This window comes from Prevotella sp. TCVGH (assembly GCF_023522295.1).
Taxonomy (GTDB): domain Bacteria; phylum Bacteroidota; class Bacteroidia; order Bacteroidales; family Bacteroidaceae; genus Prevotella; species Prevotella timonensis.
In genome coordinates, this window is the sequence record NZ_QFFX01000002.1 from 1 (window position 1) to 57,671 (window position 57,671).

The window sequence follows — 57,671 nt, forward strand, 5'->3', positions numbered from 1 at the left end:
AATGGTTATCTTACGAATCAAAAGTCCATTTCTCTTTATGTAGGTAGCACTTCGGGAATGGAGTTGCGGATTTAAGGCTAAATACTTTCTTCATAATTTCGCTATACTTTTTATGGTTAATAACTATGTTTTGTATTGCTCTCACAACACTTACAACTTGAAGTGTTATTTGGAAACCGATAGGCAAAAATGGCTCAACGATGTCAATTAACGAGAAAATCCTACGATAATCTATCAAGTGATAGAGCAAAAGACGTGCCAAGTTAAATATGGCACGTCTTTTGCCAGTTTTGTCAGTCCTTTTATGGGATATACAACAGCGCAAACTCCGCCTTTCTCCGTTTGAGCAGCATGGCGTGGCGTTTTCCTTTGTAGTTGCAGAAGGCTATATACTCACGGTAGATGTTCCTGTCACCAGCTTCCAGCTTCTTGATTAAGGTGCTTTTGGGGATTGTTTTGCTGCCTAACAGCTTCGCCGGTCCCACATTGTAAGCTAACGTGCCAAGCAAAATCGAATCAACCCCGAATTTACGGAACATGGCGACAAATTTGCGCAGGTCTTTCCGCAAAAGTTCATCCGCATCCCGTTTTGTCATGGTTCGTGCCGAATACTTCTCGTTTGGCAAAAGTTTGTGACCCCAACCGACGTATGGGTAGTGTTTTTCTGAGTGCCAGCCTTCAAAGTAGCGGCAGCATAAAAAAGCACGTTCCATAAGCGGCAGTCGGTAGATTGCCGCCTGCCCGTCCGTTCCCTCTTGGCGGCTGATCTGCGCGGACACAGAACAGACCGTCAGAAGTGAACAGAGCATTGTCATGAATACACGCATCATTTCAACAAGGGGCTGAAGTTGCCGATGGGAACGATGGTAAGATCGTCGTCCTTTACATTCCTGTTGTTGAAGTCAAATTCCAGTTCGTAGGAGTTGCTAAAGTTATCCTCCACCACCACGATGAAATTATGCGCCTCATCACCCGCCGCCGTGTAGTACAGGCGGAATTTTTCGTTCTCCAGCAGGTAGCGGTCGTTAGGCAGGAAGGTGATGCCGTTATCCATTTTGAGCGAGCCTTCCCCCTCGAACTGGAAATAGCGGATGGTATAGAGCGTACCCGAAAAGTCGCCCTCCTTTTTCAGTTCACAGCGGATTTCCACTGTCTGCCCCTTTACTACCTTGTTCGGCACGGGCATGACCTCCACCGTGAAGGGATAGGACTGCTGGATGTCCATGTCATCGTCACATGACACGAGGGTGAATGACATGGCGGCTATCAGGCATAACGCCACTGCCTTGAATATTGATGTTCTCTTGTTTCTGTTGTTCAGTATGTTCATTGTTCTTCGATTTTTAGATGGTTGTTTTTCTGTTTTTTCGTTGTCAGTTGCAGGTACTCGTTCAAGTCCTTGCAACCGTCATAGAGGGAGGAACGGTCGGTGACACGTTCCCCGTATCGCATGGTAAGTGCGGCAAGCGTCCGCCGTCCGGCTTCGTCACGGTCGAGGAAGCAGCCGATGCGCCCGTATCCGTCCAGCAATCCCGCCGCCTTCTCCACGTTGGCGACAGAGTTCAGCACAAGACAGTCAGCGTTACCGGTTACGCCAAGCGTCACAGCGGAGAGAAAGTCCATGAAGCCCTCGAACACGAGGTACTCGTCAGCCGGGATGTCATTCGCCTTTACCAGTGATACAGACTTCGGAGGTATGCAACCCTTGAAATATCGGCTTCTGACTTCATAGCCACCCGCCATGTTCGGAAAGCCAACGGCAAAATACCGTTTCCCACGCACACCGTAGTTCAAGCGGCAGCAGTGACGGGATGCGATGGCGTAAGGGATGCCCCGTTCCTCTAAATACTCCGTCAGCAGTGAGCGGAGCAGCGGAGCGACCTCCACATCCTCAAAAACGGATTCGGTCGGCTTCGAGAGATAGACGGGCTTTTCCCATCCGGCAACCGTCATATTGGCGGCTTCCGCTATGAACTTCGCTTGCTTCATGAAGTCATCGCTTTGCAGAAACTCCCCGGCAAGCGTGAAGATGTCGCCGCCCTTGCCCAAACCGAAGTCGTACCAGAGCTGTTTCGCCACGTTCACACGGAAAGAGGGTGTGCGCTCGCCCCTGTACGGGGCGATATACCACAGCTCGTTACCGCTACTTCTGACAGGCTCATACCCCAACCGTGCGAGGAAGTCCGCAAGCGGCATCTGTCTGACAGCATCTATTTCCGTCCGTTCCATGCCCGTGTCAGTTGATGATGAACTTGATGCCGACCCCGAACTGCGTGTGGAACTTCCGTGTGTCGCCACCCCACAGGCAACGCTCACGCAGATTGGCAAGTAGGGCGATACGGTCTGCCACGTAGCACTCCACATCGAGCGTCAGCGCACCGCCGTAGATAAAGGCGTCCCGGTCGTGCAGCGTGGAGCCGTCATGCAGCACTTTCTTCCCCCAATTCACAGACTCATATCCGGCGAGAGCCGAAGCCCCGGCATAGACGAACACGATTTTTCGGGCGTCCGACAGTATCTTGAAGTAATAGCCGCCCTCCGCCGTGAACTGCGCCACGGGTATCTTGGTGTCCTTATAGAGGTTGTTCTTCAGGAGGTATTCGCCACCGAACACCCACTTGTTCCCCTTTTTCGTGTAAGTGGAGAGTGCCGCCCCGAAACTGTACCCGCCACCCTTGCCGCCGGGATTGAAGCCGTCCGCCATGTCCGCCCTCACCTCGATGCCCTGCATCTTCGGCAGACACCGCTGGGCGTGCGCCTGCCCCGTAAAAAGGGCAAGCGACGCGATGATTATTGCGATGTACTTTCTCATGGTCAGCGCACTTGAAGTTCATTGATGGTACCCGCGCGTACCAAATCCTCGTTCTCAATCACGAAGGACTGGTGACGGCCGCCGTTCTTCTCGTTTAATTCCACCACGAGGCACTTGTCATCGGGGATGGTGAACTTCGCCATCGTGAAGACTGTGCGCTCGCTCTTTTTGCCCGGCACGAGTGTGGCGTAGTTCTGCGCACGGAGCGGCAGAATAATCTGCTCCTGCACGGCAGTACGCTTTGCCATCTTCTTGTCCACGATTTTCCAAGTGATGTAGTCCACATCGAAAGGCACGTTGCTCTGGTTCTTTATCTCCGTGTGGAAATAGAGCAAGCCGTTGTGCGTGTAGATGCCTTTCAACTGGTATTGGATGCCGAAACGCTTGCAGCCGATATGCTTCACCTCGCGCTTGTTCTGCTTGTGGATGGACTTCATGATAAGGCGCACCAGCATCGGGCTTTCGCTGCCCAGCTCTTTCAGATAGATTTCCTGCGCGTTGTTCGGGCGGTTCACCGTGCTGCCGTCATGGATGAAGTCGCACATCTCCACGTTGAGCAACAGCGGTTCGGCGGCGTACTTCACGTTGAAGGTGTAGAAACTGCCGTCTTCCGTGATGACGGACATATTCGTTTCGTTGGGGAAATTCCGTACCGTAGCCTTCACACGGATGACGTTCTCCGCTCCGTCGGCTTTCCCGGCAATCAGGTCGGGCGAGCCTAAATCGACATAGCGCACCTCCGCCGGAAAAATGACGTGGACGGTCTTGTCGTAGGTCACTTCCAGACCGTGCGGCGGTATCATGCGGTCGAAGGCCAGCTTGCGCGACAGCCCGTGATACAGGTCGCCGTCCGCCTCCTTCTGCGGATAGACCTCCTTCGTCAAGGTCGGCTGTTCATTACTTCCGTTGTTCTGTTCAACGGTTACATTCTCCTGCGCGTTGGCAGTTGCGATGCCCATAGCGAGGGCAAACATGATGATTACTTTTCTCATTACTTTTGGTTTTTTAGTGGTAAATGGTTTTTATTGATTGTTGTTTTCAGTCCTTTTCCTGATAGAGCATGACCCTGTACCCGGCTTTCAGATGCACCTTGACGGTGCGCATCTTCTTGGCGATGTACTGGCTCGTGCCTTGTATCAGCCCCTTGCCCAAATCGGAGGCGAGCTGTGCCCCGGCATTGGTGGAGATGTTGATGCTGCTCCCCAATGAGCCGCCCATGTTGGCGGCAACCTCCCTGACGGCGTTCATCTCCATCGAGTTTGGGATGAAGATACCGGGCTGTCCGTCCGTGTCATAGACCGCAAGCTCCACCGGGATAATCGTGCCATCGTATTCCAGCGAGGTGACCTCGATGTCGAGCCGCTCACCCTGTATCTTGCCCGTGCCGACCACCACTGCATTGCGTGGGATAATCCTGCCCGCCACCGCCATAGGCTCCAGCAGGCGCAACCTTACCGTCTGTCCGTCCATCACACCATGCGCACCATGCACACACGCCGGTATGGTGTTCCGGTCCGATACCTCTGTAGTGCCGACAGCCGTGTTGAACCCCCGGTTGCGTTCCTGCGAGAAGGTGGCGACAAACTCCGCGTTGCTCATGGGCTGTGCAAGGGAGGAAACGATTTGGCGGGTCACTTGCCTTACGGGTGTCGCCGTGTTCTTCTTTCCCTTCTGCACGGTGGAAGGCTCTGCCGCCTGTTCCGGCTTTCCTCCGTTCTGACCGCCCATGTACTTTGCCGCCAGCTCATAGGACTTCTCCATAAGTGCCACCTGTTCGTCCATAGATGAAGTCCTGCCTTTTTCGCTTTCCAGTTCCGATTCCAGCGAGGCGATGCGCTCCAACAGCTCATCCATCTCGGCATTGTCGTTCTTCGGCTGTTCGTAGAAGTTGCCGAGGGTGGCGTTCAGGTCACGGTAGGCGGCAGCGGAGGATTGGATAGTCTGCGGTGTGGCAGGCTGTGCCTTTTCCTCCTTGCCGCCCGGATTGGCGAGGTCGAAGTCCGTCCCGTCCTCCGTTCCAGCTATCTCGCGGTCGAACATGTCGCCCAGCTGCCCGATGGCACGGTTGCGGCTCTCCAGACGCTCCTCCATCTCCCCATGCTCGTAGGCTTTCAGTTTGTCGCCGATAATCTGCTTGTTCGCCTTGTCAGCGTCGGGCATCTCGGTGTTGTATCCGTCCGTTCCCGGCTGTTGCTCCTTGCCGGAGGACGGGGCGAATATCAGCCACATCGCCCCGATGAACACCAGCACCATAGCGGGCAACACGATCATCTTCTGCCGTTTCAGCCGTTGCGCCTCTGTCAGCGGTTCGCGCTCCTTTTTCGGCTTTCCCGTGTCGGGAGCGGTTTTGTTCTCTTTCATCGGTTCATTCTTCGTCTGTTCCATATAAATAAGGTGTTAAGTGATTGTCTGTTTCCGCCGGGGTCGGCAGTTCCACCCGTCCGGCGTGTCCCGTTTCCATGCGTGAGCCATCGTTTCTGCCGATGTCATAGATGGCTCTGCCGAAGGTGTAGAGGGCAAGCACCGTGAAGGCGGCGAGCATCCCCAGCACGATGCGGCGGCGTGTTTCCGGCGGCAAGCCGTCCAGATACCCTTTGAGCCTTGCCACCAGCTGTTTCCGTTTGTCGTGGAGCTTCCAGTACACGCCCCACATTGTTTTTCTGATACTTTTTACTTTCCGTTTCATAATCCGTTACCGTTTGATTGTCTGTAAATCCTTGTTCTCAATGATGGTGAAGCCCTCGATGGTGAAGCCATTGGGGTTGTCGTCCGACCGCGATGCGTTCAGCAGGCGGCAGGTGGTCACGAGGCTGCGCTCGGTGACGTTGCTCTGCCGGATGATTTTCTGCGTGGCGTAGGTCACGGCACGGTAGGGATAGGCGTTGAAGTCGCACACCACGCTGTCCACCTTCAGCACTTGGTTGATGTTCCCGGCGATGATGCGGTTGTAGTACCCCTTCTCGGCGAAGTCCGAATAATAGTGGTACACGCTCTTGTCCGCCAGCAGCAAGGCACGTTTCACGTTGTGTTCAATTGCGCTCTTTTCGGGCGACAGCGTGAAGAACAGCTCGTGGAAGCGGCGCACATGCTCCCGCGCCTCCGCCGGGCGGTTCTGCGACAAGTCCTGCGACAAGGCGAGCATCAGGCTCTTGCCGTTGTCCAGCACATAGATTTTCTCCCGTTGCTTCTCCGCGAAACGGTAGGAACTCCACACGCTCCATACCGTCACCACGGCGCACAGCGAAAGGAAGACGATACCGAACAGGCGTATCTGCCTGAACGATGATTCGATGTTTCTGAGTGACTTAAATTCCATTCTTAATTCTGTTTCAATGATTCTACATGATTGTTATTTCAGCAATTTGCCGGCACGTCCCATCATATTGCCTGTCGCAGCTCCGGCAACACTGCCCGCCATTCCTCCGGCACGTCCCGCCATCTGGTTCACGTTGCGACCGTAACCGCCCATGCCTCCGGCTTGGATAATCCAGCCGGCAACGGTGGGAATGGTGAAGTAGCCGATGATGCCGATGCAGAGGAACACGATGTACACCCCGTCGCTCGAATCCAGCGAGAAGTTCGGGTCTGTCTGCATCCGCTCGATGTCGCTTTGCAGCATCAGCACCTGTATCTTCGCCAGTATGGTGCTGAACATGTCCGACACCGGCAGCCACAGATATACCTGTATGTAGCGGCATATCCACTGCGTGAGCGTGCTTTGGAAACCGTCCCACACCGATATGGCGAAGGCTATCGGACCGAGTATCGCCAGCACCACGAGGAAGAAGGTGCGGACGGTGTCTATCACGAGGGCGGCGGCTTGGAACAGCAGTTCCAGTATCTCGCGGAAGAAGTCGCGGATGCTCTTCTTCATGTTGTACATTCCCCGGTCGATATACATTCCCGCCATCGTCACCATGTCGGAGGGCGACCAGCCGAGTTCCTCCAGTTGCTTGTCAAATTCCTCGTTGGACACGAGGTAGGCGGTTTCGGGGTTGCGTACCATCGCCTCGTATTCCAGCTTGTCCTTCTGCTCCCGGTATCGGTTCATGTCCAGCGTTTCCGCCTCCAGCATCTTTGCCGTGCCCTGTACGACGGGTGAGAGGATGCTGTTTATCGTGCCCAGCACCACAGTCGGGAAGAACATGATGCACAGACCGATGGCAAAAGGGCGGAGCATCGGGAATACGTCTATCGGTTCGGCTCTCGCCAGCGACTGCCATACCCGGTAGGCGACGTAGAACAGCGCACCCAGCCCGGCGATGCCTTTCGCCACACCCGCCATGTCCCCACATAGCGGCATCATCTGCTCATAAAGTGAGCGTAAAATCTGATGAAGGTTATCGAACTCCATAGGCTTACCAGTATCTTTCGTTCATGTTCCCGTACAGCCCCATGATGCGGTCGAGGTCGTTCTTTTTCTTTGCACGCAGATAACTCACGGAGATGTTCTTGTTGGTGTAATAGCTCACAAGGTTGCGGTAACGCTTCATTTTGGAGTAGCAGCGTTCCACCACATCCATGCGCTCCTTGTCGGTCATGGAGAGCGTGGTGATGTTCACCACATTCTTCAGTTCCGTCAACACTTCGTTGCTCTCTTCCAGCAGTTTCGTGTAACCGAAAGCGATTGCCGACAGCTCTTCTGGTCTGAAATTTCCATCACGGAGCATCCTTTGGAAACTGTTTACATAAATGTCGGTGATGTCGCCTACCATCAGGATGGTCTGCTGCACCTTGCGGGCGTCCTTGACGAGATTGTTCACCGATTTGAGGGCATCGTAATACTTTTTGCCCTGCTGATAGATTTTCACCGTTTCCTGAAAGTTGCTCACCATGTTCGTGGCGGTCTTGGAGGTATGGATGATGTTTTTGGAGGCATTGATGATACCCTGCGCCAGATTGCCCGGATCGCTTACGACCCACTGTGCGCTTGCCCTGCCTGCGAAAAGCAGGCACAGGCAGATAATCATTGTTATTCTTGTTCTCATGTTACTTTGGATTTTAGTGGTTGTTATTCTTCTGTCGGGTGTCCCGGCTGCGGTTTCACCCGCACATAGTCGCCGCCCGGCGAGAAGGTCAGCACGTCCGTTGCCTCGTTGTAGGACACGTCGATGCGGAAGCCGGTGTTCATGAACAGGTTGTCGTTTTCCTCCTGCAAGAGATAGGTTTCCGGTTTCAGCTTGCGGCGCAGACCGCTCCGGCGGAACACCGTCACCTTGTAGGCTTCGCCCTCCTTGTAGATAAGCACGTCGGGCTTCCCCTCCACGCTCTCCCAGTTCCCGCACAGCATATCACGGAGGTTGTCGGCCACGTCGCAGGATTGCAGCATCATGACCGCCAATCCGATCAGACACTTGCTGACTTGCAGCATTTTCACTTTCTGTAAACTCATACGCATTTTTCTTTTTTCGTTGATAAATTCATTTTTAATTGTTGGTTGTTTCCTTGTTTCTCCGCTTCTCGGCAAGTTGCCGGATGGCGGCTTCGATGTCGCCGCCCAACTTCTCCGCCAGACGGTAAACCTCCACTTTCTCCGTTTCCTCGGTGGTGTACGCCAGATACTCTTCTGCACTGACCTCGGTGGCATAGACCGCCGATTGTGTGCCACCCAAGCCTATCCACACCTCCTTGTAGAGCCGTGAAGGATTGTTCGCCATGTTGATGGAGAGTATCTGTCCCTTCTCCTTTTCCGTCAGTCCGAGCAACGCCTGTATTTGGTCGAACTTGTTCATATATTTCCTTTGGTCAAGCAGGATTTTACAATCCGAGTTGTTGATGATGCTCTCCTTGACCACGGGAGAGGAAATGATGTCGTCCACCTCCTGCGTCACCACGATTGCCTCGCCGTAATACTTTCTGACGGTCTTGTACATATAGCGCAGGTATTCAGCCATGTTCGCTGAAGAGAGAGCCTTCCAAGCCTCTTCCACAATAAGTTGTTTCCGTACCCCTTTCAGACGCCGCATCTTGTTGATGAAGGCTTCCATGATGATGATGGTCACGACGGGGAACAGTTCGCGGTTTTCCTTAATCGAATCTATCTCGAAGACAATGAACCGCTTGCCGAGCAGGTCGATGTTCTCCGTGGAGTTGAGCAGGAAGTCGTAGCGTCCGCCCCGGTAATACTGCCGCATGGTGGTGAGCATGTTGTCGATGTTGAAGTCGGACTTCTCCACCTTGATGTCACGCTCAGCCAGTTCCTTGCGGTAGTCGTCACGCATATACTCGTAGAAGGTGTTGAACGACGGCACGATGCTACGGTCAGATTGGATACGCTCAATATAGGCACTCACGGCACTGCCCAGTTCGCCGCTCTCCGTCTTCGTCACCTTGTCGTCCTCCGATTTCCAGAGCGTAAGAAGCAGGGTCTTGATGCTGTCCTTCTTCTCTACGTCGAAGATGTAGTCATCGGTGTAGAACGGGTTGAACGATATGGGCTTCTCTTCCGTGTAGGTGAAATACACGCCGTCCGCTCCGCCTGTCTTGCGTCGGATCATGCCGCACAAGCCCTGATAGGAGTTTCCCGTGTCCACCAATACCACATGTGCGCCTTGCTCATAATATTGGCGCACGAGGTGGTTCATGAAGAAAGACTTGCCGCTGCCCGAAGGACCCAGCACGAACTTGTTGCGGTTGGTCGTGATACCCCGCTTCATGGGCAGGTCGGAGATGTCAAGGTGCAGCGGTTTTCCCGTGAGCCTGTCCACCATCTTGATGCCGAAGGGCGAGAGCGAGTTGCGGTAGTTGGTTTCCTCTGTGAACAGGCACACCGCCTGTTCGATGAAGGTGTGGAAACTCTCTTCCGCCGGGAAGTCCGCCGCATTGCCGGGTATCGCCGCCCAGTAGAGTGTCGGGCAGTCGATGGTGTTGTGGCGCGGCACGCATTCCATGCTTGCCAACTGGCTGCCCACGTCGTTCTTGATATGCTTCAGTTCCTCCGCATCGTCGCTCCACGCCATGACGTTGAAGTGTGCCCGTACCGAGGTCAGTCCGTAGGAATGGGCTTCGTTCAGGTATTGGTCTATCCACTCGCGGTTGATGCTGTTGCTCCTTGAATAGCGAGATAGCGACTGCATGTTACGGGCGGACTTCTCGAACTTATGCAAGGTTTCCTCACTGTTGTCTATCAGCACATACTGGTTGTAGATATGGTTGCAGGAGAGCAGAAGCCCCACCGGGGAGGCGAATGACAGTCGGCAGTCACTCCGGTCGGTGGAGAGCTTCTCGTAACGGGTGTCGGTAGCCACCTTGCCCGGCAGGTCTTCCGCGTCGGAGAGGGTGTGCAGACACAGGCGGTTGTCGCCGATGCGCATCTCCCTTGCCGAAAGCTCGATGTCCTGCAAGGTGGTGTCACCTTCCGACATGAGCGAGAAGTAGCGTTCAATAAGTCCCGTATTTCCCTCAGTACCCACAATCTCATCGGTGGAGAGGCGGCGCAGCCTGACAAGCCCGCTGTCGTTCATGATGCGCTCGAACTGTTCGCAGGCTTCCAAGAACTTGGTCGTGGTTTCCCTGTCCAGCTCCTTCGGGATGATATGTCCCCGGCACAGCGTGCTGAAATTGCTCTGCATCCGGTTACGCTCCTTTGTTGTCTTGGTCAGGTAGAGGTAGCAGGTGTGTTTCAGGTACGGACGCTCGTTGAAGTGACGCTCGAAAGAGCGGCTTAAAAAGCTCATGTCGTCCTTCTGAAGCTCCGGTTTGTAGCGTTCCTTGATGAACCAGTCCTGTTTGTGGACGACGGAGTAGTCCGGCAGCACCTTGATAGCCTTGCACCAGCAACTGTGTATCGCCTCGTACTCCGCACCCGTCACGGTGTAAAGTTCCGGCAGTTCCACCTCGAAAGCCACCGTGATGTCGGCGTCCTTTGAGATGATGCAGCCATGCTCCACCGCTAAAAGTGGGAACCTGTTTTCCAGTGTTGTCATTTTCGATGTATTCCTCATTGTCTTTCTTCCTTTCGTTGTCGTTTGAACAGACGGGGTATCCGCCGCCGGTTGATAAGGTATCGGGGATGGCTCCGTGCCGCTCCTAATTTCATCAGCCCGTGTTCGCCGTACCGGGCGTTCAGCGCGAAGGTCTGCCATACAAGGAGGGAGGACGATGCCGCGCCGAAGCCGATACATATCCACTGGTCGATACCGACCATGTAGAGGATGACGAACAGGACGAAGAGAGCCAGCAGACCTCCGCAGAAGATGAAGAGGTACTGTGCCTTCAAGCCCTTGAACTCTACCGGACGGCCGATACCCTTGTTGATTGGGTATTCAGCCATACATTATTTATTAAAGGAAGAATGAGCGCAGGATGGTGGCGGCAACAATCAGGAAGATGCACGCGCCGAACCACGAGGCGGCTGTCTTGCTGGTGTCGGGGTCGCCCGATGAAAACTTGCCGTACACTTTTACGCCCCCGATAAGCCCGACGACTGCACCGATGGCGTATATCAGTTTAGTTCCGGGGTCGAAATAAGAACTCACCATAGAGGTGGCTTCGTTGATGCCCGCGATGCCGTTTCCCTGCGCGAAAGCGGAGGCGGTTGCGGCGATGACAAGTGCCGCGGAGAGGATTGCTTTTCTGTTTTTCAAGATGTTCTTGTTCATAAACTGTTCTTGTTTTTTGCCGTCAAAAGGGTGGATGGTCCTTTGTCGGGCGGTTGATACTTTGTTTCTTTACTTTGGTTTTAGTGGATGCCCGTTTGTTTCCACGGACGTGGGCGTGTCCGTTGCGGATAGGGATGCGCCTTGCGTTTCCTCGCCGCGTGGGTTGATGTCATTCTTTCATGTTCATTTCTTTTATTGTTGTCATACATAGTTGCGAATGTCGAACTCCTCGATGTTGTCCGGCACGACGAACTCCTTTTCAGGTTTCTTCAGCCGAATCTCGATAAGCCCCTTGATGCGGATGCCTATCTCCGAAGAGCCTTCCATCATTTTCTCGTACAACTCCGTGCCCTCCATGTCGGTGAACACCTTGGCCGCCTTTTCACGTTGCGCCTGCGTTGCATCCGGGTTCTTGGCGGTCTTGCAGGCGTCGTCGATCTCGTCAAAGCTGCTGCCCGAAGCCCGTGGCGTGTCCGAAGCGTCTTCATCCGGTTCGTCGTCCCCGTATCCCAGTTCCTCCGGCGGTATGCTCGTGAAGGTCTCATCGAGCTTTTCCTCCGGGACTTGCGCCGGGCGGGACGCGGTTTCCGTGTTTCCGTCGTCAAAAGTAGCCTCTTCCTCCGACAGCTCAATGCCTTTTTCCATAGTGGCGGCTTCTTGCGTCGGTATGGCAGCGGTTGTCCGGGTGGATGCCATCCTGAAACGGCTCTTGCCGATGATGTCCGCCTTTTCCGCAGGGACTTCCTCGTGTGCCGCTATGCGTTTAGCCTCATTCCCGTCCAGTGACCGCCATAATCCGACAATGCCCTTGAAGAAGCGGACAATCCGCGTGTCCATGATGCGCTCGTAAAGGAGCAGGAACAGGAACCAGAGGTTGCAGCCGACCGATACCGCCAGCAGAATGTCTGTCATGCTGATTGTGTAATTCATATCCTTCCGTTTTTGGTTAGAATACTGAATTATAATTTCGGGCATAAAGGCTCTTTATCGCATCCTCGCACTGGTTGAAGTGATGCGTCAGCACATGGTCGATGTAAGCGGACAGCATAAGCCGGTCATGCCCGATTACACGGGTGATACACATGATACGCTCGTGGTACTCCGGGCGCACATACGCCATTTTCCCCTCACGTGCCTTTACTTCCGGGTCGCGGATGAACAGGCGTTCATAGTCCTTCTCACTGCATTTGCCGCTTACCGGGACAGGCGACAGTATTTCCACACTCGCCTGCACTTGGGTAAACATACCTCCGCAGTCTTGCTGTGGTCTTTTTTCATTCGGTGTCATTTCTTTTTCCATTTTCAAATCAGATCTTCACGTTGTTTCTTGTACAGTTCGTTGATTCTCTCCTTGTGCTGTTCCAGATGCTGGCGCAGCACGGTATCCACATATCCGCCTACTGAGATTTCCCCTCCGGCGATGTCGTTCACGATTCTGAGGATCTTGCCGTGGACGTCACGGCTGATATAGACACATTGGCGGGTCTTTATCTCGTTGCGGCGCAGGAATAGCTCGTTGTAGTCCTCGTCCTGCCTTTTCCGGCGTCCACTTTCCCTCTGCGCTTTTTCCCGTGTTACGGGTTGCACAGGAGATGGTTCCGGTGCGGCGGTGTCCTCTTCGGTCGGTGCAGCTGCGGGTACTTCCTGTGCGGGGCGCAGTGTCCCGTCCTGTGTGCGCCGCCCGATGGAGGCTAACAGCAGTTCCTCGTCGATGCCTTCCGTGTTCACTTTCCTGCTGCCCATGCTCACTGCGGTCTGATGATGTCGCTTATCTCTTCGGAAAACTCCCGGATGCCACTCCCTTTCAGCAGTGCCGTGTCCATCGGGAAGATGGTGGAGCGGAAAACGCTCTTGCGCTCTTCCGAAAGGTCACGGCGGAACTTCTTGCTGTCGGGCAAGCGGGTGGAAAGTACCGGAAAGCCCATTTCGGCTATCACTTCCTCGTAGATGCCGTACAGGTCGTTCCTCTCCCTGCCGTCCACCATCGTCCAAAACAGATAAAGCCCCTTTGTTTTCGCCTGTCCGGTAGTCATCAGCCTGTCGCGGAACATTGTGACGAATTTCAGGGTACTCTCCACAACAAAGCGGTCGGCACTCAGCGGAGTGAAGATGTAGTCCATCTGCGAGAGCGTCTTTATCACGCCGTTACTACGGAGTGTGCCGGGCATGTCGAAGAACACCACGTCGGGTTTCATGTCCTCAGTGGCAATCATCCTCTCGGCATCGTCGAGGGCGTTCACCGCATTGCTCTTGACGATGGTGTAGGCGTTCTTTTTGATCCGGCGGAAATGGTCGCAAGCGAGAGCCTTGAAGTAGGTGCTGCTGTCGATAAGCCCCATTTCGTGTTCGCGCAGCCCGTGGATGCTGTGCTGCGGGTCGTCGCAGTCCACGACGGCGACATTGTAGCCTTTCACGTTGTGCAGGTAGCTGGCGGCAAGTGCCGTGACAGTGGATTTGCCGATGCCACCTTTCTGTGTTGCGAATGCAACGAAGATTTCCTTACTCATAGTTCCATTTATTTTAATTGTTGAAGATTTCTTTTTCTATTTATATGCGGATTTGGTTGCTACATTATCCGCTTCAGTGAACAGACACACGGGCGGGTCATCGCGTATCCGGTTCTGTGGTGAAGCGGTGCGGCGAACAAGTGATGAATGACGACACTGCGTCATGAAGTCATTGAATCCGTACTTCACCGGATTGTCGGATAACCGGGGTTCCGACGGTTCGGGTATCCGCTTCGGCAAGTATCCGCCGAAGCGATTGTCCGGGTATTTGAATGTTCCTTTTCTCATATTTTCAAATCGTTCGTTTCTTGAATCATGCTGCAAATAAACAAGTATATTTTGGAACCTGTATCACTTCTCCGGCAAGTGGCAGCACGTTGCGCCGGTTGGCAGTCATTGACCGGGTCAAGCATCTGTCCAATACAGCTTTAAGGGCGTAACTTTGCCCCCCGGACAGCAGGGTTCGCCGATGGTGCGCGGCCCGGAGTCCTGAAAGGTATCTTCCCATCCGTCCCCTGACGGATTTTTATGTTCACCTGAACATAGCAAGGTATGTTTTCAGCCGCTCAAAATATTTTGAGCATCCCGGAAAACGCCTTGCCCTTGCAGGGGGCGGGCTTTCCCTCCGAAGTCGGAAAGCCTTTCAGAACTGCGGTGCTGTGATCCGAAGCGGCGGCTTATGCCGTCAATCCGCTAAATCCAAAGTAATATGAAAGAGAAAAGGAAAAGCAAAGCAGGGAGAAATCCCAAACTTGATCCGGCGGTGTACCGTTACACCGTCCGTTTCAACGAGGAGGAACACAATCGTTTCCTCGCCATGTTCGGAAAATCGGGTGTCTATGCACGGTCGGTTTTCCTCAAAGCGCACTTCTTCGGACAGCCGTTCAAGGTGCTGAAGGTGGACAAGACGCTGGTGGACTATTACACCAAGCTATCGGATTTTCATGCGCAGTTCCGCGCCGTGGGTACGAATTACAACCAAGTCGTGAAGGAACTGAGGCTGCATTTTTCAGAGAAAAAGGCGATGGCGTTGCTCTACAAATTAGAGCAACACACCGTCGAACTCGTGAAACTGAGCCGCCGGATTGTGGAACTTTCAAGGGAAATGGAGGCGAAATGGTCGCAAAAATCAGTGTAGGAAACTCGTTGTACGGCGCGATTGCCTATAACGGGGAGAAGATTAACGAGGCGCAGGGGCGGTTGCTTACGACCAACCGCATCTACAATGACGGTTCGGGAAAGGTGGACATCAACAAGGCGATGGAGGGTTTTCTCACCTTCATGCCGCCACAGATGAAGGTGGAGAAGCCGGTGGTGCATATTTCGCTCAACCCACATCCGGAGGATGTGTTGACCGATGCGGAATTGCAGGATATAGCCCGCGAGTATCTGGAAAAACTCGGTTTCGGCAACCAGCCTTATCTTGTTTTCAAGCACGAGGACATCGACCGCCACCACCTGCACATCGTGACGGTGCGGGTGGACGATAACGGGAAATGTATCAGCGACAAGAACAACTACTATCGTAGCAAACAAATCACCCGTGAGCTGGAGAAGAAATACGGGCTGCACGGCGCGGAGCGCAGGAACCGCCGGCTTGACACGCCGCTAAGCAAGGTGGACGCATCGGCAGGTGATGTGAAGAAGCAGGTGGCTGGCACTGTGAAGGCTCTGAACGGGCAGTACCGTTTTCAGACGATGGGCGAATACCGTGCGCTCCTTTCCTTATATAATATGACGGTGGAGGAAGCGAGAGGCAACGTGCGCGGACGGGAGTATCACGGGCTGGTTTATTCCGTCACGGACGACAAGGGTAACAAGGTGGGCAACCCGTTCAAGTCCTCGCTTTTCGGGAAGTCCGCAGGTTATGAAGCCGTACAGAGAAAATTTATCCGTTCCAAATCAGAGATTAAGGACAGGAAGCTCGCCGACATGACGAAACGCACCGTTCTTTCCGTGCTGCAAGGCACTTATGACAAGGACAAATTTGTATCCCAACTCAAAGAGAAGGGCATCGACACCGTACTGCGCTACACGGATGAAGGGCGTATCTATGGAGCGACGTTTATCGACCACCGCACAGGATGTGTACTGAACGGCTCTCGCATGGGCAAGGAGCTTTCGGCGAATGCCTTGCAGGAACACTTCACCCTGCCATACGCCGGACAACCGCCGATACCGTTATCCATCCCTATGGATGCTGCGGACAAGGCATACGGACAGACCGCATACGACCGTGAAGACGTATCGGGCGGAATGGGCTTGCTCACTCCCGAAGGTCCGGCGGTAGATGCTGAGGAAAAGGCTTTCATCCGGGCGATGAAGCGCAAAAAGAAGAAAAAGCGCAAGGGCTTGGGTTTGTAATCGGAGTATCAACAATTAAAAAATCAATGTATGTCACAACAAGAAGACGATTTGAGGGCATTGGCGAAAATCATGGATTTTCTGCGTGCCGTGAGTATTATTTTAGTGGTTATGAACGTGTACTGGTTCTGTTACGAAGTCATCCGGCTGTGGGGCGTGAACATCGGTGTGGTGGACAGAATCCTTCTGAACTTCGACCGCACGGCGGGGCTGTTCCATTCCATACTGTACACAAAGCTGTTTGCCGTCCTGCTGCTTGCCCTGTCCTGTCTGGGTACAAAGGGGGTCAAGGGAGAGAAAATCACTTGGGGAAGAATATGGACGGCACTCGCCGCCGGGTCCGTGCTGTTTTTCCTAAACTGGTGGATACTGGCTCTGCCGCTTCCGATTGAGGCGGTGATGGGGCTGTATGTCCTTACCATCGGTACGGGCTATGTCTGCCTGTTGATGGGAGGTCTGTGGATGAGCCGTCTGTTGAAACACAATTTGATGGAGGATGTTTTCAACAACGAGAACGAGAGTTTCATGCAGGAAACAAGACTCATCGAAAGCGAGTATTCGGTCAATTTGCCGACACGCTTCTATTACAAAAAGCGTTGGAACAACGGTTGGATCAATGTGGTGAATCCCTTCCGTGCGTCCATCGTGTTGGGTACGCCGGGCAGCGGCAAGTCATACGCCGTGGTAAACAATTTTATCAAGCAACAGATTGAAAAGGGCTTCTTGATGTACGTGTATGACTTCAAATTCAGCGACTTGTCCACCATTGCCTACAATCATCTGCTGAACCACCCTGACGGCTACAAGGTGAAGCCGAAGTTCTATGTGATCAACTTCGACGACCCGCGACGCTCTCATCGGTGCAATCCCATTCACCCGGATTTTATGGAAGATATTACGGACGCCTACGAGAGTGCCTATACAATAATGCTCAACCTCAATAAAACGTGGGTGCAAAAGCAGGGTGACTTCTTTGTGGAATCACCTATCATTTTGTTCGCCAGTATTATATGGTATCTTAAAATCTATCAGAACGGGAAATATTGCACGTTTCCCCATGCCATCGAATTTTTGAACCGCCGCTACGAGGATATTTTTCCGATACTGACTTCCTATCCCGAACTGGAGAACTACCTTTCCCCGTTCATGGATGCGTGGCTCGGAGGGGCTGCGGAGCAGCTCATGGGGCAGATAGCGTCGGCAAAAATTCCGCTTTCGAGGATGATTTCACCGCAGCTCTATTGGGTGATGTCGGACAGCGAGTTTACGCTGGACATCAACAATCCCGAAGAGCCGAAAATCCTATGCGTGGGCAACAATCCCGACCGTCAGAATATCTACGGGGCGGCTCTCGGATTGTATAACTCCCGCATCGTGAAGCTCATCAATAAGAAGGGGATGCTGAAGTCGTCGGTCATCATAGACGAGCTGCCGACGATATATTTCAAAGGGTTGGACAATCTTATAGCTACCGCCCGAAGCAACAAGGTTGCCGTGTGTCTGGGATTTCAGGATTTCAGCCAGCTGGTGCGCGACTACGGTGATAAGGAGGCGAAAGTGGTGATGAATACGGTCGGTAACATTTTCTCCGGGCAGGTGGTAGGTGAAACGGCAAAGACACTATCGGAACGATTCGGTAAGGTGTTGCAGAAACGGCAGTCTATCTCCATCAACCGGCAGGATGTTTCCACCTCCATTAACACGCAGATGGACGCGCTTATCCCGCCCAGCAAGATTTCCGGTTTGACGCAGGGAATGTTTGTCGGTTCGGTGTCCGACAACTTCAACGAGCGTATCGAACAGAAGATTTTCCACTGCGAGATTGTGGTGGATGCCGATAAGGTAAAACGGGAGGAAAGTGCCTACAAGAAAATCCCCGTTATTACCGATTTCACTGACGCAGACGGCAACGACCGCATGAAGGAAACGGTGCAGGCAAATTACCGGCGCATCAAGGAGGAGGTGAAGCAGATTGTTCAGGAGGAATTGGAGCGCATCGCGGGCGATGACAACCTGAAGCATCTGTTGCAGCAGAAGTAACCTATTAAAATAAGGGAGGATAGCTAAAATCCTCCCTTATTTTAATATTCCTCCAAAAGTTTATTTTGACGTAAATCTTCAATGTAACATGCTAAGTTACTTGAAACTTTATTAAATACTTTATCAAGATATGGGATGATATTTTCCAAATTCAATTCCAACTCTAACGGGAAACTATGATATTGATGTAAAAACCTTGTGATGTCATTTCTTTCTGAAACAGATAAAAGCAAAAATGGATTACTGTTTTTATAATATACCATTGCTGAAAGATGAATAAAAGCGCATCCTAATTTATAAACAAAAAAAGGCCAGCCATAAAATTTATCAGCTAAATCCACCATTTGTTTATCGGTCACGACTTTCTTTGTATTGGGATAAGACCATTTTATTCCCTCCAAAGTTTGGTTTATAAAATGCTCTCTAAGGTTTAAGTCGCTAATTGACAACAAAAACATAACTCTTACCATAGAATCTAATTCTTGACGCAGAATAGATATTACCTGCCCATATAATTGTTGTTGCAACAAAATATTTATAGCGCAAGAATGTTCTCCTGACCTTTGAGTAACTATATCGCAAAATAAATTAATATTATTTGTTTTCATTGTTGAGTGATTTCGCTTATAAGATATAGGATTTACTATTGGTTGCCACATATATCTGATGCGGCATTTCTTTTTCGTTGTATATTATTGTATGGTTGTCGCACAAGGTCATTCCCAGCCTTTCAACCACACGGATGGATGCCACGTTTTCCGGTCGGATACTGCAACAGACAGTTTTCAGTTCCAGCTCTCCAAAGGCGTATTCCAAACACGCGCGGGCGGCTTCCGTACCGTAACCGTTATGCCAGTATGTGTTATCGAGTATATAGCCAAGCTCGACAGTCTCGTTCCCGTTTAGGGTACTATTCATCAGACCGGCTTGTCCTATCAATGCGCCGCTTTCTTTCAGTATGACGGCAAAATATCCGAACCCGTCCTTGCGGTATCGGATGAGTTGCCTGTTTATCCATTTGCGCACGTCCTTTTTGGTAAAGCCGTGTTCCCAAGCGTACATGACTTCCGGCTTTCCCATTATGGCAAGGAGTGCGTCCATATCCTTACGGGTTATCCTGCGGATAAGCAGCCGTTCCGTTTCCATGACGACCAGCGATGCGGAATAGGTCTTTATCTCAAATCCGTCCTCTTTCCATTCCTTCACAAGCCTGTTGATCGTTTCTTCCACCAGACTGTCATAAGCGGCATCGGGAATAACCTTTATAAAAAAGGTGTCACGGGTTTCTTTCATGACCCATTCGTTGATGTCTTTCAGTTCCTTGCCTTCGGGAATGTAATTCTTGTGTATCATGAACTCGTTGATGTTGTCCGCCAACAATTCTTCCAACTGATAACGGATGTCATCCTCCAGTTCGGCAAATGGTATGGTTTCCTCTTCATAGATGCCTTCTATTAAAACATCATCCTCTTCCATATCCTCGTCCGGTGTCTGATTGCCCCGTTTCATGTCCAACATATCCTGCGCGAACTGCCCGGATTCCTTGTCCTTGTACTTCTTGGCATATTTTTCCAGCAGTTCCCAGTCCTGACGGCTCATCGGGCATTTGAAAACGGCTCGTTCCACCTCGTTACAGCGCACCATGTCCGCCTTCACATCATCGGGAAGCGACCGGCATTCCTTGCAGATATGCCGCGAGTGTCCTTTGCCGCTGAATTGCTCGTTGGCTTTGTACTCGCTACAAATCCGACAGTAATGCCCCTGTTGTTTCTTCTTTTTCGCCACCATACCCCGTTATTATATCAACAGTTCTTTTCCTTTATCGGTAAGACGATATTTCTGCCGGGGATGTTTCGGATTTTCCGGGTAAATAGGCTCTACCAAATTCTGCCTTATGGCTGGATACAGATATAGTTCTAAAAAATTACTTTTGTCCTTTAATCCTATCACACACATAATCTCTTTGGTTGAAAGTGTCTGTGTGCCGATTGCAGACAACACCTTTTCCACCTGTGGGGTAACTGTGGGGTGACTGTGGGGTAACTGTCGGGTAATTGTCGGGTCGTGCCCCACAGTTTTTCGGGTATAGCGGAAAATAACCCATACACTATTTCCATCTGTATGAAACTCCGGATCGGGAATGCCGACACGCCGGCATTCGCTTATCATAAGCCCGATGCCTCGTCCCCAGCTTTCCAGAACCTCGCTTTTATACAGAACATTCGCAATAATCAGGTTTTGAGGTTCTGAATTATGCCCGCTCAATAACTTTTCCATTGTTATATCCGGCGGAAAAGTTCCACTGTTCTCAATCTCCACACGGTCATCATAGATGGCAATTCCTACCGAACTGCCGGGACGGTGGTATGAGCGGTGGCAAAGGGCATTTGTGCAGCATTCCCTCAATGCCTTGTAAGGAATCTCAAGCTCTTCCTCCCGATACAAGCCTTCAACTTTGCCCGAAAGGGAAAGATGCTTGAAAAAGAACGACATTGCAGTGTCCAGCAGTGTGTAGATATTGCCAGTGGTACGCTGATTGTCTATAAACTCGTCTTTTGTAGTTCCTTTGAAACGCGCCAACCGAAGCAGGCACTGGGGATAGAAGTAAAAATCACGACCGAACAAGACTGCGGAAGCATTATTCAGTTTTCCGTCATGTAACAGGTTGAATTTTTCGAGTATGGTCGGCAAATCCTCCCTTATGGTGGCTTCGGGTAGGCGACCGCACCGGATGCCTCCACGTACCGCTCCCATAATGGCATGTTCATCAAGGTCAGTAACTTTGATGTCGGGATTCGTCATCGCCTCCCAAGCGTATTTCCCACCTCGCTGCATAAGCAGTTGGTTATATACGTCTTGCGGCATGGAGGATGTCACGCTCTCCAATCGAAGATAAGCCCGTCCCTTATAGGAGAACGGACGCATATAACGTTGGCTGTCCGCAGACAAGGCTATCACACTCTTGTCTGTATTTTGGATACTGATATACGAAACTTCGAGTGTGGCAAATGGTTCAAAACGCCGGATGGCTTCCGCAATATCACGCTTCGTCTTGTCGCTCACTTCCTGCCCGATGATCTTTCCTTTGTCGGTCACACCGAACAACACCGTGCCACCTTCGCTGTTAAGGAAAGCGCAGAGCGTTTCCATGCCGCGCTCCAACTGCCCGGTGGTTTCCTTGAACTCCACCTGCCCGTTTTCCTTTTCGGCTATCAGTTGTTTTACTATATCGAGGTTGTCTATGTTCATATTCAATTCGTAACAATTGTACAAAGATAGCGTTTTTCGCTGAAATTCGGGGCAATAGCGCGCCGAAAACGCCCTTTTTCGTATAGATTTTACTCAAACGGGAGAACAGCATGATACCATTCTCCCGCTTATACCTGATTTTATCTTCTCATACGTTCCAGCTCTTCATCGCGCAGCATTCTCTCGTTCAGTTTCTCCTGCATCTTGTCGAGGAAATAGGTACGGCTTTCGTTTTTCCGACGTTTGATGTCGGTATAGAAGCGGTAGCAATCCTTCGACTCAATACCGAATATCTTGTAGAGAATCGGGGCGAGCTGTTTTAGCGGCATATTGCCGTTGTTGATACAGCCCATCTCGTCTATGCCGTAGATAAGTTCCACGAGGTCGATGGCGTTGCCCGTCCAAAGAAGGCTGGCGGTGGTTTCTGTTGCGTTGTTGGCGGATATTAGTGGTGGCACTTGGGGCGTGGCAAGGAATTTCTGCATCTTTCTTACGAAAGACAGAGCCTTGCTGACGTAGGCGGCAATCTCTCTTTTTTCTTCTGACAGATTACGTACGGGATGGTGCTGCAACTCGATTTCGATGTAGGCAAGCGCGATGACGGTAAGGTTCATGTCCATGCCGCCGTTGCACAGTTCGATCACTTGGGTGGCGAAAGCCGTGTATGCCGTTTCCATATTGCAGTCGCCGGCTTCGTTTATCAGGCGGAAAAAGTCGGTTTCCGCCAGCAAGAAATAATTCATGGTTCTGTCAATTTTGAAAATTACACTTTGTTTTCTGCGTGCGCACATGAATATAATTGGCAAAAAACGCGGCAGAAAATAAAAAATCCAACACTCAATTTTACAAAGTGCTGGATTTCAGAGGTATAAAATTCAGTATTTTTTCACAAGGACAAATTATCTCCGACTTAAATTGTTTGTAATCGGAACATTTATTCTATTCCTGAAAATAGAAATGTATGCTTGCCGCACATTTTGGCTATCTTGCTTTTTTATCAAGGATATAGATAATGCGACATACACCGTTGGGATAGCTTTTCAAAGAGGAAAGCGTCCAGTGTTGCTCTGGCAGAGCCGACTTAAAAAAATGTCGTCCGCTTCCGGATATGAAAGGAACGGTGTATAGTATGATTTCATCCACAGCGTGCATCCGCAGCAGTCCGTTTATATAGTCTGCCGTGTCCGGTGTGGCTTCCGCGAGGTAACGGATGTTTGTGCAGTCTTTTCTCCATTCGTGCAGCATTGAAATGGAATAGTCCGGTGTCACACGGTAAAAGGCTTTCTTCCTGATTTCATCAAGACCGCAACGGTCAAGGCACAAATCCTGATGTGCTTTATCATATAACTCTGAAGAAAGACATCCGTCCATCGTCAGTACGGCGAGAATCTGAACTTTACCCATAATCGTTTCCTTTCGTTAGGCAAGGGTAAAAAAGTAGCGTGCAATTCACACTACCTTCAAGCGATGGCTCTGGTAAAGCCTTTACGGAGAGTACGTGAATGCACGCTATGCGTAAGCATAGCATAAGCATCACGCAATCGTCTCCGTAGTTCCAATTTACCAGATTTTCGCTTGAAACGCCTTGCGGTCTTATCCTATATGTTGGCGGCGAAAAGCTCCTGCCAATCGCCGTTTTTCTCAAATGTTATGCAAAGATAGCCAAATTCAGTGAATTACGGGCTATGATTGCTTGAATTTATATTTAATCTCCTATGCGCACTTTATCTCCTATCGAAACATTAATCTTGTCCAGGACTCCCGATATCTGCGATTTTATTTCGATCTCCTTCATCGGAAAAACATTGCCGGATATGTTTATTTCCTCTTTGATCTCGCGATATTGTGGTTGTGTAGTTTCGTAAATTGCCTTTGTACCTCTTAGCGAAGAACGAAAAGCAACAAATGCCAGTGTGGCGGAAAAGATGCAAATTAATATAATCTTAAATGTCTTCATTATCCTATATTTTCGTTTCTAATGGCGTCAATGGGTTGTATAACAGATGCTTTCATAGCCGGAAATGCTCCGGCAATGACACCGGACAAAATCAAGATAACCAAAGCGAGAACAGCTACATTTATATCTATTTCTGCATGCTTTATCATTGTCGCGTGACGGGCGCTTTCGAGCAACCAATTTATAATCTCAAGAATAGCTGCACCTGATATCAATCCGATGATACCGGAGATTACAGTTATGATGACAGATTCCGTCAGCATTAACACAAGAATGGATTTAGGAGTTGCTCCTACAGCCTTACGGATGCCTATTTCGCTACTCCTTTCTTTGATCACGACAAACATGATGTTGCTTACTCCAACAATACCACTTATCAGAAAACAAATTCCTACGATCCAGATAAACATTTTCAATCCATCAAAGAGTCCCTCAAAAGCAGATGTTTGTGTCTCAAAATTGATTATCTGTAAGGCTTGCTTATCAGAATAAGCAAATTGGTATTTATTAGCGATGAAGGCTCTCAGCTCATTCTCAAATCGCTTGGAATCAACTTCTTTGTTCAGATATAAACAGAAAGCGCGCAATGGAGTCTTATTGTCAATACAGTTTATGTAACTTGAGAAGGGCACATATACCGAATTGATTTCCGAAGCGCTGAAAATATCATCATTCTTTAGTACGCCTATCACCTTAAAATCAATACCGGCAATGTTGATCGACTTACCCAACGCTTTTTGATTATTAAATAAGGTCGTACTGACATTTTCGCCGATAATGGTAACATTACGGGTATTCTCGTCATCTCCTTTATTAAAATATCGTCCATCTTCGTTGATTTTAAGTATCTTAATTCCCATATAGTTTTCATTGATTCCTATAATCTTAAAAAGTCCGCTTTTAGCTTTATTCATCACTTGCGAATAAGGTCCTGTTATTTCAGGCGAAATAGCTTTTATCCCCGGGAACTGTTTCTTTATGCGGTTAAGAAAATGCAAATCGAAATGCAATTGTTCCCCTTCTCTGATATTCTTATACTTCACCCAGAATCCTCATCATTCCATACCATGACGGATTCACCATAAGTTACTAACGTGGTCACATAGCGGTGTGTGGTATTGATATTGTGCTGGGTTTGAAAAATAGCGATTGATTCATTCTCTATTTTCTGTACACGACTACGCTCGTGCAGAACAATAGCGACCATGCTGCCAATGATCGCCATTAAAAGAAAGTATCCTATAAATATTTTATGCTGCAAAAGTATTTTCATTGGCTTGATATTTTACAATCCAAATATTGCTTTCGTACAATATCTACATGCGGCAGAATCACGAAAAATATCCGAGATGAATAACACTAATAATAATTTCAAATTTTTCTATTTATTGCAGTTACATTCCTCCTCCCAACACATGATAAAGTTTGATTACACTTTGTATGCGTTCAAAACGAGTTTGTAGCTGTTGCACTTCCGCTTCGAGAAGAGACTGTTGGGCGGTCAACACTTCCAGATAGGTGGCATTGGAATGACGCATAAGCGATTCTGTCTTTCGCACAGCATCGCATAATGTTTCAACCTGTCGAGCATTGATTTCAATTTGCGATTTTGCCGTCTGCCATGCAGTCAGAGCATCGTTCACTTCTTTTCCAGCGTTCAGCAATGATTGCCGGAACAACAGTTTGGCTTCTTCCTGACGGCTTTTGGCTATCTTCAAGTTGGCGATGTTTGTGCCCCGGTTGAATAAGGGCTGTGTCAGGGAACCGATGGCATTGAGCAACCATTGTCCGGGATTTACGATTACGCCACCGCCGTTATTAGTCCATCCAAGAGTCCCCGAGAGGGTAATATTGGGATAGAAGGCGGCACGAGCCGCATTGGTGGCGTAGAACGCCTGCGCCAGTTCCATTTCAGCCTGACGCACGTCGGGACGGTTGGAAAGCAGTTGCAAAGGGACTCCAATCGAGACAGTATCGGGGAAAGCAGCCTCGGCCAGATTACTTCGTCCAATCGAGTGTGACGGCATGGCAAGTATCGCAGACAGGGCATTTTCTGTTTCGGAAATACTCTTGCGTATGGATAACAGGGATGCTTCGAGTCGCATCACGTTCGCCTTTGCCTGCAATACGCCGGCTTCGTTTGATTTCCCCACTTTTTTCAACGCTTCAAGAGTACGTACGGTAGTCCGCCAGTTCTCCAAAGTCCGGTTACTTATTGCCATTTGTGCGTCAAGCATGGCAAGGGTGTAGTAACTGTCTGCAATAGTGGCGACAAGCTGTGTCTGTACGGCCTGCCGGTAGGCACGGCTTCCTTGTAATGCGGCGGCTGCGCCACGCTTTGCCGCCGTAAGTTTGCCGAAGATGTCCAGTTCCCAGCTTGCCGACGCTCCCACATTATATGTCTTTGCCGTTGCTCCGTCATGTTTATTGGCATTACCTTCGGCAGTCAGTCCCAGTGATGGAAGATATGATAGTCTGGCAGTCATCAGGACGGCTTCTGCCGCTTCCACGCGTAACCGTGCCACATTGAGGTCTGCGTTCCGTTCAAGTCCGGTTTCAATCAAGGACTGGAGTTTCGGGTCGGTAAACATTTCCCGCCACGACAGGGACGCGATGGTCATTGTATCAATGTCCGCCGGCATGTCCCGATACAGATTCTCCGTTGAGAGGTCAGGGCGATGATACCGGCTGTATGTGCCACAGCCGGCAAGCATCCATCCCGACAATATGATATATATTACTGTCTTCTTCATTTAATTATGCTTAACACGTTCTTGGATATATTGGAATACAATAAACAATGACGGCACAAGGAACAACAGAGCCAAAGTACCTACAATCATTCCACCGATTACACCTGTGGCAAGCGAACGGCTGCCGTTGGCACCCACTCCGTGCGCCATCATCAGCGGGACAAGACCGAACACCATGGACAACACAGTCATCAATATGGGGCGCAGGCGGACTTTTGCCGCACTGTATGCCGCCTGTGCCAGCGTCATGCCTTCCGACCGCCGTTTACCGGCGTATTCGGTAAGCAGGATCGCTGTCTTGGCAAGCAGGCCTATAATCATGATAAGTCCGGTCTGCATGTAGATGTTGTTCTCCAGACCGAAGAGCCACGCAAACAGGAAACTGCCCATCAGTCCGCAAGGCACCGACAACAGAACCGCGAAGGGTATGAACACGCTCTCATACAAGGCGCACAGAATCAGATAGACCAGAACCATGCAGAGCAGGAATATAAGCGTGGCATTGTTGGTCGTCTTGCTTTCCTCACGCGAAATGCCGCCAAACTCGTATGTGTAATTTGACGGAAGCACTTCACGTGCCGTCTCGCCGATGGCTTCGAGCACCTGCCCCGAACTGTAGCCCTGAGCCGGAGACCCGCTAATCGAGATGGCGTTGAACAGGTTGAAACGGGTGAGGTCTGACGGGCCGTTGGTCTTGGTCAGGCGCACGAACCGGCTCAAAGGCGACATGCCGCCATCGGTGGCACGCACATACATGTGGTGCAGGGATTCCGCATTCACACGATATTCCGCCGGAGCCTGCATGGTCACATGGTAGAGCTTGGAGAACCGGTTGAAGTCGGAAACATATTGTCCGGTATAATAGCCCGACAATGTGGAAAGCACATCTGCGGGCGACACACCCGACTGTTCGCATTTGGCGGCATCGATATCCACCCAGTATTGCGGATAATCCGTGGCAAAGGAGGAATAGACTTCGCCGATTTCGGGTCGCTGCGACAAGGCTTCGACAAACTTGTCTGCCTCTTCCTTGAAGGCGGCGATGTTTCCGCCCGCCTTGTCCTGCAAATAAAGCTCGAAACCGTTTCCCATGCCGTACCCGGCAATCATCGGAGGCGACATGGCGAACACCGTGGCATCGGGAATATCCGAAGTGGCGGCATAAATCTTTCCGATGACATCATTGACCGACTGCCCCTCTCCCTTACGCTGCTCCCAGTCTTTGAGTGTCACGAAATACATCGCCTGCGAGGGACCGGAACCGCTGAAAGAGAAACCGGCGACCGCACCGCTGTATTCAATCTCGCCGATGCTGTCGAGACGGCTGTTGATACGCTCCATCACCTTACTTGTCTGAGCCATGGATGTGCCGGGCTTCGTGTTCATGCTCACCATGACCGTCCCGGTGTCCTCTTCGGGAATAAGTCCCGTCTTTGTGACATTGACCAGCAGCACCAGCAACCCGAAAGAAATGCCTATGATGCTCCACAACAGCCATCGGCGATGGATAATGAACATCACTCCACGTACATAGCGTCGGCTCAGACGGTCGAAGACGGCATTGAACGCTTTACGGAAACGGGCTGCAAAATTGTTCTTGGTGTTGCCCTGCTCATCGATATAGGGTTTCAGCAGCAGCGCGCAAAGTGCCGGTGAGAGTGTGAAGGCATTGACTGCCGAGATTCCCACGGCAACAGCCATCGTGATACCGAACTGCGTGTAGAACGCTCCCGAAGTCCCGCCCATCATGGCAACGGGGAAAAACACTGCCATAAAGATGATGGTAGAGGTCAGGATAGCCGACGAAACGCCTTTCATGGCATCATCAGCCGCGAGAACCGCAGACTGATAGCCCTCGTCGAACTTCGCCTGCACCGCTTCCACCACCACAATGGCATCATCGACCACAGTTCCGATGGCAAGCACAAGCGCGAACAGGGTGAGCAGGTTGACGGAGAAGCCGATCATGGACATCACGGCGAACGTACCGATAATGGAGACGAAAATGGATATCGTAGGAATAAGCGTGGACTTAATATCTTGCAAAAATACATATACCACCACGATAACCAGAAGTATCGCTTCAATAAGTGTCCGGATAACAGAATTGATGGAAGCATACAGGAACTTGTTGGTATCGGTAAGCACCACGAATTCCGTCCCTTCGGGCAAGTCCCGGCTGAGGTCGTCAAGCACTTCGTGAATCTCCTTGATGGTGCTTGAAGCATTGGACCCGGCTTTCTGGTTGATGAGCATCATGGCTGCCGGATGCCCGTTCACTTCGGAGGAATATTTGTAGTATTCATCGCCCAGTTCCACATCGGCAACCTCCTTCAGCCGAAGCACATTGCCGCCCGGCAGTGACTTGATGACCAACTCACCGAACTCTTCCGCGCCGGACAAGCGTCCGCGGTATTTCATCGTGTATTCATTGGCGGTAGGATGATTGGCACCGAAGGAGCCGGTGGCGGCCTCGATGTTCTGTCGTGCGAGTACGGTGGATATGTCATCGGGGATAAGCCCGTATTGCGCCATCTTGTCGGGACGCAGCCAAAGTCGCATGCTGTAGTTGGAACCGAACATCTGTGCCTTTCCCACGCCGCTGATACGTTTCAGCCTCGGCTCGACATTGATTTTCACGTAATTGTTCAGGAAGGTCTGGTCGAAGCGGTCATCGGGCGAATAGAGCGCGAAAGTCATCAGTTCGGCATTCTGCTGCTTTTCAGTGGTGACACCGGTCTTGGTGGCTTCCGCCGGAAGCTGGCTCAGCGCGCCGTTCACGCGGTTCTGCACGTTTACCGCCGCCATGTCCGCGTTGGTTCCCTGCTTGAAATAGATTTCGATGGAAGCATCGCCCGTATTCGATGCCGTGGAAGTCATATAGGTCATGTCTTCCACGCCGTTGATGGCTTCTTCCAGAGGGGTTATCACTGCCTTCTGCACAGTTTCAGCGTTTGCTCCAGGATAAGTTGCGGATACGTTGATGGTCGGAGGTGCGATGTCGGGGTATTGTTCCACCGGCAAGGAAAACATGGAAATCATGCCCAACAGTACAATCACCACCGAGATAACGCCCGAAAACACCGGGCGGTCTATAAAAAATCGCAGGTTCATTTCGTTTCGTTTTTAGGGGTTATGCTCATGCCTTCTCTCACCAGTCCCACGCCTTCGGCGACAATGGTGTCACCGACCGAAAGACCTTCTTTTACGATAAACCGGTTGCCGTCGTTCAGGCGGTCCACCGTGAGATAGGCGGCTTCCGCCTGTCCGTTTTTCAGACGGTAAGCGATAATCTTGTCCTGCAGTTCCACGGTGGCGGTCATGGGAATGGTTACGGCCTCCGTTTTCGGGTTTTGAAGGATGACATTGCCGATGCTGCCACTCAACAGTTCGCGGTCGGGATTGGGGAACAGGGCTTTGATTTGTACCGTTCCGGTAACAGGATCCACCACGCCGCTTACGGTTTCAATACGTCCTTTCGCCTTGTACAGGCTGCCGTCGTTGAGTTGCAGGCCCACTTCCGGCATCCCGGCTATCATGCTGTCAATCGAGCCATAGCGAGCCAAATATCGCCGTAGCATATTCTCCGAAATGGAGAAATAGGCATACATCTCCGCATTGTCGGACACGACCGTGAAAGGCTGTGCCATATTGGGACCGACAAGCGCACCGATGCGATAGGGCAATGTGCCTACTACTCCGTTGCTCGGGCTTTTGATTTCCGTATAGGAGAGATTGTTGCGTGCATCCGATTCTTGTGCCTTTGCCTGTTCGAGTTCAGCACACGCCACTGCCAGTTGGTTCCGGGCGAGAGAAAGCTCGTAGTCGGATATGACCTTCTCGTCAAACAATGCCTGCTTGCCCCGCAGCTCGATTCTTGCCGTTTCCACTTTTGCCTGTGCCGCGCTGACATTGGCCTGCGCCGTGCGTAATGCCGCCCGATAGGGCACTTGGTCAATTACAGCCAATACTTGACCGGTCTTCACCCGTTCACCCTCTTTCACTTTCAGACGGATAATGCGCCCGGATATTTGCGGCAGGATGTCCACATCCTGCCGTCCGCGTATGGCGGCGGAATAGGACTCGGAGATTTCCACCGGACTTGCCGCGACCTTTATGACCCGATAACTCTGCACCGCATCCTGCTTGCCGTCCGCCTGCCTGCATCCGGTCGGCAGGAACAGCATGAGAGCAAATGCGGCGAAATTCGTGATAATGAATTGCTTGTTCATATTTTCTTCTTGTTTTGTATTAATTCATAAATTGATTTTTGGAACATGAATAAAAGTTTATCTTTTTCGTTCATGCGGATATTATCAGAATAACCGTCTTTTGTTATTTGATACCCACATGGCTTAACCATAAAAATGCCTAAGCCCTTAGTGTACGAACTTACTTCTGAGGCATAGTCTTTACTTGTATTTAATGGAACTTTCCCTTTAATATGACACCACTCATTATTACAACTGATGTCTTCAATCTCAGACATCAGTTTTTGCAAATCTGTAATAGCTTTGGAACTCGCTACTTGGGGTATCTGCAACTCAAAACAGAGCATCGGTTCGAGAATGTCCACACCTGACTGTTGCAAAGCCAGCCTGAAGACATAAGGGGTCAGCTGTCTGAAATCAGCAGGTGTACTTACCGGGCTATAATACTCGGCTTGAGTAAAAGTTACTTTCAGATCTGTCACTTCCCATCCATGTAAACCAGATTGGCAAGACATACGAATCCCTTCAAAAACGGCATTTTGAAAAGAATGGTTCAGATAACCATAGGAGATGTCACTTTCGATTTGCAACCCTGCCCCTAACGGTAAGGGTTCAAGAGTCAGCCCTATTGTGGCCCAGTAAGGGTTGGGTGGTACTTCGATCTGAATAATCTTATTGACCTTTTTTATAGGTCGTTCTTTGTAGATAGTCTTGATCTCATCAAAATGGACCTTTACGGAAAATCGTTCTTCCAGCAATGTCTGTATGATTTCCTTTTGGGTCAAACCATATAACGAGATTTCCAATTCATCACTATATGAGTTTATGGAAAAGGACAAAGACGGGTCTTCAATCCACAATGTATTCAGAGCGGATATCACCTTGCTTCTCTCTTCGGGCCTGTCTGGCCGGACGGAGGATTTGAGAGCGGGATGCTGATGCGATAATCCTTGAATCAAACAAGGTTCAGCACCTAAATAATTTCCGATTCGAAAATCATCCATATCCTCTACAATCGCGATATCATTGGCGCCCACTTCATCAACATTTATCTCTCTGCCCTGATTGATAGTTTTTAGATTTTTAATCTTGATGAATTTTTCCGAATCGTTGATTCTTACAACGTCTCGAAGTCTCAGACTTCCGTCAATTATTTTTAGAAAACTTCTTTTATGTCCTTTGGGGTCATGCTCTATCTTATAAAGATAAGATGAAAGTCTGTTTGAGACCGATGCCGGAGGAAGTATAAAAGAAGTGATGGCGTCCAACAACTCATTGATACCGATATTGAACATTGCTGATCCATGTAGCACCGGATAGACTTTGGCTTTTGCCACAAGATCGATTATCGTATTCCAATAATCAGCCGGTGAAATTTCGCTATCCGCCAAATATCGTTCTAATATATTGTCGTCATGGTTGCATACAAATTCTTTGTATTCTTCCTTTATATATGTTTGGGAGCAAATCGGATAAACCAATCCATCGACAACAGTTTGCATAAACAGGACATCTTGAGACAGATTTGTTTTTATATCCAGATACAAACGCTCTAAATTCACACCGTCACGGTCAATTTTATTGATAAATATAATTGTCGGGATTTGCAGTTTTTGTAAAGTATTGAACAGCAACTTTGTTTGCGCTTGTATGCCTTCCTTTGCGGATAAGATGAGGACTGCTCCATCAAGCATTTTGAATGTCCGCTCCACTTCCGCAATAAAATCCATGTGTCCCGGAGTGTCAATGATATTGCATTTCACTCCATTCCAGATAATAGATGTCGTAGAAGCCCGAACAGTAATTCCTCTACGTTTCTCTATATCCATAGAGTCTGTTATGGTGTCACCATTATCCACACGGCCGCACTTTTCCGTTGCTCCACTGGCAAACAGCAGATTCTCGGTTACGGAAGTTTTTCCTGCATCAATGTGAGCAAGAATTCCTAAATTTATAATATTCATTTGGATTAAGCAATAATATACTACAATAGATGCATTGTCGAAACGCACCTTTTAATACCTCCTCGTAGCATGTGAGAACTACAGGATTACTAACTCGTATTAATATGTATATTATTACTGCCGCATAACGATTGCAAAATTACACAAAAAAAATATATCTAACAAAAGTGGGAGGATTTTTTAACTTTTTTTACCATAGACATTTTATTAGGGAAGCGTAGGTTCAACTGGCAAGTACAAATAAGTAGAAATGTTTGAACAACACCGTTTTAGGAAGTTGAAAAATCAAGTTTCTCTCTCGGTATAGCGTTTATTTTGGCCAATATCTTCTTTAGTTTAGCATTTGTGTATTTCCCATTCGTGTTCTATTTAGCTCCTTATTATGAGTATGTAGCAAGTTACTTATCAAATTCAGCCTCTTTGAGGGTCAAATATGGTTTTGCAAATGGTGACTGACAAGACATAAACAAGGTCAGCAGGATTTTTTACATAAATGGACATGAATGTATATAACCTAAAATAAGAATAAATTTTAATAAGGGCTGCCCAAAAAGAAAAAAAATGCAGTTGCCATCCTACAGATACTTGCAGAAAGGATAAAATTTACTTTTAGACCTTTTGGGATAGCCCTTATTAATACTTCAGATAAAATTCCTAAGGTTATATTTTCAATCCTTTGGACCGGGTTTCCTCCTTGGCATACAGCCCCGGATGCCCAGTTATGGTGTGATTGGCGATAATACTTTCCGATGGATTGCGTATTTGCGGTGATGTATCTTCGGGATATTGCCTGATACCGTTTCGCACACCTTTCGCTTCCGGTTTGACCTGTTGCCCTTCATGCTCCTTTTCGGTGATTTCGGGTGTAGGCGGCGCAAGTTCCAGCTGTATCTTGCGGTCAAGGGCGGCAAGTTCGGACTTCAACTGTTTCAGTTCTTCCTCCTTCTTCCACACCTTGCCTGCTATCTCCTGCAACTGCGGTATCTCACGTTCCAAGACCTCATTCTTCGCTTTATACTGGTCGATGATGGAGGGGATTCTCTCAATCGCGTTGAGGAAGTTGCGGGCGGCGGCCAACGGGTCAGCCAGCGCCAGATGCCCGTTGTTGTAGGTGTACTTGTAGTTCCCCTCGACCACGAAGCGGTTGTCGGTAAACTCCAATCCCTCTTTGAGTATCCTTTCGCTGACCACCTTTATCGGGAAACCGTAAAACTCTCCAACCTGCGTGTACAACCCTCCGGTCGTGGCATTCTTGGCTATCTCCTGCAAACGCTTTCCGATGACTTTCTCATCGGCGGAATCCACTCCGTCCACCTTTATTATATTAAGGTGATTGCCCTCCTTGTCGGTCTGCACCACAGAGAGGAAGCGGTTCCAGTCCTCCGTCATGGCATCTATGAAAGCTGTGTTGTTGCCCAGCTCGCGGGTCTTCGATTCCAGCTTGAACTCCGAATCACGCTTGCCCTTGTTGAACGACTTGCGTTCCCCTTCGAGCGAGGCGATACGTTTTTCCAGTTTCGCCTTGTCCAGCAGGTCGGTGTTGCCGGATAGCAACGCCATATATTCCGAGAAGTTCATGCCCGATTTCTCGTCCATTGCCCCCTCGTCGATGGTACGCGCTTCCATAGCACCGCTTTTGAGCTGGCTTATGAAAGTCTGCTTGCAGTGCAGGAGGTTGAACTTGTAGCTGTCCAGTGACTTCTCCACCGCGTAGATGATTACATCCACGTTGTTCCCGGCGAAATGTTTGGCAATCTCATTACCTGCCCTAACTCCGCGTCCGTCACGCTGTTGCAAGTCGGACGGTCGCCACGGCGTATCGAGATGATGGATAGCCACACACCGTTTCTGGGCGTTCACACCCGTTCCGAGCATAGAGGTAGAGCCGAACAGCACACGCACCGTCCCGGCGTTCATGGCGTCTATCACCGCCTTCCGCGCCTTGTCGGTCTTGCACTCCTGAATGAAGCGCACCTCGCTTGGCGGTATACCGTAGTCCTCCGTCAGTTTGCGCTTGATTTCCGAATAGACGTTCCACCCGTCGCCCGGCTGGTATGTCCCCAAATCAGAGAAAACGAACTGCGTGCCTTTCTGGGCGTCGTATTTTTGATAATACTCCGCGATCATCTTGGCACAGTGACTCGCTTTGTTGTCGGGATGATCTTCGTAATTCGGGTCTATCATGCGCATGTCGAGTGCCATTTTCCGGGCATAGTCCGTGGCGATGAGCATCTTCGCCTTTTCTTCCGTTTCCGAAAGCGGCAGCCTGCCCAACAAGGTGGCATCGCCCGTCTTGGCGAACTGCATCAGTTTCTGTATGAAGTCCTCCTGTTCCGGCGTGGGCGGTATATGGTGCAGTATCTCGTTCTTGGCAGGACGGTCAACGCCCACATCCTCCGCCGTGCGGTAGTCCGTGATTTCATTATAGAAGGCGGCAAGCTCCGGCACTTTGATGAAGTAGCGGAAACGCTCCTTCTGGACCACATTGTTCGTCACGTTAAATTCAAAATCCGTCGTCTTCTTGGCAAATATCGCCGCCCAAGCGTCGAAACACCTTATGTCCTGCCGTTCCAGCTCCTTCGGGCGCAGGTACTTGAACAGCAGGTACAATTCAGTCAGTGAGTTGCTGATAGTCGTGCCGGAGAGGAAGGTCGCACCCAAGTCTTTTCCTGTGCGCTCCTGTATGGTGCGTATGGCAAAGAGCATGTTAAGTGCCTTCTGGCTTCCCTCGCTGTTTCCCAATCCCGCCACACGGTCGTGGCGCGTGTTGAAAGTCAGATTCTTGAACTGGTGGCTCTCATCTATGAAGATGTGGTCGATGCCCATCTGCTTGAAATCCACCACGTCGTCCGTGCGTGACTTTATGGCGTGTTCCACCTTCTCCAGCTTCGCTTCAAGGTTGTGCTTGCGCTTCTCCAATCCTTTCAGCATCGCCCGCGACACGTTCTTTCCCTGCTGCCGTAGCACTTCGAGGTTTTCCTCCACCGTGTCAAGCTCTGCTTGCAGGATGCGCTGCTGCAATTCCGGCGACTGCGGTATCTTGCCGAACTGGTCGTGCGACATGATGACGCAATCGTAGTCGTTGTTCTTTATATTATTGAAGAAGCGCACACGGTTGGCGGTCGAAAAGTCCTTCTCCGAAGCGTACAGAATACGTGCGTTGGGATATGCCGCCTGATAGGTGGCTGCAATCTCCGCAACGTTGGCTTTCAGCCCGATAATCATCGGCTTGTGTGCCAAATTCAGACGCTTCATCTCATGCGCGGCGATGCACATTATCAGCGTCTTACCGGTTCCCACCTCGTGGTCGCAAATTCCGCCGCCGTTCTGTTTCAACATCCAGACGCAATCCATCTGTGAGGGATAGACGCTCTTGATACCCCGGCTTGCCAGCCCTTTCAGGTTGAGGTCGGGAAAGGTCTGATGGGAGCCGTCGTAGCGCGGGCGCACGAAACAGTTGAACTTGCGGTTATACATCGTCACAAGCCGCTCCTTGAACTGCGGCGACTGCTCTTCGAGCCATTCGGAGAAGCCGTTTCGTATCTCGTCAATCTTGGCGTTGGCGAGTTGTATTCCCTCGCTGTCGCGCATCTTGATGTCGTTGCCATGCTCGTCCTTGCCGATGGACTTCATCATGTCAGGGCAGGTGTTGTGCAGGGCGTGTTTTAGGAGGTGCATACCGTCATAGTTCCGGTAATACCCCTTCACCAGAAACTCGTCCGTGATTTTCATGGTGCGGTAGCCGCACACCACCGAAAACTCGTCCATGCTTGCGGAATAGGCGATTTTCACCTCCGTGTCGAACAGCCGGCTCATGTAGGCGGCATAGACACCCGTCGGAATCCAGCGTTCCCCGAAATTGAAGTCCAGATCCTCGAAGGCGATGCGCTGCGGCTCGGCATCTTTCAGAGCCTCCAACGCCTGCTTCACCTCCGGCATACGCTCATTTTCGGGATTGTCACCCATCCATGCCTCTATGCGTTCCGCTTTCTCTATGACATTTCCGGCGATGAAACGGTCTTTGATTTCGTAACCGGTCACGAGCGGATTGTAGTAGATGCGCCCTTGCAGGGCAGTGAGCAAATCCTCCGCCGTGCTGTCGGTTATCTCCCGCATATAGTCGAGATTGACCGTACCATATTTGTTGAGCGACGCAGACAGGGCTTCTTCGGGAGAGCCTACGTTGGCATGGCTCTCCACCGCGAAGGAAACAGGATGCTCGAAGATGTCCGCCTTGACGAACTTTCCGTTTTCCATCCGTTCCAGCGAAAGGATGTCGCGCCCGCCCGCATCCATCATCACTAACTTCACGTTCTGCTTGGCGTTGAGGTTGCCGTAGCGCATGACAAACTCATCGTAACAGGTATTCAGATGCTCTCGCCACGGAACATTTGCCTCGCGCCGGAGCGATTCATAACGGTACAGACGCTCGTAGGCGTCACGCAGCGACACATACAACAACGCCTTTTCCTTCTGGTATCCTTTCAGGTCGAGCGGCTGGAATGTCGCCCCGTATGGCGTGATGTCTTTCAGGTAGCCGATGTTATGACGCCCCCGGTCAGCCACCAGCGACCCTTCGCGCAGGTGCATCTCCGGCGTGCGGTGGTAGGCACGCGGAGAAAGGTCCACGACTTCCTCCTTCGGCTTTTCCGCTTCGATGTCGGGGAAAAGGAAAGTCCCCACCGCTTCCGATGGGGTATCTGTAACGGCAGGTGCGGCGACTGCCTCCGGCTGTGTTTCCTCCTGTCGTGGCTGCTCACGGGAAGTTTCCGGCACGGCTTTCACTTCCGTCTTTTCCGCCACTTGTTTCTCGTTATGCTGCCTTGCCAGTTCCCGAAGTTCTTTCCTACGCTCCGGCGTCAAACCCATCATCATTTCATAGAAACCGTTGATGGGAGGATTGGTATCCCAGTCCAGTGTGGCATAGATGTCGTCCGGGTCGGCAGGCTTGGCGGTGTTCTCCGCTTTCACCTCCTTATTCTCCATTGCGGGTTTTGCAGTTGGAGCTGTCGGTGTAACCGTGACTTTCGGTTTGGGCGGAGTGGACTTTGCCGTAACTGCCTTTTTCACCGTCTTTTTCTTTTTGGAGGTTTTCGGTTGGCTGACCTCTTCCGTCATCCCCCAGAGGTCAAGCAGGGTGAGCTGCACGCCTGCGGAATATTGCGGGCGCGGTTCTATCTCCGGCTTTTCATCTGCGGGTTGCGGCTTTTCTGTCGGAGTTTCCACCGTCTGCGCCGAGGATACTGTTTCCAATTTTATGGCAGGACGCTCTACTTTATTTTGAACGGCAACTTTTTCTTCCGTTCCTGCCTGCCGGATTGAACCCGAATACAAGCGCATGGCAAGCCTGTAATGGAAATCCTCGTCGAGCATACGGCGCAAATCCCCGGCGATGCCTGCTGCCTTGCCCTCGTGCAGATAAACCATAGCGGGCTTCCCGTAGGGGTCTGTGTCAAGTTTCGCCATCGTATGCACGATGCGTTCCGGGTGGTGGATGAAATAGGCGTTGTCGGTCAGGGCGGTTTTCGTGTCCGTCTGTATCACGGTCATCAGCCGCTCGTCCTGCGACATTTCCTTCTTGCTGAGGTTCTTTTGCAGGACAATCAGGTCACTGCCCACCTCCGTGCCCGCGTTGTCCGTGAACAGGTTGTTGGGCAGGCGTATCGCGGATACCAGATTGGCCTGACTGAACAGCTCGTTACGCACGGAGGTCTTGGTGCTATTCAATACCCCTTGCGAGGTGATGAACGCCACGATACCGCCGTCACGCACGGCATCCAGTCCTTTGAGAAAGAAATAGTTGTGGATGGTTTTCTGGGCGGAGCGTCTGCCGAAAGAGTCGCTCCGCTGAAACTCCGCGTCGAACACGGCAATGTCACCGAACGGAATGTTGGACACCGCCAAGTCGAAATAATTGTTGAACGGTCTTTCGATTTTCTCAAAACCGCAGGTGCGCATTTTCTGGTCGGGATAGAGATGCCTCAAGATTGTACCCGTGAGCAGATCCTTCTCGAAAGCCATCACATCCGCATTGGGGCTGTGCCGCAGCATGGAATCCACGAACACGCCGACACCTGCCGACGGTTCGAGCATACGGGCGGGGCGGACGCTGTAATCTGCCAGCACGTCCGCGATGGTGTCGGTTATCTCTTTGGGGGTGTAGAAAGCGGTCAGCACGGACGCTTTCAGCGAATCCACAAACCGCTTGTACTCTGTTTCGTCCTTGCTGTTCTCACGGATAAGCCTGTGCAGCTCCACCGTCGGGGCGAACAGTTCGAGGTCGGATTTCGCCCACCGGACGGCATCCGTCAGTTCCTTTGCAGGGTTGAGGATACATTTCAGACCGCCGAAACCGCAGTACCTTTGAAGTATGGCACGCTCTTCGGTTGTCGCTGTCCTATTTTCCCTGTCAAGGATGAATGCCGTCCGTATCGCCTCGATGTTGTCCCGCAGTTTCTGTTTGCGGTTAAACGCCATATTCGTCTAAGTAAAGGACGGTTGCTCCCGTCAGCTCCGTGTAGAGCAGGTCGTAATCGGAAGACAGGGCGAAATTGTCATCCGAGAGGTCATAGACGGAGAACACGTTGCCGACAAGCGGCAGCAGTTTCAGGACAAAGGCTTCACGCTTCTCTTCCGGCACTTCATCGGCAAACTCGTTTTCCACGACTTCGCGGAGGATGGCGTAACGGGAATAATGCAGCCCGCGCAGCAGCGTGTCCATCGCCAGTTCCTGCGCACCATCGGCGGGATAGCCTTCAAGCCGTGCCCTCTCATACGTTTCGGCGGCACGGTCGGCCCGTTCCCGTATGAAAGCGGTGTCGTCAGCCTGTTCAAACTTGTTCGTGCGGAGATAGTCCAGCAGGTACAGACCGTAATAGGAAAAGTCGGTCTGACCCTCGTTTTTCTTCTTGTTGTTCATTACTTTGGATTTAGCGGATTGATAATTAACGGGATAATCGGTTGGAAAAAGGAAGAAAAAGGCACTCGGTATCCCTCCGAGTGCCACCACTAAATCCAAAGTATGAGTGTAATCCGGTATCGAAGAACAATTCATTACTCTGAACAAGTGGCAAAGTTAATACTATTTCTTCCGTCCTGAAAATTTCTTGTCCTTTTTAGCCTCCGGGAACACAAAAGTCGTGTTATATTCCCCGTCAAAGGCGACAACAGCATCGAAACTCTTGCCCTGTTTGCTCTTGAACCCTTTGAGCAGCTTGGTATGCCCTTCGGTGAGCAGGTCTTTGATTTCATCGTCGGACAGGGTGCGTCCCGCTTTCAGCCGGAACACGGGCAGTCCGCACTCCGTGTTGTCGCAGCGTACCACCTTGCCGTAGAACCGCATCCTGCCCGTGCCACACTTGGGACACGCGCAGCCGGAGTCACGGCTGCCGAAGAGCTTGTCGCACGAGATCAGTTCGGAGGTTATCTCACGTGTGTACGCCTCTATCTCCTTGCGGAAGGTGTCGTCGGACAGTTCCCCGCGCTCGATACGCGCCAGCTCCTTTTCCCATTCGCCCGTCATGGCAACATCGGCGATGCGCATCGTCTTGACGACGGAATTGAGGGCAAGTCCTTTTTCGGTGGGAACAAGCGACTTCTTGCAGCGTTCCATGTAACCGCGCTTGAAAAGCGTTTCGATGATGGAGGCGCGTGTGGCGGGAGTACCGATGCCACAGTCCTTCATCGCCTGCCGCAGTGCGTCGTCCTCAATTTCCTTGCCCGCCGTTTCCATTGCCGAGAGCAGGGTGGCTTCGGTATGCAGCGGCTTGGGTTTGGTCTTTCCTTCGGTAATGGACGAGCCTTTCGGTGTCAGCGTGTCGCCTTCCTGCCAGCCGGGGATGGTAATTTCCTCTTTTTCCTCGCCATAGACGGCACGCCATCCGGTTTGCTTCACGACGCTGCCTTTTACGGTAAACTCCACTCCGGCACATTCCGCCGTGACAGTGGTCACATCCTTGACGCATTTCTCAGAGAATGCCTCGACCATGCGCCCGGCAATCATCTGATAGATGGTATTGTCCTCTTTGGAGAGGAAGAGCGGTTTCTCACCCGTGACGAGCAGGGCATGGTGGTCTGTCACCTTGCCGTCGTCCACGCTGCGGCGTGTCGGGGCGGCTTTTGCCCGCACCTTGTCTTTCCATTCGGGCTGTGTGCCGATGAAAGCGAGCAGTTTGGGAATTTCGGCAAACACGTCTTCGGGGATGTAGCGGCTTCCCGTTCTCGGATAGGTTATCAACTTCTTTTCGTAGAGTTTCTGCGCGATTTCAAGCGTCTGTTCCGCCGTGAAGCCGTGCTTGGCGTTGGCTTCTTTCTGGAGCGTGGTCAGGTCGTAGAGCAAGGGAGTTTCCTCCGTCTTCTCCTTGCGCTCGGCTTTCGTGACAGTGGCGCAACCTGCCGCCTTTACCTTATTATATAGTTCCATCGCCGGTTCTTTCTCTTTCCATTTCTCGGAGGATGAGAATTTCACGACTTCGCCGTCGCAACCGTCCGTTGCGATATGGAGCTGCCAGAATGCTTCGGACGTAAAGCGGCGGTTCTCCCAGTAGCGTTCACATACCATAGCCAACGTTGGTGTCTGCACCCGCCCCACGGAATACGTGCCGTGTCCGGCGGCGATGGATAACGCCTGTGTGCCGTTGATGCCCACGAGCCAGTCGGATTCGCTCCGCGCTTTGGCGGCGAGGTAGAGGTTGTCGTATTTGCTGCCGTCTTCGAGTTTCCGCAGTCCCTCGCGGATAGCTTTGTCGGTGAGAGAGCTGATCCACAGGCGCACGAAAGGAGTGGTGCAACCCGTATAGTGGTAGAGGTAGCGGAAGATAAGCTCTCCCTCGCGTCCGGCATCGGTCGCCACGATGATATGTTCGCTTGTGTCGAACAGTCTTTTGATGACTTTTATCTGCGACACCACGCCGCTGTCGGGCTTGTAACCTTTCTCCGTCCTGACCTGACGGGGGACGAGCGTGAATGTGTCGGGAATAATCGGGAGGTTGTCACGGACAAATCCGCGCACGCCGTAGCCGTCGGGCATGGCAAGCTGAACGAGGTGTCCGAATGCCCATGTCACGGCATAACCGCCTCCCTCGAAATATCCTTCCTCTCTCTTTGTCGCGCCCACGATGCGGGCGATTTCACGTGCCACGGAGGGCTTTTCTGCAATGATTGTCTTCATGTCTTCTTCTTTTTTGTTGATACTTTGGATTTTATTTTGGATTCAGTGGCGGACACGGGATTACATTTTCATGCCCTTGCCCGTTTTCTTCTGCGGCTTCTCCTGCTGCTGTTGCTGGCGGGCGTCCTTCGGGTTGGTCTGACCTTTCTGCAACGGCTCTCTCAGATTCTTTGTAGCCTCGTTGGTCTTGCCATCGTTGTTCACCGCCACCTGCGTGCGGCTCTCGTTGGACGGAGCAACCTGCTGTGCATTGTCAGGGTTCGTGTCGTAGCGGTACGGGCGTCCCTTCTCCGGGTTGAACTTGATATACATCGTGGCATGGAAGCCCTGCTTGTCGGTCACGTTCTCCAGCTTCACGGCTTTACCCGCCACATAGTCGGCTTTCTGCTGGTCGGTGAAGCTCACGCCGCTCCATTTGCTGATGGGGCGGATGCTGCCGTCCTCGTTCGTCCACGTGTTGCGGCGTTGCTCCTTCTTGGTCTGTGCGGCATTTTCCCCGCCCTGCGCCTGACTTTTCGATGTGTCGCCTTTGGTTTCCTGTGTCTGTGCGGTACGGGGCGACTTGCCGGTTCCCGGCACGAACTCCACGCCGCGCTGCTCCACGTTCACTTGCAGGGTGGTGACGAACTTTCTGCCGTCGTTGCGCTCGATGAGCTTGTCGCGTACGGGCAGTCCGGCGCGGAGCATGTCCCGCTCCTGCGTGGTGATTTCCGTCTTGCCGATGCGCTCCGGGATGCGCACCCTGCTTGCCGGAATGTCCGTGATTTCATTCGTCTTGCGGTCGATGCTGATGTAGGAGGGGATGATCTCGCCCGTTTCCCTGTCCACAATGTCCACGACCCTACCGAGATTGCCCGTTTCGCGGAGGTTCTTCCGGTCATTGTCGGAGAATTTGTGTTCCTTGTACTCATCCAGCTTCTGCTCCTTGCGGATGAAGTGCGGCACGAGGCTGATGTTTCCCTCACCGTCCTTCTTGAAGGAGAGGCGGGCGTCCAGCTCGAATGATTCGCCGCCGAAGGTCGGTTTGACCTTTACCAAGTCGGACTTGCCATAGTTGAGCATCTTCGTAAGGTCGCCGGACTTTTCAAGGTTGTCCCGCTTTACGCCCCATCTGTCCTCCAGCTCCTGCCAGTTGATTTTACTCTCGTCGATGGGCTGGTAGCCACGTTTGCCCTGCATCTGTTCGGATTTGTCCTGTTGCTGTTCTTTCCGTTGTTCCATGTTCTCCTGTTTTTGAGGTTCTTGTTTCTCTGTCTGTTGTGCTGCCATCTCTTCCTGCACCTTCTTCTCATAGTCGGAGGTGTCCACCTTGTGAGGGGCGAGCAGCTCCTTGTTCGCTTCGGGGTCTTTCAGCAGTTGCTTCATCACCTCTAAGAGATTTTCAGCTTGGTCTGCCGCAATGCGGTAGAAACCGAAGCGGCTGGGTTCCTTGCACTGCCGGAAGAAGTTCTTGAAGAAGTTGTCCAGCACGTCGCCATGTCGGTCGAATTGCAGGAAACTCTGCGCGTTCTCCGCTTTTGCGGGGGTGCGCTTGGGTGTGCCGTCCGCGTTCAGCCCGGCTACCACGCTGATCTCGCCTGTCTTCTCGTCACGGACTACCAGCACGTCCTTTTCGTCTTTTTTCTTTGCCATCTGAAAAATGTTTTAATGGGTTATTTATGAAAGAAATTATGGATACGAGCCTTGTAGAAGGCTATATCTTCCTTTTTGAAGTCCTTGATATGGTTGGAAAGGAATGTCAGCACGTCCTCCTCGCTGTAATAGGTCTTCTTGCCCAGCGTCTTGTAGGGCAATGCGCCTACGCTGCGGTAGCGTTGGAGGGTGCGTTTGCTTATCTGGAGCAACATGCACAAATCCTGATTGTCGAAAAGGCGGATGCTTTCCGTGATAGTGGGCTGTTTCCCCTCAGCCTTCATCGCCAGCAGCAGTTCGTCCTGACGGTCGAGCCGTTCCATCAGCTTCTGCATCCAGCCCTCGAAGTTGTTTCGTGTGAGCAGTTCCATGACCTATGTCCTCCTTCCTTTTGGTTTGCCGCCCGTGCGCAGCGTGTGGTTGCGTTTCAATTCCTGCGGTGTCGCCGCGTCCTCGTTGACGGCACACGCTTCAAGCAGGCGGTCTATTTCCGACTGCCGGTAGCGGCATTTACCGCGAAGCACGACATAACCGATGCGTTGCTCGCTGCGCATACGCTGGAGGGTGCGGGTACTCACGTTAAGCAGGTGCGCCGCCTCGCGTGTGGTGAGCAACCTGTCGGGCGATGCCGCTTTCTTGTCGCCGGAGGCGGCACGGACGTGTGCCGCAATCTCCGCTATCTGTTCCGTCAATGACCGGAAGGCAGAACTTTCCATCGTTATCACTTTCATATTCAGTCCTTTATTTTTGTTTATTTTCATGAACATAGGCTGCGCCTCGGCATACCGTTCAAGCAAGTTTGACGCTCTACACTCGGCTTGCTCTATGTTTCTGCGACAAAATTCGGCAATAAACAAAAGGGGCTTTAACAACTCACTACGTGACTCACGTAAGATTTTTACGGAAGATGGCTCCGTAACCCGGTCAAACGGTGCAACAGGCAGCCTTTCAGCGGAAAACGGTACGTGTTAAGGGCTGCATCGTTACCTTTGCGGGCAAACCGATAATTGCATGAATATGGAAATAGTATCTATCGAGAAAAAGACTTTCGAGATGATGGTGGCGGCATTCGGCGCACTCTCGGAGAAGGTCGCCGCCCTAAGGCGCAAAAGCGACACGGGGCGCATGGAAAGATGGCTCACGGGCGAGGAGGTCTGCGGGCAGTTGAGAATAAGCCCGCGCACGTTGCAGACGCTGCGCGACAGGCGGCTTATCGGCTACTCGCAGATAAACCGCAGGTTCTATTACAAGCCGGAGGAGGTTAAGAGGTTGATACCGCTTATCGGCACGCTCTATTCGCACGGCAGATGATTTGATTTATTCACCCACTGAATCCGAAGTTATGATGAACGAGACCAACGATGTTTTTACGATGGAAGACGAGCCGATAGCCTCTGTGATGCAGGATATGCGCAAAGGCTCGAAATGGCTGTCTGTATTTCTGGAAAGTTACCGCCCTCCGCTGGACGGGGAACGTTACCTGACTGACGGTGAGGTGGCGGAACTGCTCCGTGTCAGCCGACGCACCTTGCAGGAATACCGCAACAACCGCGTGTTGTCCTTCATACTTTTGGGAGGGAAGGTGCTTTACCCGGAAACGGGGCTGCGCGAGGTGCTGGAAGCGAACTACCGCAAGCCGCTGGAGTGAGGCGGCCAACATGAAAAAGGAAACGGGCGACATTTTGTGGTGCTGCCCGTTTACTTTTTATATACTTGGGTGTTTTAATGACCTTAAAACCAGTTTTTTGATTGATCCAACCAATTTCTATCGTTAGAAATTCATATAGTTAATAAAAAGTTGTAACTTTGCATTTAACGCAATCTAAAAATTAATTGTAATGGCAATTTTAAACAACATTAAAAATGTACTATCAGAAAAAGGAGTTATGAGCAAATGGTTGGCAAAACAATTACAGAAAGATCCTGCAACAGTATCTAAATGGTGTAATAATCATTCTCAACCTGATTTGTACACATTTGTTCGTATTGCAAATTTGCTTGATGTTGATGTTCATGAACTTATTTGTCATACAAAAAAATAGTATCTAAAGGAATATAGATGTTTCACCATTTTTAAGCATGTAAATAAAGTGTATGAGCAATAAAATTTGGAATTTTGATATATTAGTTGATGATTGTTTTGTTAATTTTAATACAAAAAAGCAAGAAATAAATCCAGATCATAATGACAGGTTATTATCAGTTGCTAATGGCTTTGAAGATGGCAGTTGGAGATATCGTCAATTCAAAGAATTTGTTTTCAGTAATATTGCAGAAACAGCTTTGTCTGCACAAGAACGAGAGAAATTAATAGATAATGATTACGGTAGGCTTATTGAGGCTGCCAAACATTTACGACTTGTTGACAAAGAGCAGAATGGAAAGGGAAGTGAAATAGCGGAAATTATTCTATATGGCATAATGAAGAACCATTATAAAGCCTTATCTGCAATACCTAAAATTTTTTATAAACAGAATGATAATGATAATGCAAAGGGCTCTGATTCTGTACACATTGTAATTGACCCAAATGGAGGCTTTCAACTTTGGTTAGGAGAAGCTAAATTTTATAATTCTCTTGAGGATGCGCGATTATACGAACCAATAAATTCTGTTGAACAAATGTTGCGCAAACCTATTATGAAAAAGGAATGCGGAATAATGACCAATCTCAATGAACTTGATAAACAAATTGAAAACCAAACATTACTTAAAAAGATAAAAGAATGTTTCGATGAGAATACTTCCATTGACGAAATAAAACCCAAACTACATATACCTATTCTTTTATTACATGAATGCCAGATAACAGCAAGTACTACTGAAATGAGTGATGAGTATAAAAATAGTATTATTTCTTTTCATAGAGATCGTGCTCATTCGTTTTTTAAGAAGCAGATCAACAAGCTTAGTTCTGTTCATAAGTATTCGGAAATAAACTTTCATTTGATTCTTTTTCCTGTTCCTGATAAAACAAAAATAGTAAACTGGTTTATTTCACAAGCAAAAAATCTCAAAAATGATGCAGACGAATGATATATATAATACATGTTTAGATATAAGTAATGTTCTAAATGCTGGTGATATAAGTAATGCAAGATCCAAAGTAATTACATTACTTCATGAGATTAATGGTACTAACAATAATTCATATATGGAATTAGTCAACCATCTTATTCGTGAAGTGGGGCTTTTACCGTATATTGATACATATACTGCATCTTGGGAAGATCGGTTTGTATGTGAAGTTTTTAAAGTTAATATTGGAGAAAGAAAACCTTGTGTCTTACATACTGCTCAATCACAGGTATTAAAGAAGTTATTAGAAGGGAAAAGCGTTGCGGTGAGTGCTCCTACAAGTTTTGGTAAAAGTTTTGTTATTGATGCATTTATTGCGATTAAACAACCAATTAATGTTGTAATATTAGTACCTACGGTTGCTCTTGCAGATGAAACAAGAAGACGAATTTGCCGAAAATTCTCTCATCAATATAAAATAATTACAACAACAGATGTAGAACTTGCGGAGAAAAACATATTGGTATTTCCGCAAGAAAGAGCTTTTGCCTATATAGATAAACTTCCTTCAATTGATATTCTAATCGTTGATGAGTTTTATAAGGCAAGTACAAATTTTGATCTTGAAAGAAGCTCCACTTTACTCAGTTCAATGGTAGAACTCGGAAAGAAAGCTAAACAAAGATATTATCTTGCCCCAAATATCCATGAAATAGAAGAAAATGTATTCACTGAAGGGATGACATTTCTGCGTATGGATTTTAAGACCGTTGTAACGCATGCATGGCGGTTATATAAAAGCAGACCAAAGAATGAAGATAAACAGAGTTTTAAGACACGTAAACTTATTGAATTAATAAATACAGGTATAGGTAAAGCTTTGATATATACCGGCACATATAAGGGAATTGAAGAAGTAACAACAATTCTTAACAGAAATTTATATAATAAAGACTCTGAACTGCTTGCTAATTTTTCTGATTGGCTGGAATGCAATTATGGAGAAAAGTATATTCTTAAAGATTTAGTCAAACATGGTATTGGTATTCATAATGGTCAGCTACATCGTTCTCTTAGTCAAATTCAAATAAAACTATTTGAAGAACAGAATGGGTTAGATTATTTGGTATCGACCTCGTCTATAATTGAAGGAGTAAATACTCAAGCAGAGAGTGTCGTTTTATGGTCAAATAAGAACGGGGCTCATAAGATTGATTATTTTACCTTTCGCAACATCATTGGACGCGCAGGCAGAATGTTTCGTTATTTTGTAGGTCGTGTCTATATGCTTGAAGAGCCACCAAGTCAAGAAAATACTAAATTGAGATTAGAGTTTCCTGATGATGTAGTAAAAAAACTTGATGGAAATGACCCCGGTATAAAATTGAATAATGAACAATATGTAAAAATTCAACGATATCAAGATGAAATGATAGAACTTCTTGGAACGGATATTTGGCATAGAATTGAAAGAATACCACAAATCAGAAGTTGTAAACCATCAATGTTAAAGATAATTGCGGAAAAATTGAAAACTGATTCCAATTGGCCAACAAATTGCGATGCTTTACAAAACAATAATACATGGGAATGGAGGGATGCTTTAGGAGATATCATAGAAATTTTGGAATATCATCGAAAAGGACATTTACGGTATTATGCATGTGCATGTAGTAATGGATGGAAAATGACTATAAAAGAGCTATATAACACAGTAAAAGATTATGGTATTACATATGAGGATATATTTACATTTGAAAGATATGTATCCTTTAATCTCTCATCTATTATTGCGGTAATTAATATTATACGTCAAGAACTTTATCCTAATTCCTCAAATATCGCCAATTTTGTATATAAAGCATCAAATGCCTTTTTACCTAAAATTGTATTTCAACTTGAAGAATACGGATTACCGAGGATGATTAGTAAAAAGATACAAAATGCAGGTCTTATAAATCTTGAAGACGATTCTAAAGAGATTACAATCGTTATACAGGAATTTAACACGATAGGAATTGAATACCTTGAACAAAAAATACCTAATCTCCATTCATTTGACAAATATATATTAAAACATTTTATGAACGGAATTCGTTGCATAACGACAAATCAAAAGAATTAAATAATAGCCATATTATTACCTCTATATTTTTTGAGATATGATATGGCTATTTAGATAAGGATCCATATAGAAATTCTTTCGTATAATTTTCATTTGATATCTTCAACAGTACGCAGTTTTTCCGTTCTGTATAAACATCACGTATGTTTGCCGCTTCTCTTGTGAGAGAACCTTTCCTACCAGCCACATGCGGAACAGGTAGGTGTTGTAGGTGTTCAGCCGAAAAGCAATCAGAATAATGATTTCAGGCGCGTACACGTCCGCGTACAGCCCGTTTTCAAGCTGCATGTAGCGGCACACCTTGTAGTCGTTCAGCACGTCAGACTTGCGGACGGCTTTGATGACGGCGTTCACTGCCGGGACGGTCGTATGGAACAGTCCGGCTATTTCGGTGGCGGTCATCCACACATCGTTACCGGTTACGCTGACCGCCTTGTCCTCTATGATGATTATGTCACGTTTCATGGCTCCTCTTTTTTAGATGGTGCAACCTGCAAATTCCTCGACGTTGTTTAACCTTGCGGCAAGGTTTTCCATATCCTGATTGAGTTTTTCTTTGGTTATCTTCGCGTAAATCTGCGTCGTCTTTATGCTCTTGTGTCCAAGCATGGAGCTGACCGTTTCGATGGGTACGCCGTTGGAAAGGAAAACTGTCGTGGCTGCCGTGTGGCGGCTTTGATGCCACGTGATATGCTTGGTGATGCCGCAACGCTTGGCGACGGCACGGATACCGGCAAGGCACGTGTTATAATGCGGAACGGGGAATATCCTGCCGTTCTCGCATAGCCCACGGTATTTGCCGATTATGCGGTTGGCGATGTCAAGCAGGCGGATGTTGGACACCACGCCCGTTTTCTTGCGGTTGATGTTTATCCACTCGTGTTCGTCGAAATAGGTACGGATATTCTCTTCCGTGAGGTTGCGCATATCCGCGAACGACAATCCGGTGAACGCACAGAACAGGTAGAGGTCGCGGTACAGTTCCTGTTTGGCGTTTTTCAGTTTCCCCTCCATCAGCAGGCGTATTTCGTCTTTGGTCAGGAAACTGCGTGTCGTTTCCTCCTTCTTGATTTCATACTCGCGGAACGGGTCGCGTGTCAGCCACTCGTTGTTGATGGCTATGAACACCATTGTCCGTAGCGGGCAGACGTACAGCCACACGGTATTGGTGCAGCAGTGCTTGTCCGTGCGCAGGAACATCTCGAAGTCGGAGATGAAAGCGGGAGTAAGCTCTTTTAGGGCGATGTCCTTCACATGGTAGCGGATGTCGAGGAACTCTTGCAGGTGCTTGTAAACGACACGGTACTTTTCCAGTGTACCTTTTGCTTTCATGCCTGCTTCCACCTGTTTCTCATAGTTCTCGTTGTGCCGACGGAACACCTGCATCAGCGTGTGGTAGCGGTGTTCCAGTCCGAGAAAGGCGTTCTTTACCTTCTCCGCCGTGACGAAGTTGTCACGCTCCATGATTTCCTGATAGTGTCTGTTGATGCGCACCCGCATCTTGTCAAGCATACGGTTCGTTTCGAGTGCCGCCGCGCTTCTGCCCGTGACACGTCCCCCTTTGGTGTCCCACAGCTTCGGATCGACACTCAACTTGCAACTGAACTGCGTCTGGCTGCCGTCCACCGTGATGCGTCCCATGACGGGAACCGTCCCGTCCTTTTTCACTACCTGACGCTTGAGGTAGTAGATTACTGAAAATGTACTCTTCATCGTTCTTAATTTTTGGATTTCAAAATTAGTTGGTGAAGAGTCCGGTGTCGGTACGCAAAACGGGGAGGAACGGCGCAATCTTTTTTCCGTAACCGTATTTGTTACGTGAGTTGTGGGTAACTCACTATAACATAGTGTCTTGTTTCGCCATTCGTACCCGTTTGTCGCATTTTCGGACATGGTTACGAACAAGTAACGTTGCGGCGTCAAGATTTGGCTTCGGCAAGGATTGTAATGGCTTCACGAATTATCGCCACTTTAACTAAAACCCTTGTAACTCAATTCTATCACTATATCTTTCCGCATTTCACTTTTTTGTAGTAACTTTGCATTTGCAAATAACCATGCTATATGGTAACATTCCAGCTCGTATGATGAGAAAAAACAAAGAAATTTTTTCAAAATTTGGTATGCCACAAGGAGGGTACATAAATGCTGAATTTTCTTTACAAAGTGCCTCTCATAACTCGCGTGTAAACAACCAACGGCAAAGTTGGTCGCAAATACGCAAGTTATGAGTGATGTTTATAATCTGTTGTTATTGAATATGTTACGACATTTTTGCATCTTTTTATTCTCTTCTTTACCCTTTCTTGGCGGCTGAAGCATTGAGATAAGCTTACTATTTGCATGCTTTAATGCTGCTGAAGCATGTGAATAACACCTCTATTGTATGTTTCCAAGACCGTTCAGTCTATGTTTCAACTTGAAAAGACCTCTTTTTTGGTAAAATCAGCCCATTTTTGTCCATCGTCTGCCTATTGATTTTTTCTATTTTGAAGATTTCAGATGGCCGATTTTTGGTAAATTAATAGGACAATAATATAGCAGTTGCTTTAATCCAAGAAGATAAAGTACACTGAATGGTAGCCAATGATACCTATTGCAGAAATACTCTCGACACTTTCGTTGTTAATAAATATTAATTAAAATAGAAATACGAAAGAGTATGAAGCACTTTAAATAAAAAGTATTACCTTTGCATCCGCAAAACAGAATTGACTTCCGGTTCATTGGTGCGTTAGTTCAGTTGGTTAGAATGCCTGCCTGTCACGCAGGAGGTCACGAGTTCGAGTCTCGTACGCACCGCCAACAAACCGTTCAATTCGTCTATCGCTTTGGTGCGTTAGTTCAGTTGGTTAGAATGCCTGCCTGTCACGCAGGAGGTCACGAGTTCGAGTCTCGTACGCACCGCTTCAACACTCTAATTCAATACAGAGTTGTTGTCTAAAGAATAAAAAAAAGATGTGCCTTACTTTTGGGTACATCTTTTTTAATTCTACATTCCATACATCCTTGCTAAACAGAAAAGACCATATCCAACCGAGTAACTGATTTGGATATGGCCTTTGATTATAGTGATGATGTCATTCAACACCCTTTGTAAGAGATGTTTCTCTTATTACATCATCCTACCTAAAAACATTTACATTCTACTTGATAAAAACTTTTTTAGTTGTTCCGTCTGCAAACTTGATGATATTGAAACCTTTGGTTGGTACTTGAAGCTTCATACCATAGAGATTGTAGATACCGACAATATGAGTTGGCGTTGTATTCTTGATTTCTTTCAAACCTGTTGGAACAGGAAGACCAAATTTAGATATGGCAAGTATCGTAGCACATTGTCCACTGGAGAAAACACGGAAAGTAAGACCTTTGACTTTTTTGTTCTTGTCTATTCCATCATATTCGTATTCAAATACTCGGAAATCATTTCTGAAATCAAACTCATCAAGCTCTGCTTCTCCGTACTCATAATCCTTTGCCATAATACGTCCTAAACCACCAACAGCAGTCATGTTGTTATCATATCCATACCAATCCACGGCATTCATATTATATTCATCGCCAGTAGTTCCATCTTCATAAATCGGTGCAACCATGATGTCGTTATTCCCTCCACCAGTACTGGTATACAGCACATAGATACGTTCTGCCTCCTCAGGCTGATTGAATAAGATGGTCTTCTTCTTATATAACTCATCGATAACCAATGCATTATTCTGATCAAAAGGAGCGAGTTTGAAAACATTACCGTTCTTTGTTGTAATCATGCGGTTGGCACCAACCAAGTGCCCACCCTCATCACGTTCTATATCAGTGGTATAGAAGGTCCAGCCGTTAGCATCTACTGTTTTGGTGACGTGCTTATCAGCGGGCAGCGCTTCTACAATGACGTCTCCATTCCAGCCATCTTTTACTTCTACAGGGATGCAAGTAGCCACAGCTTCTTTGTTTTGCTCGAAGGCTTCCACTTCAGACAAAGAAGGATAGAACAACGGATTGAGCGTACAAACAATAGCCAGCTCTCTGGCTGTTACATATTCAGGTAACATGTATTCTAATTCAGATACCTTTCCGATATTCTCGAAAGTGTGGATAGTTGTCCATCCTCTGCTGCCATCGTCACTTACACGTATTTCTATCTTGTTGTTTACACAACCTTCTATATCATTATCATCTTTCCCCTGATTGTTGTTCGGTATGTGTATTTTAATCTTAGATATATTCCATGCCATGTCATTAGAGAACACAGCCCAGAAGTCACGTTCATGTTTGGAAGGATTCTCAACCATGCCGCAAGCCTCGTTCAAGAGGTCACCATCCGTCAAGACGGTAGTTGTATATTTCTTAACAGGAGCATTGTACACATAGCCATCAGGATATTGCAACAAGTTAGCAGACAATCCAGCTAAAGCGTTGACAGCCTTAGGATCATCAATGATAACCTTCACAGTCTTTTCCTTATATGAAGAGCCATTGTGTACCATGAACTTCAAGGATGACACACCCATATTTTTACCAGTAGTGACAGGCACTGTAAAAGTATGCGCATTCTTGTCCTCTACAGGTTCACCTAACACCAAGTCAGTACTTGAAGATTCTACTTTACAATAGAATTGGTCTTGGCGCTCCTCTCCATTCATGTCATAAGTTAATACTACCTGATGAGTACCAGAAACGTTCATTCTCACCTCGTCATCTGCACTAAGCTTAAGGTTAGAGTTGCTTACACCATACACCTCGAACTCCCATATACGCAATGTCATACCGTAGTCCGAATATGGATTCAATTTTACATACCTTGCAGTGGTAGGCATAATATAATCTTCCTTAATATTGTCACGCTCGCGTCCTTGTTCGTCTACAAGCAGTTTCCAGTTGATGCCATCTTCACTCAAATAAATTCGATAATTGCCAAAGTTCTCATTGCTTTCTGGTCCTGACTTACAGTCAAATATCTTGAAGCCATATATACGATAATCTCCCTGCAAGTCGATGACACATTCGTGCGTAGAGTTTATGTTACACCATTTGTTGTGAATGTCACGAGGATTGGTATCACCATCAATAATATTGCGAGGCGACTCGGCTTCACCCGTTGCTCCACTATACGACTTGATAGTTTTGTGAAGAGCCACATTATTTACTTCCTGTATTTCATGCTCTTCCAATACATCGAATGCACACACCTCAGTACTTGATGTACCTGCGTCATTGGTAGCCTCCAACTTCACATTCTGTTTACCCACAGCCTTGGCTATAACAGTAATAGTGTTGTCGGTCAGTTTGCTACCCGCTTTCAGCTCAAGCGTCTCAGGCAACGTCCATTTCCAACCAGTAGGTTTGCCTGTACCCTTTGCTCTCAAAGTCACTTCTTCACCAACCTTCACAAAACTCTTACTTGGAGAGATGGTGACTACTGACAATTGCGCTGCAGGATAGTCAACTTCCAGCTTTGCAGGAGTTTGTTCAGAACCATCTTTCATAACGGGCACAACCTCTACCTCAACTTTCTTATCCTTGCCATTGCGATCAAAAGTAGGAACATAGAATCCCTCACCACGTGTCTGTCCCACGAGTTTGTTTTCACCAGTTTCTGATTTCACATAGATATCAAAATGATCTAAATCGGTATTTTCCTCCCAATCCCATGTCAGACGAAGGTCTCCTTTATACTCTTCAAACTTAGTTCCATTACTTAAATTCGTAATAGACATTTGCTTTGGAACATAGTTGGCTGGTAACATGGCAATCTGTCCTATGGACAGCACATAATTGGGTTGCTCAACATTTGTTTTAAGATTGAGTGCAATCATATAGACAGTCCGACCGTTTAATGGCGACAAATCATACTCTGCCACAGTCCAACCATTCTCGTTGGTCTTAACAGGATTGTTCAAGGTCACCATTTGTCCGTCAACTTTACTCTCAACTCCCAGCTTTACTTCTATCGTGTTGTCATCAGAACACTTATATACCAATTTGAATTTACCACCTTTCGTAACATCAATCTTGGTTTTATAAAGACGCATGAGGTGGTCACCCTGCGACAACTTACCGCTGACAGTCATTGAATTGCTTACATTGTATGCGTCTGCCCAATTAGTTGCCACTTTGAGGTCTCCACGGTTTTCTATCCACCAACGCCATGTAGGCAAAACGCTTTGCATACCAGAGTGATACCAATCTTGCGTAGCGCGTTTCTCACCTTTCACAAATCGATATTTTCCAATACCCACACTCATGTCTGATACAAAGGGCATCTGTTGTATAGCTGAGCGCTCAATGACACATCCCGACATTCCTGGCCATGATGTATGCGTACCGTTATCGGTTATCTTTGACGGATCACCCAATCGGTTTACCCAAGTTGCTTCTTCGTTCATGAAAGTATACTGCATGGCTGTATATGCTTTCTGACCTTGATTGTTGGAAGTGTTCAACAAATCCTTGACATTATCTTTCCAGATACGCTCTTCTGGACAAAACAAATCAACCGAACCCGAATGTCCGTTCACATCAAAGACTTTCCGCAACTCATCGCCAAAGCCACACAAACCTGCATCTACACACTGAATGCCTCCGTAGATTTTTGAGAAAATATCTTCCTGCTTACAGCCAATCCTATCAGCATAGCTACGATAGTCGCCTACAGATCCATATTCCAAGAACTGAGACGTATTCTTGTGACTCGCCAAGATGCCAACGTTAGGTTGATGAGAAGCATTATACCATTGAATCTCCATCTGGGTATCGCCAGCCTCATCAGCCACACGGTTAAACTCCTTGATAAATTCTGGCCAAGCTGTGGGGAAATATACGGCGGTTTCCTGATTGATAAACCAACCATCAAACCCAAAATACTTCGCTATTTCGTAAAGTTTAATTGCATAAATATATTTGCCATTCTCCTGTTTTAATAGCTCATACACCCACTCTGGATTTCCGCCATAGGTGTTAGGCGGAAAGAATATTTGTCCCAACACTTTTACGCCACTGGCATGAGCTGCATCAATAGAACCAGCAGGTGGCGGTATGATAATTCCTTCAGATGCTGAACCTGCCCAATATACCAGTTTGTCCATATACTGCCAGTAGGTGGGCTGATATCCAACAAAGTTATTAGCTCCCTGTGAAGGACACAAACTACAGGTTGGAAAAAGTATGGAGGCGTTACAAACCTGCCCCTCGTAATACTGATTACGATTAGCTTTCATGGGCATCGGTTCTCTGAAGCGTGAAGCCAATGGTACCCTACTTCTATTGAACTTCGCATTAGGGTCAGTCTTAGGAGACCAGTCCTTAATGTCTTTAGGATGCCAGCATCCACCGTATGGTTGCTGCGCCTTGACCGTTCCTAAGCATAACAAGGTAAGGAACGTCATTCCAAAAAGTCGTTTTACATTCATGATTTTTTTGTTAATTGTTGTTTATCAATAGTTATATATAAAGAGTTATAGGTCTAAATTTCCATAAATAAGAAACATCTATTTATAGAACAAACAACAAGTCAATAATACTTAAGAATTTCTATGAAATTTCTTGCACAAACTTTTTTAACGAAAAATTTGGAAAAATGAACAAAACTCTCTACCTTTGCTACTGTTATTTACAATTTACGTTAAAAAATAATTATCCATCGCCTATAGAAACACATTTACTTAGAATCAAATTTTTAAGAAATGAGAAATTTAACCGAGCTGTCTGATGAAGAATTAGCGATGGCTTATATCAATGGGCAGTATGCTGCTTTCGATTTGTTATTGTCGCGCAATCAGTCCAAAATATTTTCCTACATCCTTTTTGTGGTTCGTGATCGCAGCATGGCAGATGACGTTTTTCAAGATACTTTTGTCAAGGTCATTACCAAGTTGCAGCAAGGAAAGTACACAACGAGTGGGAAGTTCAGTGCATGGGTGATGCGTATTGCTCACAATGTGATTATGGACATTTATCGTGACCAAAAGTCTGAAAAGATTGTTGAGGCAACCGAAGACAACGATTTGTCTAACTTTGGCGATCAAGCACTGCTTGAGCAGGCCATAGAGGCTAAGTTTGTGAACGATCAGGTGCTGCAGGATGTAAAGAAGATGATGAACCTGCTTCCTACCACACAGCGAGAGGTAGTGTATATGCGTTTTTATCAACAGCTTTCATTCAAGGAGATAGCCGAGACGACAAATGTAAGTATCAACACTGCCTTGGGGCGTATGCGTTACGCACTGATTAACTTGCGTAAAATGGCTCAAGAGCATGACTTGATGCTTCAGTTGTTATAATCGGGCGAAAGGTAAAGAGTGGCGCGGTCACTGCTTGTAGCTTTGGTCAAAATGCCTTGCTTGCATCTTGCGCTTAGCAGTGCTTTAGCCAGCGAATAGTAGCGATAGGGTCTTTCGCTTTGAATACATAACTGCCACTCACCAACACATCAGCACCCGCTTGAACTAATCGTGGAGCGGTATCTTCTTGCACACCACCGTCCACTTCGATGAGGGCTTGAGCGCCCGACTCGTTGATAAGCTTTCGGAGACGCTTTACTTTTGCAATGGTGTTCTCTATAAAGGCTTGTCCGCCAAAGCCTGGGTTCACACTCATGAGCAACACTAAATCAACATCGTTGATGATATCTTCTAATAGATGTACGGGTGTGGCAGGATTTAAGACCACTCCTGCTTTCATGTCAGCATCATGAATTTGCTGTATGGTTCGATGAAGATGCGTACACGCTTCGTATTGCACTGACATCAATGTAGCTCCCGCTTCGGCAGCTTGTTGAATGTATCGTTCTGGTTGAACAATCATAAAATGTACGTCGAGTGGCTTTTGACAGATTTTTGACACGGCGCGAATCACAGGGAAGCCAAACGAAATATTGGGAACAAACACGCCATCCATGACATCCAAGTGCAGCCAGTCTGCATCACTTTGGTTAATCATGTCAATATCGGCTTGAAGGTTTGTAAAGTCAGCTGATAGCAGAGAGGGAGAAACGAGTGTGAGTTTTTTCATTTGACAGATAAAGATTAGTTAAGACAATAAGCAATGTGGTGATGCTGTGTCTTTGCGACACGATAAGTGCGTGCCAACTGTTTGAGGAGTCGAAGTGTGGCTTCGGAGGGGTTGAGTTCTTCAGGAGTAAAATACGGCATAGGCTTCATTTGCTAAATTAATGTTTTGTATAAATACATAACGTGCGGGACATCGCTTTATTATACAGTCAGGAAAAAATGTTTCCAAATCCTCTCACCTTATTATATATAACAATCTTTG

At 48.7% G+C, this 57,671-nt stretch carries 48 protein-coding genes, 2 tRNA genes and 1 pseudogene; 11 read left to right on the forward strand and 40 right to left on the reverse strand.

Annotated elements, in window-relative coordinates; all coding sequences use genetic code 11:
* Nucleotides 1–302: 302 nt before the first annotated feature.
* The 18 genes from DEM91_RS00540 to DEM91_RS00625 all read right to left on the reverse strand — a co-directional run bounded on the left by DEM91_RS00540 (nt 303) and on the right by DEM91_RS00625 (nt 13,919).
* Entirely contained in the window at nt 303–830 is a 528-nt protein-coding gene (locus DEM91_RS00540) for a glycoside hydrolase family protein (protein ID WP_004291526.1), read from the reverse strand.
* Entirely contained in the window at nt 827–1,330 is a 504-nt protein-coding gene (locus DEM91_RS00545) for a DUF3872 domain-containing protein (protein ID WP_004291525.1), read from the reverse strand. Before DEM91_RS00545 ends, DEM91_RS00540 begins: the two co-directional genes overlap by 4 nt.
* Entirely contained in the window at nt 1,327–2,229 is a 903-nt protein-coding gene (locus tag DEM91_RS00550) for a toprim domain-containing protein (protein WP_249857461.1), read from the reverse strand. The genes DEM91_RS00545 and DEM91_RS00550 overlap by 4 nt, the downstream gene beginning before the upstream one ends.
* A gap of 7 nt (nt 2,230–2,236) precedes the next feature.
* Nucleotides 2,237–2,812 (reverse strand): conjugal transfer protein TraO, encoded by a 576-nt coding sequence (locus DEM91_RS00555; RefSeq protein ID WP_008675852.1) that lies wholly within the window; start codon nt 2,810–2,812, stop codon nt 2,237–2,239.
* 2 nt (nt 2,813–2,814) lie between these two features.
* Nucleotides 2,815–3,804: a conjugative transposon protein TraN gene (gene traN / locus DEM91_RS00560; protein ID WP_009017930.1), complete on the reverse strand. Its 990-nt coding sequence runs from the start codon at nt 3,802–3,804 to the stop codon at nt 2,815–2,817.
* A gap of 46 nt (nt 3,805–3,850) precedes the next feature.
* Entirely contained in the window at nt 3,851–5,197 is a 1,347-nt protein-coding gene (traM, locus tag DEM91_RS00565) for a conjugative transposon protein TraM (protein ID WP_008674619.1), read from the reverse strand.
* Nucleotides 5,178–5,465, reverse strand: coding sequence for a TraL conjugative transposon family protein (locus DEM91_RS00570; RefSeq protein ID WP_009292471.1), 288 nt, complete (start codon nt 5,463–5,465; stop codon nt 5,178–5,180). The genes traM and DEM91_RS00570 overlap by 20 nt, the downstream gene beginning before the upstream one ends.
* 39 nt (nt 5,466–5,504) lie before the next feature.
* Nucleotides 5,505–6,128 (reverse strand): conjugative transposon protein TraK, encoded by a 624-nt coding sequence (gene traK / locus DEM91_RS00575; protein ID WP_005861666.1) that lies wholly within the window; start codon nt 6,126–6,128, stop codon nt 5,505–5,507.
* Between the two features lie 33 nt (nt 6,129–6,161).
* The gene (traJ, locus tag DEM91_RS00580; protein WP_005861668.1) at nt 6,162–7,166 is read right to left on the reverse strand and encodes a conjugative transposon protein TraJ; all 1,005 of its coding nucleotides are present in this window, start codon (nt 7,164–7,166) and stop codon (nt 6,162–6,164) included.
* Nucleotides 7,167–7,170: 4 nt separating this feature from the next.
* The gene (locus DEM91_RS00585) at nt 7,171–7,800 is read right to left on the reverse strand and encodes a DUF4141 domain-containing protein (RefSeq protein ID WP_002560978.1); all 630 of its coding nucleotides are present in this window, start codon (nt 7,798–7,800) and stop codon (nt 7,171–7,173) included.
* Nucleotides 7,801–7,823: 23 nt separating this feature from the next.
* The gene (locus DEM91_RS00590; protein ID WP_249857462.1) at nt 7,824–8,204 is read right to left on the reverse strand and encodes a DUF3876 domain-containing protein; all 381 of its coding nucleotides are present in this window, start codon (nt 8,202–8,204) and stop codon (nt 7,824–7,826) included.
* 34 nt (nt 8,205–8,238) lie between these two features.
* Nucleotides 8,239–10,755, reverse strand: coding sequence for a TraG family conjugative transposon ATPase (locus DEM91_RS00595; protein ID WP_249857463.1), 2,517 nt, complete (start codon nt 10,753–10,755; stop codon nt 8,239–8,241).
* Nucleotides 10,752–11,084: a DUF4133 domain-containing protein gene (locus DEM91_RS00600; protein WP_008764731.1), complete on the reverse strand. Its 333-nt coding sequence runs from the start codon at nt 11,082–11,084 to the stop codon at nt 10,752–10,754. The genes DEM91_RS00595 and DEM91_RS00600 overlap by 4 nt, the downstream gene beginning before the upstream one ends.
* Nucleotides 11,085–11,094: 10 nt before the next feature.
* Nucleotides 11,095–11,412: a DUF4134 domain-containing protein gene (locus tag DEM91_RS00605; protein ID WP_002560983.1), complete on the reverse strand. Its 318-nt coding sequence runs from the start codon at nt 11,410–11,412 to the stop codon at nt 11,095–11,097.
* A gap of 201 nt (nt 11,413–11,613) precedes the next feature.
* The gene (locus DEM91_RS00610) at nt 11,614–12,342 is read right to left on the reverse strand and encodes a conjugal transfer protein TraD (protein ID WP_249857464.1); all 729 of its coding nucleotides are present in this window, start codon (nt 12,340–12,342) and stop codon (nt 11,614–11,616) included.
* A gap of 16 nt (nt 12,343–12,358) precedes the next feature.
* Nucleotides 12,359–12,712 carry a DUF3408 domain-containing protein gene (locus tag DEM91_RS00615; protein ID WP_249857465.1) on the reverse strand — a complete coding sequence of 118 codons (354 nt, stop codon included), beginning with the start codon at nt 12,710–12,712 and terminating at the stop codon, nt 12,359–12,361.
* A gap of 2 nt (nt 12,713–12,714) precedes the next feature.
* Nucleotides 12,715–13,155, reverse strand: coding sequence for a DUF3408 domain-containing protein (locus DEM91_RS00620; RefSeq protein WP_004291503.1), 441 nt, complete (start codon nt 13,153–13,155; stop codon nt 12,715–12,717).
* 2 nt (nt 13,156–13,157) lie between these two features.
* A complete protein-coding gene (locus DEM91_RS00625) occupies nt 13,158–13,919 on the reverse strand; it encodes a ParA family protein (RefSeq protein WP_249857466.1) in 762 nt (253 codons plus the stop codon).
* Between the two features lie 709 nt (nt 13,920–14,628).
* On the opposite strand from DEM91_RS00625, the gene mobA reads away from it, so the two are divergent.
* The 3 genes from mobA to mobC are packed head-to-tail and all read left to right on the forward strand — an operon-like array spanning nt 14,629 to nt 18,323.
* The gene (gene mobA / locus DEM91_RS00630) at nt 14,629–15,057 is read left to right on the forward strand and encodes a conjugal transfer protein MobA (RefSeq protein ID WP_002560988.1); all 429 of its coding nucleotides are present in this window, start codon (nt 14,629–14,631) and stop codon (nt 15,055–15,057) included.
* Nucleotides 15,036–16,283, forward strand: a complete 1,248-nt coding sequence (mobB, locus tag DEM91_RS00635) for a conjugal transfer protein MobB (RefSeq protein ID WP_002560989.1) — start codon at nt 15,036–15,038, stop codon at nt 16,281–16,283. The genes mobA and mobB overlap by 22 nt, the downstream gene beginning before the upstream one ends.
* A 30-nt stretch (nt 16,284–16,313) precedes the next feature.
* The gene (gene mobC, locus DEM91_RS00640) at nt 16,314–18,323 is read left to right on the forward strand and encodes a conjugal transfer protein MobC (RefSeq protein WP_002560990.1); all 2,010 of its coding nucleotides are present in this window, start codon (nt 16,314–16,316) and stop codon (nt 18,321–18,323) included.
* A 41-nt stretch (nt 18,324–18,364) separates the two neighbouring features.
* Here the strand turns inward: mobC and DEM91_RS00645 are convergent, their stop codons facing one another.
* The 17 genes and pseudogenes from DEM91_RS00645 to DEM91_RS00725 form a co-directional block, all read right to left on the reverse strand.
* Entirely contained in the window at nt 18,365–18,931 is a 567-nt protein-coding gene (locus DEM91_RS00645; protein WP_002560991.1) for a hypothetical protein, read from the reverse strand.
* Nucleotides 18,932–18,947: 16 nt separating this feature from the next.
* Nucleotides 18,948–20,111 carry a GNAT family N-acetyltransferase gene (locus DEM91_RS00650; RefSeq protein WP_002560992.1) on the reverse strand — a complete coding sequence of 388 codons (1,164 nt, stop codon included), beginning with the start codon at nt 20,109–20,111 and terminating at the stop codon, nt 18,948–18,950.
* 9 nt (nt 20,112–20,120) lie between these two features.
* The gene (locus tag DEM91_RS00655) at nt 20,121–21,572 is read right to left on the reverse strand and encodes an ATP-binding protein (RefSeq protein ID WP_002560993.1); all 1,452 of its coding nucleotides are present in this window, start codon (nt 21,570–21,572) and stop codon (nt 20,121–20,123) included.
* Nucleotides 21,573–21,712: 140 nt separating this feature from the next.
* Nucleotides 21,713–22,315, reverse strand: a complete 603-nt coding sequence (locus DEM91_RS00660) for an RteC domain-containing protein (protein ID WP_118236412.1) — start codon at nt 22,313–22,315, stop codon at nt 21,713–21,715.
* Nucleotides 22,316–22,553: 238 nt separating this feature from the next.
* Entirely contained in the window at nt 22,554–22,976 is a 423-nt protein-coding gene (locus tag DEM91_RS00665) for a dihydrofolate reductase family protein (protein ID WP_004291474.1), read from the reverse strand.
* A gap of 552 nt (nt 22,977–23,528) precedes the next feature.
* Nucleotides 23,529–24,572 (reverse strand): ABC transporter permease, encoded by a 1,044-nt coding sequence (locus tag DEM91_RS00670; protein ID WP_005809236.1) that lies wholly within the window; start codon nt 24,570–24,572, stop codon nt 23,529–23,531.
* Between the two features lie 2 nt (nt 24,573–24,574).
* Nucleotides 24,575–24,802, reverse strand: a pseudogene (locus DEM91_RS00675) (hypothetical protein); the annotation flags it as partial.
* A 121-nt stretch (nt 24,803–24,923) separates the two neighbouring features.
* Entirely contained in the window at nt 24,924–26,282 is a 1,359-nt protein-coding gene (locus tag DEM91_RS00680) for an efflux transporter outer membrane subunit (protein WP_117682398.1), read from the reverse strand.
* Complete coding sequence (locus DEM91_RS00685) at nt 26,283–29,396, reverse strand: efflux RND transporter permease subunit (protein WP_249857467.1); 3,114 nt, start codon at nt 29,394–29,396, stop codon at nt 26,283–26,285.
* Nucleotides 29,393–30,514 carry an efflux RND transporter periplasmic adaptor subunit gene (locus DEM91_RS00690; RefSeq protein WP_005816213.1) on the reverse strand — a complete coding sequence of 374 codons (1,122 nt, stop codon included), beginning with the start codon at nt 30,512–30,514 and terminating at the stop codon, nt 29,393–29,395. The genes DEM91_RS00685 and DEM91_RS00690 overlap by 4 nt, the downstream gene beginning before the upstream one ends.
* Nucleotides 30,511–32,457 (reverse strand): tetracycline resistance ribosomal protection protein Tet(Q), encoded by a 1,947-nt coding sequence (gene tet(Q) / locus DEM91_RS00695; protein ID WP_008148693.1) that lies wholly within the window; start codon nt 32,455–32,457, stop codon nt 30,511–30,513. Before tet(Q) ends, DEM91_RS00690 begins: the two co-directional genes overlap by 4 nt.
* Nucleotides 32,458–33,117: 660 nt before the next feature.
* On the reverse strand, nt 33,118–38,934 hold the full coding sequence (locus tag DEM91_RS00700; RefSeq protein ID WP_122246772.1) for an N-6 DNA methylase: 5,817 nt from the start codon (nt 38,932–38,934) through the stop codon (nt 33,118–33,120).
* Nucleotides 38,924–39,376, reverse strand: coding sequence for a DUF1896 domain-containing protein (locus tag DEM91_RS00705; RefSeq protein WP_004304266.1), 453 nt, complete (start codon nt 39,374–39,376; stop codon nt 38,924–38,926). The genes DEM91_RS00700 and DEM91_RS00705 overlap by 11 nt, the downstream gene beginning before the upstream one ends.
* Nucleotides 39,377–39,538: 162 nt before the next feature.
* Entirely contained in the window at nt 39,539–41,626 is a 2,088-nt protein-coding gene (gene topB / locus DEM91_RS00710) for a type IA DNA topoisomerase (protein WP_004291456.1), read from the reverse strand.
* Nucleotides 41,627–41,686: 60 nt separating this feature from the next.
* Nucleotides 41,687–43,258 (reverse strand): DUF3945 domain-containing protein, encoded by a 1,572-nt coding sequence (locus DEM91_RS00715; protein WP_004291455.1) that lies wholly within the window; start codon nt 43,256–43,258, stop codon nt 41,687–41,689.
* A gap of 20 nt (nt 43,259–43,278) precedes the next feature.
* Nucleotides 43,279–43,629, reverse strand: coding sequence for a helix-turn-helix domain-containing protein (locus DEM91_RS00720; protein ID WP_004291454.1), 351 nt, complete (start codon nt 43,627–43,629; stop codon nt 43,279–43,281).
* Nucleotides 43,630–43,632: 3 nt separating this feature from the next.
* A complete protein-coding gene (locus DEM91_RS00725) occupies nt 43,633–43,989 on the reverse strand; it encodes a helix-turn-helix domain-containing protein (protein ID WP_002561004.1) in 357 nt (118 codons plus the stop codon).
* A gap of 280 nt (nt 43,990–44,269) precedes the next feature.
* On the opposite strand from DEM91_RS00725, the gene DEM91_RS00730 reads away from it, so the two are divergent.
* From DEM91_RS00730 to DEM91_RS00750, 5 genes are all read left to right on the forward strand, one after another.
* Nucleotides 44,270–44,569, forward strand: a complete 300-nt coding sequence (locus tag DEM91_RS00730) for a helix-turn-helix domain-containing protein (RefSeq protein WP_019131010.1) — start codon at nt 44,270–44,272, stop codon at nt 44,567–44,569.
* Between the two features lie 31 nt (nt 44,570–44,600).
* Entirely contained in the window at nt 44,601–44,906 is a 306-nt protein-coding gene (locus tag DEM91_RS00735; RefSeq protein ID WP_002561005.1) for a helix-turn-helix domain-containing protein, read from the forward strand.
* Between the two features lie 190 nt (nt 44,907–45,096).
* A complete protein-coding gene (locus DEM91_RS00740) occupies nt 45,097–45,300 on the forward strand; it encodes a helix-turn-helix transcriptional regulator (RefSeq protein WP_002561006.1) in 204 nt (67 codons plus the stop codon).
* Nucleotides 45,301–45,352: 52 nt separating this feature from the next.
* The gene (locus DEM91_RS00745; protein WP_002561007.1) at nt 45,353–46,294 is read left to right on the forward strand and encodes a DUF1837 domain-containing protein; all 942 of its coding nucleotides are present in this window, start codon (nt 45,353–45,355) and stop codon (nt 46,292–46,294) included.
* A complete protein-coding gene (locus DEM91_RS00750) occupies nt 46,278–48,401 on the forward strand; it encodes a DEAD/DEAH box helicase (protein WP_004355287.1) in 2,124 nt (707 codons plus the stop codon). The genes DEM91_RS00745 and DEM91_RS00750 overlap by 17 nt, the downstream gene beginning before the upstream one ends.
* 102 nt (nt 48,402–48,503) lie before the next feature.
* Here DEM91_RS00750 and DEM91_RS00755 read toward each other — a convergent pair whose 3' ends face one another.
* Complete coding sequence (locus DEM91_RS00755) at nt 48,504–48,866, reverse strand: hypothetical protein (protein ID WP_002561010.1); 363 nt, start codon at nt 48,864–48,866, stop codon at nt 48,504–48,506.
* 12 nt (nt 48,867–48,878) lie between these two features.
* Nucleotides 48,879–50,114, reverse strand: a complete 1,236-nt coding sequence (locus DEM91_RS00760) for a site-specific integrase (protein WP_002561011.1) — start codon at nt 50,112–50,114, stop codon at nt 48,879–48,881.
* Nucleotides 50,115–51,129: 1,015 nt separating this feature from the next.
* Here DEM91_RS00760 and DEM91_RS00765 point away from each other — a divergent pair.
* A tRNA-Asp gene (locus tag DEM91_RS00765) sits at nt 51,130–51,206 on the forward strand.
* A 28-nt stretch (nt 51,207–51,234) separates the two neighbouring features.
* A tRNA-Asp gene (locus DEM91_RS00770) sits at nt 51,235–51,308 on the forward strand.
* Nucleotides 51,309–51,547: 239 nt separating this feature from the next.
* On the opposite strand, the gene DEM91_RS00775 is transcribed toward DEM91_RS00770, so the two are convergent.
* Nucleotides 51,548–55,810, reverse strand: coding sequence for an endo-beta-N-acetylglucosaminidase (locus DEM91_RS00775; protein WP_249857468.1), 4,263 nt, complete (start codon nt 55,808–55,810; stop codon nt 51,548–51,550).
* Nucleotides 55,811–56,083: 273 nt separating this feature from the next.
* On the opposite strand from DEM91_RS00775, the gene DEM91_RS00780 reads away from it, so the two are divergent.
* Complete coding sequence (locus DEM91_RS00780) at nt 56,084–56,680, forward strand: RNA polymerase sigma factor (protein ID WP_008123213.1); 597 nt, start codon at nt 56,084–56,086, stop codon at nt 56,678–56,680.
* 73 nt (nt 56,681–56,753) lie between these two features.
* On the opposite strand, the gene rpe is transcribed toward DEM91_RS00780, so the two are convergent.
* Together rpe and DEM91_RS12555 are read right to left on the reverse strand one after the other, a co-directional pair.
* Nucleotides 56,754–57,410, reverse strand: a complete 657-nt coding sequence (gene rpe / locus DEM91_RS00785; RefSeq protein WP_249857469.1) for a ribulose-phosphate 3-epimerase — start codon at nt 57,408–57,410, stop codon at nt 56,754–56,756.
* Nucleotides 57,411–57,424: 14 nt separating this feature from the next.
* The gene (locus DEM91_RS12555; protein WP_008123217.1) at nt 57,425–57,550 is read right to left on the reverse strand and encodes a hypothetical protein; all 126 of its coding nucleotides are present in this window, start codon (nt 57,548–57,550) and stop codon (nt 57,425–57,427) included.
* Between the last annotated feature and the right edge of the window lie 121 nt (nt 57,551–57,671).

Coding starts and splice junctions, on each gene's coding strand:
- DEM91_RS00540 (WP_004291526.1), bottom strand. CDS start 830: ATGATGCGTGTATTCATGACAATGCTCTGTTCACTTCTGACGGTCTGT.
- DEM91_RS00545 (WP_004291525.1), bottom strand. CDS start 1,330: ATGAACATACTGAACAACAGAAACAAGAGAACATCAATATTCAAGGCA.
- DEM91_RS00550 (WP_249857461.1), bottom strand. CDS start 2,229: ATGGAACGGACGGAAATAGATGCTGTCAGACAGATGCCGCTTGCGGAC.
- DEM91_RS00555 (WP_008675852.1), bottom strand. CDS start 2,812: ATGAGAAAGTACATCGCAATAATCATCGCGTCGCTTGCCCTTTTTACG.
- traN (WP_009017930.1), bottom strand. CDS start 3,804: ATGAGAAAAGTAATCATCATGTTTGCCCTCGCTATGGGCATCGCAACT.
- traM (WP_008674619.1), bottom strand. CDS start 5,197: ATGGAACAGACGAAGAATGAACCGATGAAAGAGAACAAAACCGCTCCC.
- DEM91_RS00570 (WP_009292471.1), bottom strand. CDS start 5,465: ATGTGGGGCGTGTACTGGAAGCTCCACGACAAACGGAAACAGCTGGTG.
- traK (WP_005861666.1), bottom strand. CDS start 6,128: ATGGAATTTAAGTCACTCAGAAACATCGAATCATCGTTCAGGCAGATA.
- traJ (WP_005861668.1), bottom strand. CDS start 7,166: ATGGAGTTCGATAACCTTCATCAGATTTTACGCTCACTTTATGAGCAG.
- DEM91_RS00585 (WP_002560978.1), bottom strand. CDS start 7,800: ATGAGAACAAGAATAACAATGATTATCTGCCTGTGCCTGCTTTTCGCA.
- DEM91_RS00590 (WP_249857462.1), bottom strand. CDS start 8,204: ATGAGTTTACAGAAAGTGAAAATGCTGCAAGTCAGCAAGTGTCTGATC.
- DEM91_RS00595 (WP_249857463.1), bottom strand. CDS start 10,755: ATGAGGAATACATCGAAAATGACAACACTGGAAAACAGGTTCCCACTT.
- DEM91_RS00600 (WP_008764731.1), bottom strand. CDS start 11,084: ATGGCTGAATACCCAATCAACAAGGGTATCGGCCGTCCGGTAGAGTTC.
- DEM91_RS00605 (WP_002560983.1), bottom strand. CDS start 11,412: ATGAACAAGAACATCTTGAAAAACAGAAAAGCAATCCTCTCCGCGGCA.
- DEM91_RS00610 (WP_249857464.1), bottom strand. CDS start 12,342: ATGAATTACACAATCAGCATGACAGACATTCTGCTGGCGGTATCGGTC.
- DEM91_RS00615 (WP_249857465.1), bottom strand. CDS start 12,712: ATGGAAAAAGAAATGACACCGAATGAAAAAAGACCACAGCAAGACTGC.
- DEM91_RS00620 (WP_004291503.1), bottom strand. CDS start 13,155: ATGGGCAGCAGGAAAGTGAACACGGAAGGCATCGACGAGGAACTGCTG.
- DEM91_RS00625 (WP_249857466.1), bottom strand. CDS start 13,919: ATGAGTAAGGAAATCTTCGTTGCATTCGCAACACAGAAAGGTGGCATC.
- mobA (WP_002560988.1), top strand. CDS start 14,629: ATGAAAGAGAAAAGGAAAAGCAAAGCAGGGAGAAATCCCAAACTTGAT.
- mobB (WP_002560989.1), top strand. CDS start 15,036: ATGGTCGCAAAAATCAGTGTAGGAAACTCGTTGTACGGCGCGATTGCC.
- mobC (WP_002560990.1), top strand. CDS start 16,314: ATGTCACAACAAGAAGACGATTTGAGGGCATTGGCGAAAATCATGGAT.
- DEM91_RS00645 (WP_002560991.1), bottom strand. CDS start 18,931: ATGAAAACAAATAATATTAATTTATTTTGCGATATAGTTACTCAAAGG.
- DEM91_RS00650 (WP_002560992.1), bottom strand. CDS start 20,111: ATGGTGGCGAAAAAGAAGAAACAACAGGGGCATTACTGTCGGATTTGT.
- DEM91_RS00655 (WP_002560993.1), bottom strand. CDS start 21,572: ATGAACATAGACAACCTCGATATAGTAAAACAACTGATAGCCGAAAAG.
- DEM91_RS00660 (WP_118236412.1), bottom strand. CDS start 22,315: ATGAATTATTTCTTGCTGGCGGAAACCGACTTTTTCCGCCTGATAAAC.
- DEM91_RS00665 (WP_004291474.1), bottom strand. CDS start 22,976: ATGGGTAAAGTTCAGATTCTCGCCGTACTGACGATGGACGGATGTCTT.
- DEM91_RS00680 (WP_117682398.1), bottom strand. CDS start 26,282: ATGAAGAAGACAGTAATATATATCATATTGTCGGGATGGATGCTTGCC.
- DEM91_RS00685 (WP_249857467.1), bottom strand. CDS start 29,396: ATGAACCTGCGATTTTTTATAGACCGCCCGGTGTTTTCGGGCGTTATC.
- DEM91_RS00690 (WP_005816213.1), bottom strand. CDS start 30,514: ATGAACAAGCAATTCATTATCACGAATTTCGCCGCATTTGCTCTCATG.
- DEM91_RS00700 (WP_122246772.1), bottom strand. CDS start 38,934: ATGGCGTTTAACCGCAAACAGAAACTGCGGGACAACATCGAGGCGATA.
- DEM91_RS00705 (WP_004304266.1), bottom strand. CDS start 39,376: ATGAACAACAAGAAGAAAAACGAGGGTCAGACCGACTTTTCCTATTAC.
- topB (WP_004291456.1), bottom strand. CDS start 41,626: ATGAAGACAATCATTGCAGAAAAGCCCTCCGTGGCACGTGAAATCGCC.
- DEM91_RS00715 (WP_004291455.1), bottom strand. CDS start 43,258: ATGGCAAAGAAAAAAGACGAAAAGGACGTGCTGGTAGTCCGTGACGAG.
- DEM91_RS00720 (WP_004291454.1), bottom strand. CDS start 43,629: ATGGAACTGCTCACACGAAACAACTTCGAGGGCTGGATGCAGAAGCTG.
- DEM91_RS00725 (WP_002561004.1), bottom strand. CDS start 43,989: ATGAAAGTGATAACGATGGAAAGTTCTGCCTTCCGGTCATTGACGGAA.
- DEM91_RS00730 (WP_019131010.1), top strand. CDS start 44,270: ATGAATATGGAAATAGTATCTATCGAGAAAAAGACTTTCGAGATGATG.
- DEM91_RS00735 (WP_002561005.1), top strand. CDS start 44,601: ATGATGAACGAGACCAACGATGTTTTTACGATGGAAGACGAGCCGATA.
- DEM91_RS00740 (WP_002561006.1), top strand. CDS start 45,097: ATGGCAATTTTAAACAACATTAAAAATGTACTATCAGAAAAAGGAGTT.
- DEM91_RS00745 (WP_002561007.1), top strand. CDS start 45,353: ATGAGCAATAAAATTTGGAATTTTGATATATTAGTTGATGATTGTTTT.
- DEM91_RS00750 (WP_004355287.1), top strand. CDS start 46,278: ATGATGCAGACGAATGATATATATAATACATGTTTAGATATAAGTAAT.
- DEM91_RS00755 (WP_002561010.1), bottom strand. CDS start 48,866: ATGAAACGTGACATAATCATCATAGAGGACAAGGCGGTCAGCGTAACC.
- DEM91_RS00760 (WP_002561011.1), bottom strand. CDS start 50,114: ATGAAGAGTACATTTTCAGTAATCTACTACCTCAAGCGTCAGGTAGTG.
- DEM91_RS00775 (WP_249857468.1), bottom strand. CDS start 55,810: ATGAATGTAAAACGACTTTTTGGAATGACGTTCCTTACCTTGTTATGC.
- DEM91_RS00780 (WP_008123213.1), top strand. CDS start 56,084: ATGAGAAATTTAACCGAGCTGTCTGATGAAGAATTAGCGATGGCTTAT.
- rpe (WP_249857469.1), bottom strand. CDS start 57,410: ATGAAAAAACTCACACTCGTTTCTCCCTCTCTGCTATCAGCTGACTTT.
- DEM91_RS12555 (WP_008123217.1), bottom strand. CDS start 57,550: ATGCCGTATTTTACTCCTGAAGAACTCAACCCCTCCGAAGCCACACTT.